The 53,110-nt window shown below is 36.6% G+C and carries 65 protein-coding genes and 1 pseudogene; 28 read left to right on the plus strand and 38 right to left on the minus strand.

What is annotated here, in order from left to right:
- Positions 1-338 (minus strand): hotdog fold thioesterase (locus BAU27_RS10970; RefSeq protein WP_071770892.1); only part of this gene is annotated, 338 nt, incomplete at its 3' end.
- 97 nt (positions 339-435) lie between these two features.
- Between BAU27_RS10970 and BAU27_RS10975 the strand changes: the two genes are divergently transcribed.
- Positions 436-1,179, plus strand: coding sequence for a DUF3298 and DUF4163 domain-containing protein (locus BAU27_RS10975; RefSeq protein WP_071770893.1), 744 nt, complete (start codon positions 436-438; stop codon positions 1,177-1,179).
- A 50-nt stretch (positions 1,180-1,229) separates the two neighbouring features.
- Positions 1,230-1,823: a biotin transporter BioY gene (locus tag BAU27_RS10980; protein WP_071770894.1), complete on the plus strand. Its 594-nt coding sequence runs from the start codon at positions 1,230-1,232 to the stop codon at positions 1,821-1,823.
- A gap of 45 nt (positions 1,824-1,868) precedes the next feature.
- Here the strand turns inward: BAU27_RS10980 and galU are convergent, their stop codons facing one another.
- Positions 1,869-2,756 carry a UTP--glucose-1-phosphate uridylyltransferase GalU gene (gene galU, locus BAU27_RS10985; RefSeq protein WP_071743948.1) on the minus strand — a complete coding sequence of 296 codons (888 nt, stop codon included), beginning with the start codon at positions 2,754-2,756 and terminating at the stop codon, positions 1,869-1,871.
- A 152-nt stretch (positions 2,757-2,908) separates the two neighbouring features.
- The gene (locus BAU27_RS10990; RefSeq protein WP_071770895.1) at positions 2,909-4,633 is read right to left on the minus strand and encodes a phospho-sugar mutase; all 1,725 of its coding nucleotides are present in this window, start codon (positions 4,631-4,633) and stop codon (positions 2,909-2,911) included.
- 143 nt (positions 4,634-4,776) lie between these two features.
- Here BAU27_RS10990 and cdaS point away from each other — a divergent pair, with 143 nt between their 5' ends.
- On the plus strand, positions 4,777-5,382 hold the full coding sequence (cdaS, locus tag BAU27_RS10995) for a sporulation-specific diadenylate cyclase CdaS (RefSeq protein WP_071770896.1): 606 nt from the start codon (positions 4,777-4,779) through the stop codon (positions 5,380-5,382).
- Positions 5,383-5,528: 146 nt separating this feature from the next.
- On the opposite strand, the gene pepA is transcribed toward cdaS, so the two are convergent.
- The 4 genes from pepA to BAU27_RS11015 all read right to left on the minus strand — a co-directional run bounded on the left by pepA (position 5,529) and on the right by BAU27_RS11015 (position 8,702).
- Entirely contained in the window at positions 5,529-7,013 is a 1,485-nt protein-coding gene (gene pepA / locus BAU27_RS11000; RefSeq protein ID WP_071770897.1) for a cytosol aminopeptidase, read from the minus strand.
- A 154-nt stretch (positions 7,014-7,167) separates the two neighbouring features.
- Positions 7,168-7,794: a 3D domain-containing protein gene (locus BAU27_RS11005; protein ID WP_002156546.1), complete on the minus strand. Its 627-nt coding sequence runs from the start codon at positions 7,792-7,794 to the stop codon at positions 7,168-7,170.
- A gap of 87 nt (positions 7,795-7,881) precedes the next feature.
- Positions 7,882-8,199, minus strand: a complete 318-nt coding sequence (locus tag BAU27_RS11010; protein WP_000027018.1) for a YuiB family protein — start codon at positions 8,197-8,199, stop codon at positions 7,882-7,884.
- Positions 8,196-8,702: an NUDIX hydrolase gene (locus tag BAU27_RS11015; RefSeq protein WP_071743944.1), complete on the minus strand. Its 507-nt coding sequence runs from the start codon at positions 8,700-8,702 to the stop codon at positions 8,196-8,198. The genes BAU27_RS11010 and BAU27_RS11015 overlap by 4 nt, the downstream gene beginning before the upstream one ends.
- 316 nt (positions 8,703-9,018) lie before the next feature.
- Between BAU27_RS11015 and BAU27_RS11020 the strand changes: the two genes are divergently transcribed.
- Entirely contained in the window at positions 9,019-10,065 is a 1,047-nt protein-coding gene (locus tag BAU27_RS11020) for an FUSC family protein (protein WP_071770898.1), read from the plus strand.
- Between the two features lie 302 nt (positions 10,066-10,367).
- Here BAU27_RS11020 and BAU27_RS11025 read toward each other — a convergent pair whose 3' ends face one another.
- A complete protein-coding gene (locus BAU27_RS11025; protein WP_071770899.1) occupies positions 10,368-11,576 on the minus strand; it encodes an NAD(P)/FAD-dependent oxidoreductase in 1,209 nt (402 codons plus the stop codon).
- Positions 11,577-12,041: 465 nt separating this feature from the next.
- Here BAU27_RS11025 and BAU27_RS11030 point away from each other — a divergent pair, with 465 nt between their 5' ends.
- The 3 genes from BAU27_RS11030 (at position 12,042) to BAU27_RS11040 (ending at position 15,255) form a co-directional block, all read left to right on the plus strand.
- Positions 12,042-13,031: an NAD(P)/FAD-dependent oxidoreductase gene (locus tag BAU27_RS11030; RefSeq protein WP_071770900.1), complete on the plus strand. Its 990-nt coding sequence runs from the start codon at positions 12,042-12,044 to the stop codon at positions 13,029-13,031.
- Positions 13,032-13,214: 183 nt separating this feature from the next.
- Positions 13,215-13,691 carry a GyrI-like domain-containing protein gene (locus BAU27_RS11035; RefSeq protein WP_071743940.1) on the plus strand — a complete coding sequence of 159 codons (477 nt, stop codon included), beginning with the start codon at positions 13,215-13,217 and terminating at the stop codon, positions 13,689-13,691.
- 316 nt (positions 13,692-14,007) lie between these two features.
- Positions 14,008-15,255, plus strand: coding sequence for an MFS transporter (locus tag BAU27_RS11040; RefSeq protein ID WP_071770901.1), 1,248 nt, complete (start codon positions 14,008-14,010; stop codon positions 15,253-15,255).
- Positions 15,256-15,272: 17 nt separating this feature from the next.
- Here BAU27_RS11040 and BAU27_RS11045 read toward each other — a convergent pair whose 3' ends face one another.
- Positions 15,273-16,154 (minus strand): helix-turn-helix domain-containing protein, encoded by an 882-nt coding sequence (locus BAU27_RS11045; protein ID WP_071770902.1) that lies wholly within the window; start codon positions 16,152-16,154, stop codon positions 15,273-15,275.
- An 80-nt stretch (positions 16,155-16,234) separates the two neighbouring features.
- Between BAU27_RS11045 and BAU27_RS11050 the strand changes: the two genes are divergently transcribed.
- Positions 16,235-16,696 (plus strand): 2-thiouracil desulfurase family protein, encoded by a 462-nt coding sequence (locus tag BAU27_RS11050; protein WP_071770903.1) that lies wholly within the window; start codon positions 16,235-16,237, stop codon positions 16,694-16,696.
- Between the two features lie 28 nt (positions 16,697-16,724).
- Here BAU27_RS11050 and BAU27_RS11055 read toward each other — a convergent pair whose 3' ends face one another.
- The 7 genes from BAU27_RS11055 to BAU27_RS11085 all read right to left on the minus strand — a co-directional run bounded on the left by BAU27_RS11055 (position 16,725) and on the right by BAU27_RS11085 (position 20,269).
- A complete protein-coding gene (locus BAU27_RS11055; RefSeq protein ID WP_071770904.1) occupies positions 16,725-17,078 on the minus strand; it encodes a YxeA family protein in 354 nt (117 codons plus the stop codon).
- A gap of 106 nt (positions 17,079-17,184) precedes the next feature.
- Positions 17,185-17,823 carry an O-methyltransferase gene (locus tag BAU27_RS11060; protein ID WP_071770905.1) on the minus strand — a complete coding sequence of 213 codons (639 nt, stop codon included), beginning with the start codon at positions 17,821-17,823 and terminating at the stop codon, positions 17,185-17,187.
- A complete protein-coding gene (locus tag BAU27_RS11065; RefSeq protein ID WP_071770906.1) occupies positions 17,810-18,118 on the minus strand; it encodes a hypothetical protein in 309 nt (102 codons plus the stop codon). Before BAU27_RS11065 ends, BAU27_RS11060 begins: the two co-directional genes overlap by 14 nt.
- A gap of 94 nt (positions 18,119-18,212) precedes the next feature.
- Positions 18,213-18,401, minus strand: coding sequence for a hypothetical protein (locus tag BAU27_RS11070; RefSeq protein WP_071743933.1), 189 nt, complete (start codon positions 18,399-18,401; stop codon positions 18,213-18,215).
- 127 nt (positions 18,402-18,528) lie between these two features.
- Positions 18,529-18,882, minus strand: a complete 354-nt coding sequence (locus tag BAU27_RS11075) for a HesB/IscA family protein (RefSeq protein ID WP_000573823.1) — start codon at positions 18,880-18,882, stop codon at positions 18,529-18,531.
- A 41-nt stretch (positions 18,883-18,923) separates the two neighbouring features.
- Positions 18,924-19,790, minus strand: a complete 867-nt coding sequence (gene dapF, locus BAU27_RS11080; RefSeq protein WP_071743932.1) for a diaminopimelate epimerase — start codon at positions 19,788-19,790, stop codon at positions 18,924-18,926.
- 239 nt (positions 19,791-20,029) lie between these two features.
- Entirely contained in the window at positions 20,030-20,269 is a 240-nt protein-coding gene (locus BAU27_RS11085; protein ID WP_000595026.1) for a YuzB family protein, read from the minus strand.
- Between the two features lie 350 nt (positions 20,270-20,619).
- On the opposite strand from BAU27_RS11085, the gene BAU27_RS11090 reads away from it, so the two are divergent.
- The 4 genes from BAU27_RS11090 to BAU27_RS11105 all read left to right on the plus strand — a co-directional run bounded on the left by BAU27_RS11090 (position 20,620) and on the right by BAU27_RS11105 (position 23,630).
- Positions 20,620-21,690: an NAD(P)/FAD-dependent oxidoreductase gene (locus BAU27_RS11090; RefSeq protein WP_071743931.1), complete on the plus strand. Its 1,071-nt coding sequence runs from the start codon at positions 20,620-20,622 to the stop codon at positions 21,688-21,690.
- 233 nt (positions 21,691-21,923) lie between these two features.
- Positions 21,924-22,124, plus strand: coding sequence for an aspartyl-phosphate phosphatase Spo0E family protein (locus BAU27_RS11095; protein ID WP_071748219.1), 201 nt, complete (start codon positions 21,924-21,926; stop codon positions 22,122-22,124).
- 68 nt (positions 22,125-22,192) lie between these two features.
- Complete coding sequence (locus tag BAU27_RS11100) at positions 22,193-22,852, plus strand: ABC transporter ATP-binding protein (protein WP_071748218.1); 660 nt, start codon at positions 22,193-22,195, stop codon at positions 22,850-22,852.
- Positions 22,836-23,630, plus strand: a complete 795-nt coding sequence (locus tag BAU27_RS11105; protein ID WP_071770907.1) for an ABC transporter permease — start codon at positions 22,836-22,838, stop codon at positions 23,628-23,630. Before BAU27_RS11100 ends, BAU27_RS11105 begins: the two co-directional genes overlap by 17 nt.
- A 50-nt stretch (positions 23,631-23,680) precedes the next feature.
- On the opposite strand, the gene phnA is transcribed toward BAU27_RS11105, so the two are convergent.
- The 5 genes and pseudogenes from phnA to BAU27_RS11130 form a co-directional block, all read right to left on the minus strand.
- The gene (phnA, locus tag BAU27_RS11110) at positions 23,681-24,022 is read right to left on the minus strand and encodes an alkylphosphonate utilization operon protein PhnA (RefSeq protein ID WP_000212734.1); all 342 of its coding nucleotides are present in this window, start codon (positions 24,020-24,022) and stop codon (positions 23,681-23,683) included.
- A gap of 203 nt (positions 24,023-24,225) precedes the next feature.
- Entirely contained in the window at positions 24,226-24,903 is a 678-nt protein-coding gene (locus BAU27_RS11115) for a hypothetical protein (protein WP_071770908.1), read from the minus strand.
- A 93-nt stretch (positions 24,904-24,996) separates the two neighbouring features.
- Entirely contained in the window at positions 24,997-25,779 is a 783-nt protein-coding gene (locus BAU27_RS11120; RefSeq protein ID WP_083595958.1) for a DUF2628 domain-containing protein, read from the minus strand.
- A 254-nt stretch (positions 25,780-26,033) separates the two neighbouring features.
- A pseudogene (locus BAU27_RS11125) lies at positions 26,034-26,391 on the minus strand (hypothetical protein).
- Positions 26,392-26,427: 36 nt separating this feature from the next.
- Complete coding sequence (locus tag BAU27_RS11130; RefSeq protein WP_071770909.1) at positions 26,428-26,682, minus strand: DUF7660 family protein; 255 nt, start codon at positions 26,680-26,682, stop codon at positions 26,428-26,430.
- Between the two features lie 89 nt (positions 26,683-26,771).
- Here BAU27_RS11130 and BAU27_RS11135 point away from each other — a divergent pair, with 89 nt between their 5' ends.
- The gene (locus tag BAU27_RS11135) at positions 26,772-27,242 is read left to right on the plus strand and encodes an SMI1/KNR4 family protein (protein WP_071770910.1); all 471 of its coding nucleotides are present in this window, start codon (positions 26,772-26,774) and stop codon (positions 27,240-27,242) included.
- A gap of 24 nt (positions 27,243-27,266) precedes the next feature.
- On the plus strand, positions 27,267-27,968 hold the full coding sequence (locus BAU27_RS11140) for a DUF4304 domain-containing protein (RefSeq protein WP_254797957.1): 702 nt from the start codon (positions 27,267-27,269) through the stop codon (positions 27,966-27,968).
- Here BAU27_RS11140 and BAU27_RS11145 read toward each other — a convergent pair.
- The 3 genes from BAU27_RS11145 to BAU27_RS11155 form a co-directional block, all read right to left on the minus strand.
- Positions 27,915-28,583, minus strand: coding sequence for a hypothetical protein (locus tag BAU27_RS11145; RefSeq protein WP_071770911.1), 669 nt, complete (start codon positions 28,581-28,583; stop codon positions 27,915-27,917). The two genes, BAU27_RS11140 and BAU27_RS11145, sit on opposite strands and share 54 nt — an antisense overlap.
- 123 nt (positions 28,584-28,706) lie before the next feature.
- On the minus strand, positions 28,707-29,507 hold the full coding sequence (locus BAU27_RS11150) for a nucleotidyltransferase domain-containing protein (protein ID WP_254797958.1): 801 nt from the start codon (positions 29,505-29,507) through the stop codon (positions 28,707-28,709).
- A 46-nt stretch (positions 29,508-29,553) separates the two neighbouring features.
- Positions 29,554-29,862, minus strand: coding sequence for a YuzD family protein (locus BAU27_RS11155; protein ID WP_000248590.1), 309 nt, complete (start codon positions 29,860-29,862; stop codon positions 29,554-29,556).
- Between the two features lie 206 nt (positions 29,863-30,068).
- Between BAU27_RS11155 and BAU27_RS11160 the strand changes: the two genes are divergently transcribed.
- Positions 30,069-30,305 (plus strand): NifU family protein, encoded by a 237-nt coding sequence (locus BAU27_RS11160; protein WP_000431159.1) that lies wholly within the window; start codon positions 30,069-30,071, stop codon positions 30,303-30,305.
- 238 nt (positions 30,306-30,543) lie between these two features.
- Positions 30,544-30,759, plus strand: a complete 216-nt coding sequence (locus BAU27_RS11165) for a hypothetical protein (RefSeq protein ID WP_016718816.1) — start codon at positions 30,544-30,546, stop codon at positions 30,757-30,759.
- A 61-nt stretch (positions 30,760-30,820) separates the two neighbouring features.
- Here BAU27_RS11165 and yutH read toward each other — a convergent pair whose 3' ends face one another.
- Entirely contained in the window at positions 30,821-31,822 is a 1,002-nt protein-coding gene (gene yutH, locus BAU27_RS11170) for a spore coat putative kinase YutH (RefSeq protein ID WP_071748210.1), read from the minus strand.
- Between the two features lie 120 nt (positions 31,823-31,942).
- On the opposite strand from yutH, the gene BAU27_RS11175 reads away from it, so the two are divergent.
- On the plus strand, positions 31,943-32,434 hold the full coding sequence (locus BAU27_RS11175; RefSeq protein WP_044740520.1) for a phosphatidylglycerophosphatase A family protein: 492 nt from the start codon (positions 31,943-31,945) through the stop codon (positions 32,432-32,434).
- A 19-nt stretch (positions 32,435-32,453) separates the two neighbouring features.
- Here BAU27_RS11175 and BAU27_RS11180 read toward each other — a convergent pair whose 3' ends face one another.
- From BAU27_RS11180 to BAU27_RS11195, 3 genes are all read right to left on the minus strand, one after another.
- Positions 32,454-32,933: a GNAT family N-acetyltransferase gene (locus BAU27_RS11180; RefSeq protein ID WP_071770913.1), complete on the minus strand. Its 480-nt coding sequence runs from the start codon at positions 32,931-32,933 to the stop codon at positions 32,454-32,456.
- 513 nt (positions 32,934-33,446) lie between these two features.
- Complete coding sequence (locus BAU27_RS11190; RefSeq protein ID WP_071770914.1) at positions 33,447-36,020, minus strand: FtsX-like permease family protein; 2,574 nt, start codon at positions 36,018-36,020, stop codon at positions 33,447-33,449.
- On the minus strand, positions 36,004-36,792 hold the full coding sequence (locus BAU27_RS11195; protein ID WP_071770915.1) for an ABC transporter ATP-binding protein: 789 nt from the start codon (positions 36,790-36,792) through the stop codon (positions 36,004-36,006). Before BAU27_RS11195 ends, BAU27_RS11190 begins: the two co-directional genes overlap by 17 nt.
- Positions 36,793-37,023: 231 nt before the next feature.
- Between BAU27_RS11195 and BAU27_RS11200 the strand changes: the two genes are divergently transcribed.
- Complete coding sequence (locus BAU27_RS11200) at positions 37,024-37,605, plus strand: NAD(P)H-dependent oxidoreductase (protein WP_071748206.1); 582 nt, start codon at positions 37,024-37,026, stop codon at positions 37,603-37,605.
- A gap of 251 nt (positions 37,606-37,856) precedes the next feature.
- Here BAU27_RS11200 and BAU27_RS11205 read toward each other — a convergent pair whose 3' ends face one another.
- The 3 genes from BAU27_RS11205 to BAU27_RS11215 all read right to left on the minus strand — a co-directional run bounded on the left by BAU27_RS11205 (position 37,857) and on the right by BAU27_RS11215 (position 39,882).
- Positions 37,857-38,621, minus strand: a complete 765-nt coding sequence (locus BAU27_RS11205) for a TIGR01457 family HAD-type hydrolase (RefSeq protein ID WP_000276470.1) — start codon at positions 38,619-38,621, stop codon at positions 37,857-37,859.
- A 108-nt stretch (positions 38,622-38,729) separates the two neighbouring features.
- Positions 38,730-39,362 carry a helix-turn-helix transcriptional regulator gene (locus tag BAU27_RS11210; RefSeq protein ID WP_071748204.1) on the minus strand — a complete coding sequence of 211 codons (633 nt, stop codon included), beginning with the start codon at positions 39,360-39,362 and terminating at the stop codon, positions 38,730-38,732.
- A gap of 79 nt (positions 39,363-39,441) precedes the next feature.
- Positions 39,442-39,882 carry a DUF86 domain-containing protein gene (locus tag BAU27_RS11215; RefSeq protein WP_071748203.1) on the minus strand — a complete coding sequence of 147 codons (441 nt, stop codon included), beginning with the start codon at positions 39,880-39,882 and terminating at the stop codon, positions 39,442-39,444.
- Positions 39,883-40,029: 147 nt separating this feature from the next.
- On the opposite strand from BAU27_RS11215, the gene glpX reads away from it, so the two are divergent.
- The 3 genes from glpX to BAU27_RS11235 all read left to right on the plus strand — a co-directional run bounded on the left by glpX (position 40,030) and on the right by BAU27_RS11235 (position 42,154).
- The gene (glpX, locus tag BAU27_RS11220; RefSeq protein WP_071748202.1) at positions 40,030-41,001 is read left to right on the plus strand and encodes a class II fructose-bisphosphatase; all 972 of its coding nucleotides are present in this window, start codon (positions 40,030-40,032) and stop codon (positions 40,999-41,001) included.
- 17 nt (positions 41,002-41,018) lie between these two features.
- Positions 41,019-41,285: a DUF3055 domain-containing protein gene (locus BAU27_RS11225; RefSeq protein ID WP_000392612.1), complete on the plus strand. Its 267-nt coding sequence runs from the start codon at positions 41,019-41,021 to the stop codon at positions 41,283-41,285.
- Between the two features lie 371 nt (positions 41,286-41,656).
- Entirely contained in the window at positions 41,657-42,154 is a 498-nt protein-coding gene (locus BAU27_RS11235) for a cytoplasmic protein (protein ID WP_071748199.1), read from the plus strand.
- Positions 42,155-42,200: 46 nt separating this feature from the next.
- On the opposite strand, the gene BAU27_RS11240 is transcribed toward BAU27_RS11235, so the two are convergent.
- Positions 42,201-42,512: a YutD family protein gene (locus BAU27_RS11240; RefSeq protein WP_002003766.1), complete on the minus strand. Its 312-nt coding sequence runs from the start codon at positions 42,510-42,512 to the stop codon at positions 42,201-42,203.
- A gap of 115 nt (positions 42,513-42,627) precedes the next feature.
- Here BAU27_RS11240 and BAU27_RS11245 point away from each other — a divergent pair, with 115 nt between their 5' ends.
- The gene (locus tag BAU27_RS11245) at positions 42,628-43,206 is read left to right on the plus strand and encodes a YhcN/YlaJ family sporulation lipoprotein (protein WP_071748198.1); all 579 of its coding nucleotides are present in this window, start codon (positions 42,628-42,630) and stop codon (positions 43,204-43,206) included.
- Between the two features lie 29 nt (positions 43,207-43,235).
- Here BAU27_RS11245 and BAU27_RS11250 read toward each other — a convergent pair whose 3' ends face one another.
- Positions 43,236-43,967 carry a MerR family transcriptional regulator gene (locus BAU27_RS11250; protein WP_071770916.1) on the minus strand — a complete coding sequence of 244 codons (732 nt, stop codon included), beginning with the start codon at positions 43,965-43,967 and terminating at the stop codon, positions 43,236-43,238.
- Between the two features lie 108 nt (positions 43,968-44,075).
- Between BAU27_RS11250 and BAU27_RS11255 the strand changes: the two genes are divergently transcribed.
- Entirely contained in the window at positions 44,076-44,891 is an 816-nt protein-coding gene (locus tag BAU27_RS11255; RefSeq protein ID WP_071770917.1) for a YhfC family intramembrane metalloprotease, read from the plus strand.
- A 23-nt stretch (positions 44,892-44,914) separates the two neighbouring features.
- Here the strand turns inward: BAU27_RS11255 and BAU27_RS11260 are convergent, their stop codons facing one another.
- Positions 44,915-45,358 (minus strand): hypothetical protein, encoded by a 444-nt coding sequence (locus BAU27_RS11260; protein WP_071770918.1) that lies wholly within the window; start codon positions 45,356-45,358, stop codon positions 44,915-44,917.
- A gap of 271 nt (positions 45,359-45,629) precedes the next feature.
- Here BAU27_RS11260 and BAU27_RS11265 point away from each other — a divergent pair, with 271 nt between their 5' ends.
- Together BAU27_RS11265 and BAU27_RS11270 are read left to right on the plus strand one after the other, a co-directional pair.
- Positions 45,630-46,184, plus strand: coding sequence for a histidine phosphatase family protein (locus tag BAU27_RS11265; RefSeq protein WP_071748194.1), 555 nt, complete (start codon positions 45,630-45,632; stop codon positions 46,182-46,184).
- 83 nt (positions 46,185-46,267) lie between these two features.
- Complete coding sequence (locus tag BAU27_RS11270) at positions 46,268-46,747, plus strand: YbaK/EbsC family protein (protein WP_071770919.1); 480 nt, start codon at positions 46,268-46,270, stop codon at positions 46,745-46,747.
- Positions 46,748-46,767: 20 nt separating this feature from the next.
- Here BAU27_RS11270 and lipA read toward each other — a convergent pair whose 3' ends face one another.
- A complete protein-coding gene (gene lipA, locus BAU27_RS11275; protein ID WP_000166375.1) occupies positions 46,768-47,664 on the minus strand; it encodes a lipoyl synthase in 897 nt (298 codons plus the stop codon).
- Positions 47,665-47,853: 189 nt separating this feature from the next.
- On the opposite strand from lipA, the gene BAU27_RS11280 reads away from it, so the two are divergent.
- Complete coding sequence (locus BAU27_RS11280) at positions 47,854-48,837, plus strand: M23 family metallopeptidase (protein WP_071748192.1); 984 nt, start codon at positions 47,854-47,856, stop codon at positions 48,835-48,837.
- Positions 48,838-48,873: 36 nt separating this feature from the next.
- Here BAU27_RS11280 and yunB read toward each other — a convergent pair whose 3' ends face one another.
- From yunB to BAU27_RS11295, 3 genes are all read right to left on the minus strand, one after another.
- Positions 48,874-49,605 (minus strand): sporulation protein YunB, encoded by a 732-nt coding sequence (gene yunB, locus BAU27_RS11285; RefSeq protein ID WP_071748191.1) that lies wholly within the window; start codon positions 49,603-49,605, stop codon positions 48,874-48,876.
- Between the two features lie 55 nt (positions 49,606-49,660).
- A complete protein-coding gene (locus BAU27_RS11290; RefSeq protein ID WP_002112658.1) occupies positions 49,661-49,963 on the minus strand; it encodes a YunC family protein in 303 nt (100 codons plus the stop codon).
- A 65-nt stretch (positions 49,964-50,028) separates the two neighbouring features.
- Positions 50,029-51,444, minus strand: a complete 1,416-nt coding sequence (locus BAU27_RS11295; RefSeq protein WP_368087153.1) for a bifunctional metallophosphatase/5'-nucleotidase — start codon at positions 51,442-51,444, stop codon at positions 50,029-50,031.
- Between the two features lie 446 nt (positions 51,445-51,890).
- Between BAU27_RS11295 and BAU27_RS11300 the strand changes: the two genes are divergently transcribed.
- Both BAU27_RS11300 and BAU27_RS11305 read left to right on the plus strand, forming a co-directional pair.
- Positions 51,891-52,220 (plus strand): PadR family transcriptional regulator, encoded by a 330-nt coding sequence (locus BAU27_RS11300; protein WP_071770921.1) that lies wholly within the window; start codon positions 51,891-51,893, stop codon positions 52,218-52,220.
- Positions 52,220-52,966 (plus strand): VanZ family protein, encoded by a 747-nt coding sequence (locus BAU27_RS11305; RefSeq protein WP_071770922.1) that lies wholly within the window; start codon positions 52,220-52,222, stop codon positions 52,964-52,966. Before BAU27_RS11300 ends, BAU27_RS11305 begins: the two co-directional genes overlap by 1 nt.
- Positions 52,967-53,110 lie beyond the last annotated feature (144 nt).

Below are 53,110 nucleotides of genomic sequence, written 5' to 3' on the forward strand. Positions count from 1 at the left end.
CATATTAAATCATCATTTTCATCAATGATACGAATATCCCAAACCATCGTTGAATTTCCTCTATGTATCGGTGTCCCGATTGCTGTTACGATTCCATCTTTCTTTGAGCGAATATGATTTGCATTAATCTCTAGACCGAAGCAAATACATTTCTCTTGATCAATTAAATTATATGATCCAACACTTGCTACCGTTTCTGCTAATGCAACAGATGCACCACCGTGTAAAAATCCAAATGGCTGGTGCGTGCGCTCATCAACAGGCATCGTAGCAACCACCTTATCTTCTGTCATCTCTAACAACTCAATTCCAAGTGAATCCATTAAAGTTTTTGACATATCGTTTCCCCCTTTTCCTCACTTTTAATTAAATGTATATTTTTACCTATTTACTTTCAAACTACCTATAACACTTATATAAGGAGGTTTCACCTAAATGAAACAGAAATTTTGTATACTACTGCTTATGTTCTCCTTGCTCACTATTGTACCAAATTGTGCACTAGCAGCCAAAGCATCTAACCTGACAATCGATGTTCAGACTGTAACGCAAAAAGGTAAGAAACCTTATATAGAATATCAAATTAATAGGCCTTCCTTTCACAACTTTTCTGACTCGAAATTTCAAAATAAGCTGAATTCCTATTACAAAAACTCTACTTCCAAATTTAAAAGTAAATTAGAAAAAGAAGCAAAGAAATATTATAAAGAAACAGAAGGATCTAGTACACCTTTCCATCCATACGTTGCAAATGTTGACTATAAAGTAGCTTTAAACAAACTACCTTTCCTAAGTCTATATGTGAATTACTATCAATATACAGGCGGAGCACACGGTCTTTATACGTGGAAGGCACATACATTTGATTTGAATGAGAGAAAATTATTACACTTAGACGACCTATTCCAACAAGAGGATAAATATAAAGAAATAATTCGCACAGAGATTGTAGGGCAAATTAAACAAAATGAAAGCATTTATTTTCCTGATGCAGTCGAAAAAGTAACGAGCGCGAAAAAGTTTCACTACTTTTTAGAGCCCGATAATCTCGTTATTTATTTTCCATTATATGAAATTGCTCCTTATTCAAGCGGAATCCCGCAATTTCGTATTCCATATACGTTGCTAAGAGACTATTTAAAGCCTTCTTATCAAAATATTTTGATTGACAACAAGTAAATATTTTCGCTACGATAATGTTAACCTAAAAACAACAGGAGGTTAACATTATGAGAAGATTTCATGTTTTAGATTTAGCATTAGCTGCCATGTTCGTCGCTCTTATGGCTATTGGTGCAAATATTGTATCTTGGGCACCATTCTTACAAATAGCGGGCGTTCCATTATCTATGCAACCATTTTTCGCAATTTTAGCAGGGCTTCTTCTTGGAAGTAGACTTGGCGCATTATCAATGACTGTTTACATGCTTGTTGGAGTAGCAGGTGCGCCAATCTTCGCTAACTTCAAAGCTGGATTTGGAGCACTTTTAGATCCTACTGGTGGTTTTATTATCGCATTTATTATCGTTGCTTACGTATCAGGAAAAATAGTAGAACAAAAAGAACGCCCAACATTCAGCACCTTTGCAATTGCTTCTTTCGCCGGAATCATTTTAACGTATATTATCGGTACTACTTACATGTACGGAGCAGTCAATATTTTCATGGGTGGTAATATGAGCTATAAAGCTGCTTGGATGATTATGATGTGGTTCGCAGTAAAAGATATTACATTTACAATTATCGGCGCTATTATCGCACCTCGCATATACTATGCTGTACGTCGCTCGGCTTATCAGCATTCTCATTCGACGATTTCATAATAAAAAAGGAGCTGTTCCTATAGGAACAGCTCCTTTTTTATTATATTAAGACTCTTGCTTCATTTGCTCGTCTAAAATTTTCTTCATCATTACTATCATATCATCACGTAATTCTTCGTGTTGCAATGCCATTTCAATTGTTGTTTGAACAAACCCTAATTTTTCACCAACGTCATAACGCTTTCCTTCGAAATCATATGCAAATACACGTTGAATTTCATTTAAGCTTTGAATTGCATCCGTTAACTGAATTTCGCCACCTGCTCCAACTTGTTGCTGTTCCAAGAACATAAAGATTTCAGGAGTTAAAATGTAACGTCCCATAATCGCTAAGTTTGAAGGCGCAGTACCTTGCGCTGGTTTTTCAACGAAATTACGAACTTGATAACGACGTCCCTCTTGCTCTAACGGATCAATAATTCCGTAGCGATGTGTTTCTGCTTCAGGAACAGTTTGTACACCAATAACAGAAGAAAGTGTTTTGTCATACTCGTCCATTAATTGACGTAAACATGGTTTTTCAGCTTGAACGATATCATCGCCTAATAATACTGCAAACGGCTCATCACCAATGAATTTACGCGCGCACCAAACAGCATGTCCTAATCCTTTTGGTTCTTTTTGACGAATGTAATGGATATCTACCATTTTAGAAGAAGCTTGTACTTTTTCAAGTAACTCATACTTTTTCTTCTCTAATAAGTTTTGCTCTAATTCAAATGCGTTATCAAAATGATCTTCGATAGAGCGCTTTCCTTTACCAGTAACGATAATAATATCTTCGATGCCTGATTTTACTGCTTCTTCTACGATGTATTGAATTGTTGGTTTATCTACAATTGGAAGCATTTCTTTTGGCATTGCTTTCGTTGCTGGTAAAAAGCGTGTTCCTAATCCCGCTGCCGGGATAATTGCTTTTCTCACTTTTTTCATGACAAATACCCTCACTTTTCATTCTAATTCTCTTAGTAAAGTGCAAATTTATAACACTCGCTCGTAATAATCCTCTACATCAAACAAAACTATAAGAAAAGAGGAGGCCGTTCTCCCTTCTCCTCTTTTCCTATCAGTAGCACTCTATTCTATTATAAACGATTCATAATATCTTCTTTAATAGTAAGTAACTTTTGTTCACTATTTTGTAAGGAATCATCTTGTACACCAAAGTAGAATTTAATTTTCGGCTCTGTTCCAGATGGACGTAAGCAGAACCAAGAACCATCTTCTAATTGATATTTTAACACATTTGATTTCGGTAAGTGAATCTCTTCCTTATTTCCATCTTGTAACGTTGTAATGATGCTTTCCTTATAATCCTCAACTGCAACGACTGTTAAACCCGCTACTTCTTTCGGAGGATTCCCGCGGAATGTTGCCATCATCTTTTGAATCTGTTCGGCACCGTCTTTTCCTTTTAACGTTAACGATACAAGGTCCTCACGGAAGAACCCATACTTCTTAAATACTTCTAACAGACCATCATATAACGTTTTACCTTGTGATTTGTAGTACGCAGCTACTTCACATGCAAATAGAACAGATTGCACCGCATCTTTATCACGGCAGAATGGACGGATTAAATAACCGTAGCTTTCCTCATAACCGAATTGGAATTCATATTGTCCGCTTTCTTCATACTGTTTAATTTTCTCACCGATAAATTTAAATCCAGTTAACGTATCAACTGTATCTAAACCGTATGCTTTTGCGATTGTACGGCCAATTTCAGACGTTACGATTGTTTTTAAAACAACACCGTTTTCTGGAAGCGTTCCGTTTACTTTCTTTTGTGATAATAAGTAATCAAGCATTAACGCACCTGTTTGGTTACCAGTTAACACTTGGAACTCACCATCGTGATTGCGAACTGCTACACCTAGACGGTCTGCATCAGGATCTGTTGCGATTAACACGTCTGCGCCTACTTTTTCACCGTCGCGAATTGCATACTCAAACGCTGCATGCTCTTCTGGGTTTGGTGATTTTACTGTAGAGAAGTTCGGATCTGGTAACTCTTGCTCTTTTACAACTGTTACATCTGTAAATCCAACTTCTTCTAAACCACGGCGTACCGAAATGTTTGATGTTCCATGTAATGGTGTAAAGACGATTTTTAAATCTTTTCCTACTTCTTTCACCATCTCTTTATTAATAATGACATTGTTCAATTCTGCCGCATATGCATCATCTACTTCTTGTCCAATTATATGTAATAAACCGTCAGCTTTTAATTGCTCAACATCAGCAACTTCAACTGTTAATTCATTTTCTACTGCATTTACGTAGCTAATTAACTCATCAGCTTCCTTTGGAGGCAACTGGCCACCATCTTCACCATATACTTTATAACCGTTATATTCGGGCGGATTATGGCTTGCCGTAAGAACGATTCCACTTGCTGTATGTAAATGACGAACTGCGAAAGAAAGCACTGGTGTTGGACGTAAGCTTTCAAATACATATGTTGTAATACCGTGTGCACCAAGCGTAGCAGCTACTTCCATTGCGAATTCAGGTGATTTATGACGAGAATCATACGCGACAACTACACCGCGTTTTTTCGCTTCTACACCTAATTTTTCAATAAACATAGCTAATCCTTTTGTTGCTTTACGAACTGTATATACATTTAAACGGTTCGTACCAGCACCAAGTTCACCACGCATACCACCTGTGCCGAACTCTAGATTTTTATAAAAGCTATCCTCGATTTTCTTCTCATCTTGCTTCATGTTTTCTAGCTGTTCTTTTAATTCTGCGTCTAATTCTGCATATGAAAGCCAGCGACTAAATTCTTGTTTCCAATTCATACTTCCATCTCCTCTCGCCTGTCATACCTTCATTATATGAAAAAAACAACCTGCATCTCAATATTTTTTAAAATCTAGCAGGATTTTACTATAAATTTTTGTGTACACTATGGTTAAATACTCCACCAAAGGGAATGAGGATTATGCAAGAATGGGGCTTGTCAGAAGAGCTCAAAATACAAACAAAACAAATGATTGAAATTGCTGAAAAAGAATTATCAATTATGAGACAAGCAATTGATAAAGAAGATGAATGTATTTTATGCAAAATGGAAGATATTCATCACATGTTAGCAAATGTACAAACATTGGCAGCTACATACTATATTCAGGCTTATTTATCACCTTATACGGAAAGCTCACAGTTTATCACAAGAGCTGTCCAACATTTAAGCGCCCGAAAGCACGGTGCCCTAATCGTTGTAGAGCGAAACGAGACACTCGAATCTTTCATTCAAACTGGTACAACATTAAATGCTCATTTAACCGCACCGTTACTTGAATCAATTTTTTATCCAGGTAACCCTCTTCATGATGGAGCCATTCTCGTGAAAAATAATCATATTGTCTCAGCTGCTAATATTCTTCCGTTAACGAAAAGTACAGATATTGATTCTGAGCTAGGAACACGTCACAGGGCAGCAATTGGCTTATCAGAAAAAAGTGATGCACTTATATTAGTTGTCTCTGAAGAAACAGGTCGTACTTCATTCGCTTTAAATGGTACGTTATATACGATTTCTTTATAAGGCGCATCTTTCACTATGTAACACTTTTTTTGAACAGTACAATAATAAATGAATGATATCGACTTACCGAAAAAATTGACAATAATCGTACCATGTCAATAATAAAAGGCTGCCTCAAAAAAATTTGAGACAGCCTTTTTCAAAAATTATTCTTCTCCAAAACGTTCAACAAGTGTTGCAAGTGTACGAACCATTGCACCTGTCGCTCCAGATGGGCCTAAATCATGCGCTCCTGTTGTTTCAGATGTTCCAGCGATATCTAAGTGTACCCATGGTGTGTCTTCAGCGAATTCACCTAGGAATGTCCCAGCCATAACCGCATGTCCTTCACGACCTGGTGAGTTATTTAAATCAGCAAATTTACTGTTTTTGACACGTTCTTTATCGCGCTCGAAAATCGGTAATTGCCAAATTGGCTCATCCGTTTCCATTGATGCTTCTAATACTTGTTCAAACAACTCTTCATTATTTGTCATCGCACCTGTTGTATGATTTCCAAGTGCAACAATTACACCACCTGTTAATGTTGCAACATCAACTAAGTAATTTGCACCAAGCTTCTTCGCATACGTAATACCGTCAGCTAACGCTAGACGACCTTCTGCATCTGTATTTAATACTTCGATTGTTTTTCCGCTCATAGATGTAATCACATCATCTGGCTTGAATGCAGTACCACTTACAACGTTATCCGTTGATGGAATTACAGCGATAACATTTTGCTCTGGGCGAAGTTCACCAATAATTTCCATCGCACCTAAAACAGCAGCAGCACCGCCCATATCGCCTTTCATGCCGACCATACCTTCACGTGGTTTTAAAGAGTAGCCGCCTGTATCGTATGTAATCCCTTTTCCAACGAATCCAATTACATCTGTCCACTCTTCTTTTCCTTTATAAATAAGAACGATCATTTTTGGTGGCTCTGTACTACCTTGGTTTACTGCAAGTAGCGCTCCCATACCAAGGTCTTCCATTTCTTCTTTCTCAAGAACTTTATAGTCCATATCGTATTTTTCCGCTAATTCAACCGCATACTCAGCAAGTTTTGTCGCTGTTAATACGTTTGGCGGCATATTTACAAGTGTACGAGCTGAATTTGTTGCACGTCCATGTACGTATCCTACTGTTAATGCAGCTTCAATTTCTTGTGCATCTTCTGCTGTAATAGCCGTGAACTTCTCTAGCTCTACACGTTCCTTTTTATCTGATTTATACGTTTGTAATTCATATGTACCAAGACCTTGTACTTCTGCTGCAATATGGGCAACATCAATCGCGTCTAACTTCTCTGTTACGAAAGAATCAAGTAAGATTGCTGCATCTTGTACTTTGGCTGCCTGTAGTGTTTTAAACGCCTTACCAAGAGCCGCACGTAATGTTTCCGTCGTATAAGATTCTTTCTTTCCTAAACCAACGAAATAATAACGTTTCACATTTGTTTTCCCTAAACTATGTACTTTTGAAATAGCTTTCTTCTTAGTAGAAAGTTCTTTCTCTTCTAGTAAAACTTGTAATTGTCCTTCAAACGCTTTGTCCAGTTCTTGTACAAAACTACTCGTTTGTTCTTCTTCAAATAAGGCAACAATCACCGCTTCATGGCTTGCTAATTCTTTTTGTACTTGAAACATGTTCAGACCCCCTAAATTTCTCTACTCTACCTTTATTATAACTTTATTTTCGATAAAATGCGACAATTCTAACTTCTGTTACATCCTTTATAATCCATCTTTCTGCCATTTCTTCTATTATAAAATAAAAAAGTCTAGCGTTATTACCACTAGACTATCTTTGCTTTAAATATTGGCCACGAAACACTTGCATCGTTTCGTCTTCATTTAACATCGTTAACTCTTCTTCTGTAAACTTACCATTTCCTACCTTAACTACATATACATTTACTTTTTTCTTACCCCATTGGCTATAAACATCTTTCACCGTATCATAATATAAATCGAGACGATTTCCTTTTATAGCACCGCCCTTATCAGCGACAACCCCATATCCGTAATCTGGCACGAATAGAATCGTTCCAATCGGGAATACACGTAAATCCGCAGCAATTGTAGAATATAAATCCCTTTTCGCTTTAACACCTGAATATGTAATACCATACTCTGGATGTCCTGGACTCTTACCAGTTGACTCCACTCCTGACGTATAACCAGTTGCAGTCATTTCAATTGAACGATATTTAGACCAGTCGTTTGCCTGCTCTAAAGCATTTATCACTTCTTTACTCGGAGCAACATTTCTCTTAACTTCTGCTGCATGTACTTCTTTTGCACTCGTTCCCTCATATTTCTTTACAATCTCTAATAAAGAAACTCCTGTGAAAGCATTCCATGTTACGCATAATGCGGATACAAGTAAACAAGTCATCATAATGCGAATACAATATCGTTTTAACATTTTTATATTCCACACTCCTTCATCGTTAATCATTCCCTATACAATGAAGGAATATGCAAAAAAAATAATCTCCAAATGAATTGGAGATTAAAACATTTGATATCCGCTTTTCCGAAGTTTCTTAATTACGATTCCTGCTAAAGCAGCACCTACTAACCCAGTAGATAGAATAAACATATCTGCTTGTCCTAAATGCGATACACTTGTCCCAAATGAAGAAAATGTTTCTTTTGGCTTTGAAAAATAATCCCACACACTCGCCTTATTAATAATAAGCATACAAACAATCGGATACACAATAACCATTACCCATGTCGCTCGCAATATCATGTTGAGTAAAAATCCAATTCCAAAAAACAAAATAAAAAATAACATCATTGAAATAAGTAGTACCGGTATACTCACTCTTTCTCCCTCTCCTTCTCATGCGCCGTAAATACGTGATAAGCCGTATAACCAAATTGCTCTCCTGGATTTAATGTTTTGTCCATTTCAAGATGAAATTCTGATTTTCTTTCTAACAAATATTTAATAAGTACAGACGTATTTGGATCGTCTGCAATCGTATCTGGATGTAGAAACGCTACTTCAGACAATTCCTTCTCCTGTACAATAATATTTTCCCCTTCAGGTTCCAAAAGGAAAATAATCATATTATCACTAATTTCATTGCGAATCACGCCCGATCGAACGCCAATAATTCCCTTCACATGAGCGACAATACCTGTCTCTTCTAACACTTCACGTTTCACAGCTTCATCAACCGTCTCACCTTCATTTACAAAACCAGCCGGCAAAGACCATTTCCCCTTTAATCCACTGTATTTCTTCTTAACGAATAGCCACCTGCCATCTTTTGTGGCTACTAGGCCACTAACAGCTAACCATACTTTCCCGCGCTTCCCCATGATGCAACCTCCTCTATTAGAGAGAACAGAATATTCTTTCTTTTTTATATATTATACTATATTTTTAAGTACACTGTGACTTTTCCTTTCTTAGAATAATGCCCCATTGCCACCAACTTAAAAAATTGGCATTTCCCTATATCGAAAAAAATGAGCCGAATTATTATAAATAACTCTGGAAAGATAAAATTTTCATTTTGGGGATACTTCAAAATATCAGCCTGATGGACATAGGTATCACCACATGTCCATGGATTAAAGAAAAAGCATATTATTAAACTGTGCCCTACTCTTTGGGTCGGAAGAGGTGCTATAGATGAATATAAAGGCATATAGGGCTCAACTGTTTTCTTGGTCTAAGGAGTCCAAGGTAGAAATAGTAGAACTCATTTCCGCTGGCATAGGTATGGCCGGACCTGTTCTGTTCGCCACATTTCTAGGCTATCCCGCTCTTGGTTTTGCTGCATCGGTCGGAAGTTTGGCAGTCAGTAGCGTGAAAGTCGGTTCAAGTTTTATAAATCACGGGGAAAAGTTGGCGTCAGCGCTCATATCAGTAGCACTCGCTGCAATTGCTGCTGGTCTCTCTTTCGGACAAGGCTACCTGACATTCGGAGTCTTGACCCTGCTGGTAATCCTTGCTACGTTAATTGGCGGATATAGTCGGGCTTTGGCCGTGGCAACAACACGCTTTGTCATATTCCTGATCATCATCCTCAATATGTTAGACCAGACGGAGTACCCGATGGCACTAATTTTTTCAATCTTAGCAGGAGCGATTTGGACCATCAGTATCAGCTTGGTACTAGGCATCTGGGTACACCGCTGTTTTAAATCATCGCTGGATGGAGCTATGAAAGGGCCAACATCGAAAAAAATCATTCTATGGTGGAATTCTCTTGCACACCTATCCAGTTGGCAATTCCCAATCAGGCTCGCATTATGTCTAGTTATTGCTGAGGGATTACGAATACTTTGGCCCGAGCACCACTTCTATTGGATTGCAATTACCGTAGCGATCCTTACTCAGCGGAAAATAGAATTCTTTCCAATCAAAACAACACAACGAGTGCTTGGTACAATAATCGGCGTGATTGTTGCGAGCTTGCTTCTCGCAACTAGTCTACCAATTTGGGGATTAGTTATAAGTATCGGTCTATTCGCAAGTGTTCGACCTCTTCTAAAGGTTCGAAATTACCTTGTATACTCTGCAACCATGATTCCGCTCATTATTTTGATCATGGAAGCCGGCAAGCCGTTCCAGTCTATCATTCTGTTCGACCGTGTATTTGCAACCCTTATCGGTGCAGTCATCGTGATTGCAGTGAACTTGATATTCAGTAGAGCGCTGGCGAAATCAGTGTAAAGGTGGTTATCTAGCGAAAGATGCTTTCATATTTTTCTCATTTTTTCCAGTTGAACAAAATCCCCTAAAATGAAAAAATACGCTATTCTTTCTGTATGATCATAAGAAAGAATGGCGTTTTTGTATGTCTATTTCTGTATCTGATAAATGACAATTATTTGTTAAATAACTATATAGAATGGAAGTATGAAGAAAACGAAACAGGGGCCTCACGAATCTGCATTTTCTTTCTTCGAAAACGTGTATTATACAAAAAAAAGCAGAAACAGCTCATAGCCGTATCTGCTTTTCTCCACTATATATTAAAATAACTTCAATTTACCTTTTTTAAGAACTAATAAAGGTCCACCTAATAAGAATAGGTAACGGTTATCAATAACTTTCTTCATGAAGGAAGCTTTCCAACCTGTTAACTTTTTGCCCATAACAACGCCCATTGCATCGTCATGACCTAAAGAACATACAGATCCTTTATTGTCGAATGCGAATGTTTTCATTTCGCCTTTGCCACGAACTAACACAGTTAAGTTGTGTGCAATGTTGTAACCTTGTTGAATTGCGATTTGTGCTGTTGGTGGGTATGGACGGTTAATTTCTTCGTTAATGATTAACGCTGCGTCACCAACCATGAATACATCTTCGTATCCTGGAGCGTGCATGTACTCATCAACTTTTACACGTCCGCGCATTGCTTCAAAGCCAGACTCTTCCACAATACCGTTACCACGAACACCTGCAGCCCAAACTACTGTTTCAGACTTAATTAATTCAGTATCATCACCATTTGCAACGATAATACCTTCTTCAGTTCCTTCTTTAATTGCTGTACCGATGCGGAATTCTACGCCTTTTTTCTCAAGTTGTTTTACAGCGTATTCTACTAATGCTGGATCAAAACCTGGAAGTGCTGTTGGAGCAGCTTCAACGCAGATAATACGTGCTTTTTCACGTGGTACATTGTACTGTTTGCAAAGTTCAGGAACACGGTTTGCAAGCTCACCTACGTATTCGATACCAGTAAATCCAGCACCACCAACAACGATTGTTACTAACTCATCGCGTTGTTCAGTTGCATATTTAGCGAAACTAGCTTCCATATGCTCACGAATTTGACGAGTTGCATTAATGTTAGCGATTGAGAATGCATGCTCTTTTAATCCTGTAATTCCGAATGTTTCTGATTCGAAACCAAGACCGATTACTAAGTAGTCATACTCTAACTCGCCGTCTTTTAAGATAATGCGTTTTTCAGCAGCTTTAATTTCTACTACTGTATCTTGTACAAAGTTCACTTTATTTGTATCGATAACGTCTTGAATATCTAGACAGATTTTTTCATCTTGTAATGTACCAGCTGCGCTCTCATGTAACCAAGTCGCTTGGTAGTGATAGCTGTTGTTGTTTACTAACGTAATTTCAGCTTCATTTACAGATAATGCTTTTTGCAGACGAACAGTCGTAATCATCCCGCCATAACCTGCACCTAAAACTACGATTTTTGGAGTCTTCACCAAATCACAACCCTTTTCTTTATATAATAGTAATGAAAAATAATACCAAGTACTAAAAACTCTATTTGTCAAGAATGTGGAATTTATCACATTCTATATCATAACAACACGCATTCAAAAAATCGTACGAAATTTGTCATAGAAATTTAACATAATACTTCCCTATATTAGTCGGTTTTATTCCAGAATTCAAGCACCTAGCGAATTATCAATATTTTAAAATAACATAGCGTTTTCAAGGGTTTTTCAGCCTTTTTTTCATGTATTTTCCTTTCCATCTATTTTATACAATTAAAAAAGCATCCATGCGAAAACTTACACATAATTCAGTCGTTTTCAGAAGTATTATAAACTCAAATATGCTATCATTTATTTGAAAGTGTCATCATTTGCAGGATTTTCGTGTACATATGAACAATATATGAAATCAATATCAAAATTCCATCATCTATAGGGGGAATGAAAGTGGCAGAAAATCAAAAAGTTTACGACATAACAATTATTGGTGGTGGTCCAACAGGACTGTTCACCGCATTTTATGGCGGTATGAGACAAGCAAGTGTAAAAATCATTGAAAGCTTACCTCAACTTGGAGGGCAATTATCCGCACTCTACCCTGAAAAATATATTTATGATGTAGCTGGATTTCCAAAAGTACGCGCACAAGAGTTAGTTGATAACTTAAAAGAGCAAATGAAGAAGTTTGATCCAACCGTTTGCTTAGAAGAAGCTGTTGATACTCTTGAAAAACAAGCTGACGGTATATTTAAACTTGTTACAAATAAACAAACTCATTACTCTAAATCTGTCATTATTACTGCTGGTAATGGTGCTTTCCAACCACGCCGCTTAGAATTAGAAGGCACAGCAAAATATGAAAAGAAAAACTTACATTATTTCGTTGATGATATGAATAAATTTGCTGGAAAACGTGTCGTGGTATTCGGCGGCGGTGACTCAGCAGTAGACTGGACGATGATGTTAGAACCAATTGCAGACAAAGTTACAATCGTTCATCGCCGTGATAAATTCCGTGCGCATGAACATAGCGTCGAAAGCTTAATAAATTCTCGTGCAGAAGTAAGCACACCGTACGTTCCAGTAGAACTCATTGGTGATGACACGATTGAACAAGTCGTTCTTCAGCACGTAAAAACTGAAGAAAAAATTATCATCGATGTTGATGACGTAATCGTAAACTACGGCTTCGTTTCTTCTCTTGGCCCAATTAAAAACTGGGGCTTAAACATTCAAAAAAACAGCATCCTCGTGAATTCAAAAATGGAAACAAATATTCCTGGCATTTATGCTGCCGGTGACATTTGTACATATGAAGGAAAAGTAAAACTCATCGCTTGCGGCTTTGGTGAAGCACCGACAGCAGTAAACAATGCAAAAGCTTACTTCGATCCAAACGCAAAACTCCAACCAATGCATAGCTCAAGTATGTTTTAATATAGAAATGAAAAGAACTCCTTTTACATGAAAGGAGTTCTTTTCATTTAGAGATTCCTAATCGAAATTCCTCCTTTTCCTAAATAAAATACATTTCAACTTAATAAAAAACACTACTACCTTCCAAAATATGTTACAATAAAACAGAACGTATGTTTCGTCCAATAAAGGGAGGTTTTATTAATGAAAGAACCAATCATAGTAACAAAAGAAGCTTTCCAAGCAATCGGCGTTTCGATTACGACGACAAACGAAAAAGAGGCATCTACTGAAGGAGAAATTCCAAAACTTTGGAATCGCTACTTCCAAGAACAAATCATGCATCACATCCCAAATCAACAAACAAAAGAAACATTCGCTTTCTACTCAAACTACGAATCAGATGAAACTGGTACATATCAATTTACAATCGGTATGCCCGTTTCTTCATTAGAAGACGTTCCTGAAAATATGACAACTTTAACAATACCTGCCGCGACATATGCGGTATTTACAACGAGAAAAGGCCCTGTGTCTGAAGTCGTGTGCGAGGCTTGGGAATATATTTGGCAATGGTCGAAAGAAAACAAACGTGCTTTTACAACAGATTTCGAACTGTATGATGAAAAAGCAACGGATCCAAATAACGTACAATTGGATATTTATATTGCTTTAGCTTAAAAAAGGTGCCCTTCGGCATCTTTTTTTGTCGTTAAATAGCCACTGTGCAAATCCAACATTATTGTCTACAATGAGAAAGTGCAGTATAGAAATATTAGAAACTGTATAAAGTGAAACTATACTCAGTGGGGGTTTTGTTCATCCCCCACTGAGTATCAGCCCTCACCAATCGGACGTTTACGAGCAGTTGGTCTCCCACCTAACTTCTTTGCTCGAGCCGAATTTTGAGGTGGGAGTTTTACTGCCCGTTAACGCGGGATAAAACGATTGTTAATAGGTTTTTTAGTCTAAATTTGGTACATAGAAAGGAAGCAATATGGAGGAACTACAACAACATAAATCTGCTTTAGAAGGAAGCGGAAAACCGTTATTAAAAAATACAAACTTCCTTTTTCTTTGGGCAGCTACTCTCTTTTCAAGTTTCGCTTTAGCCTTTTTTACTTTTTCACAAACATGGTACATAGCAAAAACATTAAACCTTGAGGCTTCACTCGGTATTGTTTTCGTGGCTCTTAGTGTTCCAAGGCTCATTTTTATGATTATTGGCGGAGCATTAGCTGATAAATTCCCGAAAAAAAACATTATGTTTTACTCAAATATTATTCGTGCTATTCTTGTCGCAACAATTCTCACTTGGTTCATCGTCGGTGATGTAACACTATATACATTTGCTTTGTTCGCTTTGTTCTTCGGACTTGCTGACGCTTTTTTCTGGTCAGCAGACGGCTCTATTCTGCCTGAACTTGTAGAAAAAAGCCGCTTAACACAAGCAAATTCACTTACTCAAATGACAAACCAAGCATCTGTCATTTTAGGACCTGTACTTGGCGGTATTCTCATTAAATTTACGAACTATGAAACAATTTTTTCAATTACAATTCTGCTACTCATTATCGCTGCCATACTCGTTCAAAAAATACAATTTACAGTACCCGAAAAAAATGAAACAGACAAAGGCATGTTTACTTCTATTAAAGAGGGAATTTCATATGTAAAAGAATCACCGTTTCTTTCAACTTTCCTATTATGTAGCGCCTTTTTAAATTTATTTTTAATCGGTCCGATGCAAGTTGGCTTCCCGCTCTTCGTCAAAAACGTTCTGCACGGTGACTCACTGCAGTTTAGTTACTTAGAAGCGGCTGTTGGCGGCGGGATGGCGATAGGAGCTGTCATTGTCGGATTAAAAAATATTAACCGCAGACGTGGTTTATTTTGTATTATCATGATGCTACTTTCTGGTGTATTCTTCCTATCCATCAACTTTAGCACTGTACTTTGGCAAGCATTATTAGCTGGAATGTTTTACGGTATTACAATCGCGATGGCAATCGTTCCACTTATGGCAATGATTCAATCCACAGTAAAAGAAGAAATGATGGGCCGCGTTATGAGTTTACTCATGCTTTCATCGATGGGGTTCATTCCGCTCTCTTATGCATTTACATCGATTGCACTTTGGGCAGGCATTCCAATTGTAACGATTATGAAAAGCGGTGCGATTGCTGTTATCGTCTTCGTACTATTTGTCGCGATTCGTGTTCCAGTTGTAAGAAAGTTTGATTAGCTACTTGGAGTCATGTATTATACGCATGGCTCCTTTTTAAACGGATCAAATAACGGTATTCCCTTACTCCTTCTCAAAGCTGCTCCCCATTCTAATCCAACCTCTAAAAATAAATCTCGGACTGTACTATACAAAAGTGCCCTAACGTCTTTACGAATTTCCCCATATTTATACGCTCTCACAACACTTTTCACGCGCCAAATTAAATTTCCATACACTTCTTCGTCAGCTAATATTTGCTCTAATAAAACACCTTGCTCTAGTAATCCACTCTTTTTATAAGCAAGTTCCACCTTACTCCAAAATATATTAATCTTTTTCGGATTACTCGTCATCGGCACCAGTGCGTATATAAATGGCTTCGGTATATCGTGACGACAATAGGTTTCATCAAGCTCATACGTTACGTTACTTTTCTCTTTTATTTGTGGAATGTTTTTAGAAAGAATTGTTTCCCGCTCATTTTTTTGCTCGTTTCCACTACAGCCATCTGCACAATCATCACTTTCACATGCGGACATTTTCATACGGTCATCCATGCGGTCAATTGCAGATCTAAGAAATACATATAAGTTTGCACTATATCCCCCGCGCTTATATCTTTCTTTTGTCGCAACACGCTTTATAATTCCTAGTTCCTCTAACTTTGCAATTGAGCGGCGTACTGTACGAATACTTTTTCCAACATTTGTAGCAATCGTCTCCATCAATGGACACGCAACTCCCACTGTTTTCTGTTTCTCATTCACTGCATACTTTCCTAAAAAATGAATAATGATAGCATCCGTTTTATTCAATTGAAATCGATAGCACTTCAAAACTTGTTTTTGATACGTATTAAACTCTTCTTTACTTCGAAATTCACTGTATGGTTTCATTAAATTATATAAGCTTCCCATTTTTATCACCTCACTTATAGGTAAAGAGCAGGAAGAGAAATTGGCGTGATATTTAATATTTTTTTAGTGGAGATGACAATATGATTATAATTAGCGCTTGTTTAGGTGGTATTGCTTGCCGTTATGACGGTAAGGATAATCTCGTTTCAAAAATAGAAGAGTTATTACAGAGGGAAGATACTATCCTTGTTTGTCCCGAAGTATTAGGTGGTTTACCTACACCACGCCCTTCTGCTGAAATTATTGGTGGGAATGGCGATGACGTTTTAGATGGAAAAGCAAAGGTAATGACAAAAGACGGTGAAGATGTCACAGAATCTTTCGTGAGTGGTGCTTATAAAGCTCTAGAACAAATAAAAGATTTACACCCAGAATATATTATTTTAAAAGAACGTAGTCCATCTTGTGGTAGTTCTACGATTTACACCGGAGAATTTAACGGCAATAAGCAAACTGGTTACGGGGTAACAACTGCTTTATTTAAAAGACACGGATTTAAAGTCATTTCAGAAGAGGAGTTTGAAAATACAAAAAGGAATTGACCCTGTTCGTCAATTCCTTTTTTCTGTCTTATTTCGCACCTAATTTTTCTTTCACTTTCGCTGGAAGTTCGTCTTTTTTCACTTCTTCCCAAGCTGTTACACCTTTTTTATCTGAGTGGTATAAGCGTAAGAATGCTTCTTTACGAAGATTTTTCACAGCTGTAAATTCTAACTCTTTTTCTTTACCTTCTTTATCAAATGCAGGTAACTTATATTGATAATCTTTATATGGTTCACCATTACTAGACTTACCATTATACTCTTTTCCATCTACTGTAATTTGAACGTAATACTCGTCTTTACCCATACGGTTAATATCACAACCAACTAACAAACTTGCAAATACAACTAAAATACTAAATAGTGCAATGTATCTTTTCATTTCCTTCACCTCATATGTTTTTTCTTATATTCTTATCTTAAAGCCCAGAGCTTAAAGAAGAAATTCAAAAACATGACATGAACATTACACTTTTGTAAGATAATAATTATTGCTTCACTTTAGAAACCGTCATCCCGTCACCAATTGGAATGAGTACAGATTCTAAATTCGGATGAGTTGCTACCACTTCATTAAACTTCTTCATAACTTCTGTATAACGTTTTGATTTCACACTTTCATCAGCTACACTACCAGCAGCTAAAACATTATCTGTAACAATTAATGCGCCTGGCTTAGCAAGTCGGATGCAGTATGTTAAGTAATTTTCATAATTCTCCTTATCAGCGTCGATAAAGAAGAAATCAAATCGCTTATTACCTGTGGCTAATTTTTCAAGACTTTGTAAAGCAGCACCAGTCATATACGACACTTGTTTTCCAAATCCCGCTTTATGTAAATTGCTGTGCGCTACCTTTGCATATTTCTCTTCTAGCTCAAGTGAAGTTAACGTGCCTTCTTCTCCAAAACCTTTCGCAAGACAAATTCCGCTATCCCCACCTAATGCACCTATTTCTAAAATATCTTTCGCTCCAGAAATGGAAACTAACATCGTTAAAAGTTTACCCGAAGAAGGTGATACCGATATCGGCGGCATTTCGTTTTCTTTTATGGAAGCAATCACTTCATCCAAAAGAACATCTTGACCACAAAATACAGAATCAATATAACGATTAATTTGTTTCATCAGGTGTAGTCCCTTTCTCTAGATCTGCCTTCTCATCTAACATAGGCGCTTCTTCCGTTTCACTCTCATGTATTTCAAATAGTTGTGTAAATTCATTAATAACCATATCAATTGCCTTTAATTCCCCGATTAAAATTTGCTGAATGGACTGGAATTCTGGCTCACTTAACTGTTGCTTAATCGTAGCACGCTTTAAATTCATCATTTCTAAAAAGGCAATCGCTCTCCCGCGGCGAAATGTTTTCGGCCCGCGATGATGAGATCCATCTCTCCCCCTTTGTATACAAAATGTCAAAAGAAAAAACCTTAAGGGAAATGAATTTTATAATTCATCTTCCGTAAGGTTTTTTCTTCTCTATCTCTTTACTGCCAATTTTTCTATGTACCTATTACCGCCAATAACGTCTTTCACGCCAGTTTCGCCACTTATCACGGATTTTATCAAGTAATTTCCCTATACCGTTTATTACACCTTCTATTATGCATTCTATTATAATATTTATCACAAGGTATCTTATACATCTAAAAATAGAACCTATAACGTACTTCAATACAAATTCAAAAATATCTTCCAGCATATATCTCCTCCTCTTTCTATCCTTCAATTATACTTGTAAGAAAGAGAACGATTAAAGCAAAATAAAAGACCTCCTTAACGATTTTATTCCATCGCTAAAAAGGTCTTTTTCTATTTCGGCCAAAAACTTAGCACTCTTCTGGCTTACCAGCATTCGACGCTGTACGGAAAGATGATCCGCATCCACACGATGCAATTGCGTTTGGATTGTCGATTGTGAATCCGCCGCCAAGCATCGATTGTTTATAATCAACTTTTACTCCTTTAACAATCGGAGCACTTTCTTTATCGATAACAAATTCAACACCGAAAAATTCAAGAACTGTGTCGTCTTCTTTTGGTTCTACTTCAAATCCTAAGCCGTAAGAAAGACCGCTACATCCGCCGCCGTGTACAGCAAGGCGCACGTACTTCTCTCCATCTTCAGCATCTTTTAACATATCTTTAATTTGAAAAGCTGCTTGCTCTGTTACTTCAATCATGAAATACACCATCCTTTCTGTTCTCGTTCTATTATACATCTTTACGCTTCTATCTTGTACTCATACACTCCGCGGCAAATTACTTCCGCAGGTCCTTTCATTAACACATTTCCTTCTTCTGTCCATGCAATCATTAAATCGCCACCTGCTAAGTGAACTGTAATTTCTTTACTACGTTCCATTTTTCCATTGAGAATTGCCGCAACTACAGCTGCGCATGCTCCTGTCCCGCAAGCTTGCGTTACACCAGATCCACGTTCCCAAACACGGAAATTCATTTCTTCATCATTCAAAATCTCGATGAACTCAACATTCACTCGCTCCGGGAACATTTCATGCGTCTCAAGAACTGGCCCTAACGTTGTAAGAGGCGCTTTTTCTACATCATCAACAAAGATAACCGCATGTGGATTCCCCATTGAAACAGCTGTAAATGCGTAACGGTGATTATTGTATAAGAAGTTTTCACGAATAAATGGTGTTTCTCCTTCACCAAGCATCGGTATCTCTTCGCGTGTTAAACGAGGTGCTCCCATGTCTATTTTCGCTAATGTAACTTTGTCATCTTCTACCGTTACTTCTGCCGTAACGATACCAGCTAACGTTTCAATTGTGAAAACTGTATCTTCTACTAGTTTATGCTCATACGCATATTTCGCTACGCAGCGTAAACCATTTCCACAGCTCTTCCCTTCTGAACCATCGTTATTAAACATGCGCATTTTTACTGGTGCCACATCAGAAGGACAAATTAAAATCATTCCATCTGCACCAATACCAGTATTAATATTTGAAACCTTTTCCGCTACAAGAGCTAACTCTTCTTCCCTAATTTGTTCCTCAAACATATTTACATATATATAACTATTGCCAAGACCATGCATTTTTGTAAAAGAAAATTGGCTCATTTTTATTCACTCCAAAAATAATTTATTATTTCAAGTATAAAATGCATGCTTTTAGAACACAATATGAATGTCCCCCGTTTCTCATATTTGACAACATTTTGGCGATAAGTCATTCTTACACAAATCGTGTAAGAAAAAAGCCCTTCTAAAAGGGCCTTTTTTTATTTATATTCCGTATTATCCTACCCTGCGAAATAACGTTTTATCTAATGAAAAAGGTGTTGCCGATTCGCAACACCTTAAAACATTGGATTTTCATCCAAATACTCATATACATTATTAACAAGTTCTTCTACTGTCGCACCTTGTACTACTTCACCATTCACAAGGGCAAATGGTCCTTCAAAACAAATACCACAATATCCTAAACAACCATACTCCATTACATCTAAATTCGGATCTTTTTCTAATTTCTCTAAAGCTGCTTGTGAACCACTCGCAAGGTTACCTACACAAAATTCAATTAATGGTTTAATCAAAATTCTCCCCCCTGTACTACAAAAAAATTACCTTCTGACTTCATCTATAAGAAGAAAACTAAGCTGTTTCTTGTTGTTTTCGTTACATATTCTAAACTATTTAGTTACTTCATTACTTCACTTCAAAGTAGATGACTGTTTCTATGTAACATGCTATTCATAATGAAATAGTAACTAGCAAATGAAAACAGTTTACTTTACTTTTCTTCTTATTGTACAACAGAGTATTCATTCATGCATTGTTATTTGTTCACAAATTCGATATAATTTGATTGAGTAAAGTCGAAATATTTTATTAATATAAAATTGTATGATTAGGGGATATTTCAACAGAAAAGGGGTAATCCATCATGAAACACCTCGTACTACTAGGTGGCGGCTACGGTGGAATGAGAATTCTGCAGCGGCTACTTCCAAACAACCAACTTCCAGATGATGTACAAGTGACATTAATCGACAAAGTACCATATCATTGCTTCAAAACTGAATATTATGCATTAGTTGCGGGTACAATTTCAGAAACGCATATTCGTATACCGTTTCCTGAGCACCCACGTCTCAATATTCAATACGGCACAGTAACAAATATTGACCTCGAAACGAAAGCCGTTCATCTCGATGGCGGTGAAACGATTCAATATGATGATTTAATTATTGGGCTTGGCTGTGAAGATAAATATCATAACGTTCCCGGGGCGAAGGAATATACACATAGCCTACAGTCAATTGAGCAAACACGTAAGACATATGAACAATTAAATAGCTTAGAACCAAATGCAACAGTAGCTGTCGTTGGGGCTGGTTTAAGCGGCGTTGAAGTGGCAAGTGAACTTCGCGAAAGCCGTTCAGATTTAAAAATCTATTTATTTGATCGAAAAGATAGAATTTTATTCCCGTATCCTGAAAAATTAAGTAGATACGTAGAAGAATGGTTTGTAAAACATAAAGTTAACATTATACGTAACTCTAACATTACAAAAGTGGAACCAAACATTGTATACAACCACGATGAGCCACTTGAGTGTGATGCAATCGTATGGACCGCTGGTATTCAAGCAAATGAAGTTGTTCGAAACCTTCCAGTTGAACAAGATGGTAGCGGACGGGTTGTTTTAACAAAATATCACAATATTCCAAATAACGAGCATGTTTATGTTGTCGGGGATTGTGCAGCACTTCCACATGCACCATCTGCTCAGCTTGCTGAAGGTCAAGGAGAACAAATTGTCCAAATATTATTAAAACGTTGGAATAATGAGCCACTTCCTGATGAACTGCCGGTTATAAAATTAAAAGGTGTTCTCGGTTCTCTCGGCAAAAAACACGGATTTGGTTTACTAGCAAACCAACCATTAATGGGGCGTGTACCGAGATTATTAAAATCCGGTCTTCTTTGGATGTACAAATATCATAACGGTTAATACTTTAAAGGCTGTCTACTATGTAGACAGCCTTTTTCTATTCATTTAAAAAAAATAACTTTATCAATATAATTTCATAAATTTATTTATTTTAATATAAAAATCTATAATTGGAAGTGTATACTATATGTAATAGTTATTTCATTTTATTATTTTCTTTAGGACCGAATACGTTCGGTCTTATTTTTTATGCTATAAGTACTACACATAATAGGAGGCATTTCATTTCACTTATGAACTTAACAAAACTAAATAATCGCATAGAAGTGAAAAAGAGGGAATTAATCCACCTCGTTGAAAAGTATGGATTTACTCACGATAAAGTCATTTCTCTCAGTCAAGACTTAGATCGCTTGCTAAACTTATTAACGAAGCTAACTTCCGTCTCAAGACGATCTAATCCTACAAAAAAAGAAAAAAGATGTTCCCTCTGAATAGACTTTATTTTTCTATTTTTCTCTCTTTTTGATACGATATAACTAGAATCAGAAAGGAGCAATTTATGTTTATATTAAAAGACATCAAATATAAAAATATTCTACACATTCCTTATTTACAAATTCAACAAGAAAAAATAACTTGTATTATCGGTGAGAGTGGTAGTGGAAAAAGCACATTACTTCGTATGTTAAATGATTTACAATCACCAACATCTGGAACAATTGAATATAATGGAAAATCTATTTTAGATTATCCTCCCATTCAATTACGACGTGAAGTTGTCATGCTCGGACAAACTCCACCTATTTTTGATGGAACAATTAAAGATAATTTATTAATGGGACTGCGCCTTTCTGAAAAGCCATTTCCAAATGACGATGCCCTGCGGGGCGCATTAACGACTGTTAGCCTAGATAAAAAATTAGAAGATAGCGCCTCTTCTTTATCAGGCGGTGAAAAACAAAGACTTGCTTTCGCTCGTATTGTACTAATGGACCCACCCGTCTATTTATTAGATGAACCAACTTCGGCACTAGATAGTGACACAGAACGACGCGTTATGAAACAATTCACTCTATTGGCAAGAGAAAAGAAAAAAACAGTTATCTTCATCACGCACTCACAACAACTTCCAGAAGAAATCGCAGACGATATTATTGAAATTAGTAAAACAAACGGTGCAACTAGAAAGGAAGTGCTCTCAATTGAAGGGCGTTATTGAACTACAAATTTGGCAACTTGCAGCTGCATATATTTTCATTCTTATTTTAATCGGGCTTGTGAAATTAAAAGGAATACCGCGTGAGAAACAAATTACAATTGCTACATTACGTATGACAATTCAGCTCGTACTAGTCGCATATGTCCTTACATACATATTTGAAAATAGTAATCCGTTTTATACAATAGCTCTCATTACTTCTATTACTACATTTGCGATTTTCAATATTTATAAACGAATTAATATTCCAATGTCAAAAGAATTAAAACGAGTAGCCGCCCTCTCCATGATTGCTGGATCAATTGGCCCTCTTCTACTATTTATCTTTGTTATTATCGGACACGATCCTTGGTATGCTCCGCAGTATATCGTTCCTATTGCCGGTATGCTAATCGGTAATGCTATGACAGGCATTTGCCTCGGGGCAAATACCTTTTTAAGCAGCATGAAATCACAAAGAGACCATATTGAAGGTGCACTTATGCTTGGGGCAACTCCAAAACAAGCAGCTGCCCCGCTCATACGGGACGCTTTCGATTCTGCTATTTTACCGACAATCAATTCTATGGTCGGAATGGGAATTATAAGTCTTCCAGGCATGATGACAGGACAAATTTTATCCGGTGTATCACCATTTACAGCTATCCAATATCAAATCGCAATTATACTTGGTATTTCTGGAAGTACAGCTTTCTCTGTTATTATCTTCTTGCAACTTGGATATAAAACGTTCTTTAATAAGCGGTGTCAGTTGAAAGAAGTTGAAGTCCAATCATAAAAAAGGCGCTCTGCAAGTTACTTACAGAGCGTCTTTTTTCTTTGCTAATCTTACGCCTTCTTAACGAACTGTGATTTTAACTTCATAGCTCCGAAACCGTCGATTTTACAATCAATATCGTGATCTCCTTCAACTAGACGAATACTCTTTACTTTCGTACCAATCTTTACAACTGAAGAAGTTCCTTTTACTTTTAAATCTTTAATTACAGTAACAGCATCACCGTCTTGAAGAACGTTTCCGTTCGCATCTTTTACAACTTTTGCACCTTCATTACTTTCAGCTTCTGCTTCTTTGCCCCACTCATGCGCACATTCTGGACATACGAAAAGAACGCCATCCTCATACGTGTATTCTGAATTACATTTTGGACAATTTGGTAAAGTAGCCATAAATTCATTTCCTCCGTTCATTATTTATACGTAAAAATCAAAATTGACGTTTACATCTCGATAAATAAAATTTGTATAGCATTTCTTTATACTGCCATAGTCTCGCGTTATTGACAAGCCTACCTCAAATTCTCATTTTTTATTGTATTTTACAAAATTTCAATTCGTATGGTGTTTTGTATTCACATTTTTCGTTAATTAGCTTATTCGACATGTACTTCTTCCATCCAACTACTTGTCTTAGAGCTCACTACTATTAAGTGCTCATTTTCCCATTTTAGTTTACCTAAAAATCTAGAGTAGACTACTTCATTCCCTACTTCTTCTACGAGTAATTTATTTACCACTCTTAGCCCTTTATCGTTATACACTTCACACATTAGCTGAAATCCTTCAGAACGATGAATTCCTTTTAATATAGCCGTTTTCTTTCGGCTTGGGCTCTTCTTCGGTGTTTTATCCACTAAGAATACAATCTCGTAATTCTCTTTCTCTATTTCTTGAAGCGCTTCATTCACATACTCTTTAATCATTTCTATTGATAGTGTTGAATATTTTTCAATAGCTGGTACGACATAGAGGTGAACTAACTCACAAAAATGCTTATATTTCTCCTCAACTGATTCCAGATTTAAAAATTGCATATAATCATAAGGAACGAATATACAAATCTCCCACAAATCCTCACATAATTCATAAGAAGTATCTTTATTAGGATTGGCTAGACAATATATATCAATATTTTCCACAGTTCCTAATCCAAGATTAAACCCACTTAATTTCTTTGAAAAAATCAATTCAAAAATTCTCATTTCGTGTAATCGATTATAATGTTTTTTAGGACGTTTCTTAGCCCAATCATAAAAATGAACATCCATCATACTACCTTTTCCTCCTAATATTATTTACTTTTCTAATATATAAAAAGAAGAACCTTCACAAGATTCTTCTTTTTAAAATGAACGAGTTTCTCTCTAGAAAAACCACATATTTTCTTCAACATAGATTTGATACTCTTCAGCTTCTTCTTCACTCAACTTTTTATTATTTAAATACACTTCTTGCCATTCAAAGTAATCATCATTTAAATATACAGCGAATTTAATTTTCACATTTTTCTTTTCTTCATAATCATAACCAGTAAATTCTACTACATCATAATCTTGTTCTTTCTTTACATACTTCCAATTTGGTTTATCTGTGATAGACTCTAAAGCCTCTCCTTCAAGACTTAAGCGAACAACGTTTTTAATATTAGGTTCAGTTGGTATAGAAGCTAAACCGAAACTAGCGCCTGCAAAGAATACAAATACTATCACCTGTAAAGCAATCATAAGCCCGATATGAGCGCCACCTTTTGATTGTAAATAATACTCTTTCTTATACTCAGGCACATCTTCTTCCTTATGAAAAATACGGATAACATGCTTATAATATAATCGGTTTCCTTGCCATCCAGTAAACAGCATCGTTCCAGCATATATGATAAAATCTATCCACATTGGTATATCAATAAAAGTAGCTATAATTAAAGTAGGTACCGCCAATAACGTAAGTACAATAAACAACTTATACATTTTACGATAAGCTAACCAAAAAGTTGGGAAGAAAAAGGCTACCCAATTCCACGTATTCCCTTGCGCTGGATTTTCTACTTTGCCCCACTTAAAGTCATAATAAGCTGTATTCTTTTGAACAACTTTATGTAATTCTTGCGGAGAAATTGTTTCTTGTAAAACAGTGTCCTTCACGTACATCATCCTTCTCTTATTTCTATATAACTTTATTGTATACACACAAAACAAAGGAATCTAACAAAAAAGACATATATTTCACAAAAATGAACAGAAATCGAATATATTCCGACAATTAACCTTTTATTATTCCATTTTACTTATAAATATATTAAAATACTTATGAATGATACGTTTAATACACTAAGTTAAGCATTTTACATAGTCATAAAAAAAGATGTTCCAAAATCATTTTGAAACATCCTCCTAATTTTTCACTATTTTAAACTACCTTTAACTTTTTCAATAACATCTTCTATACGTTCCGCTATACATTCTTTCTCCCAATCTCCCTCACCATGCATAGCGGTATAAACTGGACAATTCTCATCATCACTATCTACAAAAATCAGATCTCCAAGATACGAATCTATCCCAATTACAATCTCCTTCTTCATTCCCGATTAGACTTTGCCCTTCACCATCAAAGCTATAACCAAGTTGTCCTTTTTCTATCTTTTCACTATTAAATAGTTCTATTGTCATTGGTTCAAATTCATACTCTAACTCAATTTCATTATCCTCAGCACGATCTACATATTCTAAAAGTTGTTTGATTTTATTTTGATTAATCATGCTATTTTCTCCATTCTATCTTTTAAAAATCTAATTTTATTCATAATGAGCTGCCGCAAGTAACATTTGGGCGATAAACTTCCATGGAATATTTTCTGGAAGCTTCTCCCCTTGATTTATATAAACACCTTCATAATCACCTAACCAACCATTTAATACCTCTAAATAAGTCTCTACCTCTATATTCTCCCATTCATCTTTATTCATTTTAAAATCCTTTTGGAGATATATAAGAAACTTCAGCAAATCTTCTTTAGAATTCACTTGATCAAGGTATTTGAATACATCCATATTTTGTCCCTCTTTCTATTGCTCGTTATTCAAACTAACTATAATATATGACATAAGATTCTTAAAACTATTATTTGAGGTGATCCAATATGAAGACTACAATTTGGGCAGAAGATGATTATTTAAAACTAGCACCCATTAACAACGAACTAATCAAAAAAGCAGAAGAAGTACTGAACGTAAAGCTTCCAGAATCGTACATAAATCTTCTAAAAGAACAAAATGGAGGAACACTTCGCCTTGATGCTCATCCTACTTTAGAGCCAAATTCTTGGGCAGACGATCACGTTAATGTGTCTGGCTTATACGGCATTTCTTTTGATGAAAATGAATCTAGTATTTTAGAGAGCCATTATTTAATTCAGGAGTGGGAAATGCCTGAGAATCTCGTACTTTTATCTGGGGACGGACATACATGGATTGCATTAGACTATCGAAATGTTGCTGAAAATCCTCCAGTTATATTTATTGATAATGAAGTTGAGCAAATAATTGAATTAGCACCTAACTTTGAAAGCTTCTTACAAAACTTAACTACGTACGATTATGACGAAGAGTAAACCTCTCTAAAGGAGTACGCAATAGTGCAAGATTTCATTATTAATTTACATACTGCTTTAAAACCGCTTGGATTTAAGAAAAAAAGACATACATTTTTCAAAGCTGATAATGGATTTTATAAGCTTATCAATATACAAAAAAGCCAGTTTGGAGATGACTTCTATATACATATAGGAGTTCACCCTATCGGTCTCCCGCAGCTTATAACGGACCAATTACTAATTAAAAAAAACATTTCAATATTCGATTGCATTCTACAAACGAGAATAGAGCCTATACATATGAAACAGAACCCGTTATTACATAATGTTTCACATGAAACTATCGATATTCCTGATTATCTTTCTACCATTTCCGACTGGTTTCAAGTGTGGGCGTCTTATGCGAATTTAGCAAAAACAAATATACACTCTATTACTCCGGTACTAGCTGTCGTTCCAATATTACAGGAAAAAGCGTTTCTGCTTCTTACTTGTTTCTCTTTCTATAACTTAAAACAGTACGAGCAAGCTAATCACTATTTACAGCAATATTTACACTGCGCCGTGCATCTGAATACCGAGGAAAAGGAGCCGGTATTCTTTCATGAAGTTGATATGTATATGAAAAAACTAGTAGAAAATGCAATGTGCTTTCTACTAGTGCTTTATCAAACTTTTTATATCCTTCTCCTACAACTCCCAAGTAATATTCATCTCTTCAAACGACGCTTTACTAACTTTTAATCCTTCACTATCATCCGTCCCAATCATCGCTACTTCTTCTTTAGACAACTTAATCTCCTCATTTGGATGTTTGATTTTTCTCTCATACACGAGTTGTAAAAGCTCTATTTGCTCTTCTGTCAGCTCATACTCTTCTTCTAATCTTTCCATTGCTGATTCAAGATCAAGTAGTGGGATTTCTAATAAAAATCCACCATGCTCTTCCATCTCCTCGAATACATCAATTGAATACGCGCCGCTCTCCTCAATCCAAAATGCTGCTGTAATGAAAGGAACTGTTTCGCCTTCTACTTCTTCTAATACGTATTGAAGTGCTTCCTCTTTCGCAATGTCTATTACTTCCGAAGGTGCCCCTTCGAAATAATTTGCTGCATCAATCCACTCATCAATTCTCTCACTATTCACATCTTGAAGACATACGATCGTGTACTTCGGATGAAAAGTAATTGTCCCTTGTCCGCCTTGACTATCTTGCATACTATAGTTAAATCCATCCCATGAACTTTCATGTGAGAAATCAGGAGCATGCGCTACAAAAATTGCATCTGCAATCGACTTTAAGATGCAACCTTTCCATAATTGTTCTTTACTTATATGAAAGTTATATTTACTCATTCTCTTCCCCCGCATATATGTTTTTTAATATTATCTTTCGACTTCTCATTCTTTGTAAAGCGTTTTTTCATTATATAAAAATAGTAAAAGCACCCTTTATCTAAAGGATGCTTTACTATTCACCTACCACTTCCCCCTGCACTCTTCAATCAAGCACAGTAAATACCTCTTCGTCATATCAGCCCGTCTCCAACGAGAGAACTTTTTCTTTTCTTCTGGATTATGCCGCATTCGCTCTACCTCTTTTAATAAAGGCTCCCATTCTTTCGCTGAACGTTCTAATAAGTATTGTAATCCTCTATCTTTTGAAACGATTGTTTTATGATCTAACGTATATAAAATGCGTCCCATCGTAACGACAGCTGATTCTACCCATTCTTCTATAAAAAATAAATATGGCCGCTTCGCTTTTCCACTCCAGTACTGTTCTACGTTGTATTTCATTGTATTTACTACATCGTTCCATTGTATTTGAAACGGAAGATCTTCAGCTTCTTTCCCAGTAACTGTAATGCCTTGATTTTTCAATGTCCACCATGTGACCGCATTAATATCCCAATGACCTATATTCGCCTTACCGTCTGCACAATACACGTACTCATTCATTTCATCATTGTATTTCCCTAAGTCAGCAAGAGGAATATACATACCATCCATTCTTTTACCTAACGTACTTTTACTAAGCTTTTTATGAAATTCTATAATTTGTTGTTTTTCAGCTTCATTTACGGAATCACTTATTACCGTAACAAAATCAACATCGCTCGTTTCTATATGAAATGCTCCTAACGCGATTGATCCGTAAATGTATACCCCGACTATTTTTTCATCCGAAAAAATTTCTTTTAACTCTACTATGTACTGATTCATTAACTGTTTTACTTCTTCTGGTAGAGCCTGCTTTATTCCGTTCTCCACATCTATCCCTCCATATAAAAAGGCCTTTGCAAATTCGCAAAGGCTTCATGCTTTATAAATATTTCTCGATTTCTTCGTAAACATCCTTCAAACGTGGATTTCCTTCTCCAACAATTTCTCCATTTACAAGAACGACTGGATAAAATAAATCTTCCTCCACTACTCGCTCTGCGAATGCTTTTTTATCCTCATCTTCTTGTTCTTCTTGAAAATCAATATACTCGAAATTAAATTTATTTTCTTGTCCCTCATATTTACGACCAATTGCCGCTTGTAACCACTCAAACGTTTCTGTTGAAGATGGCATTCCAACGCAGCTCGCACAAATTACTTTCGTCCCATACACTTGAACATTAACCATTTCTTCTCCCCCACTTCTTGTTTCAACAGCATATTCAGATGTCTTAGTACATAAGCACATCATTTTACAAACTTATTCCATACCCCTATACTGAAAAAACACGTTGTACACACGATACAATATTTCGACAATAAAACAAGAAGAGAAAAAATAGATTTTCCCCTCTATCTTGATTATAATAAAACTGATGAAAGGAGTCGATAAAAATGGAAAACCCACATATGCAAGAACAAGTATTAGAAGTATTAGATAAATTACGTCCATTCTTACTTCGCGATGGCGGAGACGTTGAATTAGTAGACATTGAAGAAGGTATCGTAAAACTACGCCTTATGGGTGCATGCGGAAGCTGCCCAAGTTCTACAATCACACTAAAAGCTGGTATCGAACGCGCGTTACTTGAAGAAGTACCAGGCGTTATTGAAGTAGAACAAGTATTTTAATTTAAAGCGGAAGCGACTGTTCTAGCCGCTGGAGCTAGACATTATCTAAAAGCGGAAGCGGCTCGTTCAGAATCGTTTTCTAAAAAGAGGCCCATTTGGGTCTCTTTTTTTATTCAAATAACACTTCCGCTTTAACATCATAAAACAAAATTGGAAATCCTTCTCAAAAAATGCGATAATTGATACTATATAGTGAATCGTTCACACATATAAATTAAAAAACATAGGGGGACGACGCATGCCAAAAATGGGGAACACTTTTTTAACAATTCAAGAACTAGAAAAGAAAAAAGAGTATTTATTAGAACTTTCATCCGTTATACCAACATGGAATGCGAGCTATCAATTTTTATTTAAAGAAATCCAACAAGAATTATTGAGTAAAGTAAATGAAAAAATCGAAAGACATCAATTCATTTTAAATATATGTGCAGATCAACAGGTAGGGGCATAATGTATTACATACAATTGTAGTATAAAAAAAGAGACCTCCATCGGTCTCTTTTTTTATACTTTTAAGATAGCCAATCTAATTTCCTAATCCCTAACTTATCAACTGGTAAACGAAGTGACCCGTAAAAATGCTTCATAAATTGCTCTGAGCGGTTCACATCGTGTAAAATGGCTTCTAAGCGATCTCTATATATGCTTTTTTGTTCTTCGTTTCCTGTTTGATAATATCGTTCAACGGTTTCAAAGTATTGGAGCGGGAACAGAAGCCTTGCAAATAATAGACGCCAACCAAATGAGGATAGCGAATAATTCCGTTCATAATCTGTAACAAATTGGACGATTGTTTGCTCCCAATCTTTCTTTTTTTCTATCATCATATAGCGAATTAATTCTGCCATATCTCGAGTTGGGTGATCATACACCCAATTGAAAGGAAGTTTGAGGCGCTTCGTTTGATGCCATAATAAAGGTGTGAATCTTTCTTGGCAAATTGTTGCTGCATCAGTCATTTGCGGCGTATCATCCATCTCTGTATCGACAACATATTGAATTGCATTTTCTGCAACTCCTAAGTAATACGGGAAGGATTCAATAAACAATTGATCGAATACGTCTGTAGGGTGGTTCATCACTTGTGATTGCCAAAACTTTTCTAATTGATCGAGCCTTTTTTCCCATAACGCTTTCCATTCACCGATGCGGCTTAATTGCTCGATTTCTTCTGGAAAGAATGCACCTCGTTTATGGAATATAGAAAGCTCACTTCCTAATGATGTAGCATGTCGTTCTAACGCACGCATACCTTTTAATAAGCAGTAATTTTGTTCTTCTATCTCACTTACATAGTAGCCGTGTATAGTCGGAACGAAAGTCGCTACAGTTATATCCCCTTGCTGGTTCATATAATCACTGAGCTTTTTCATCTCTACAAGTACTTCTTCCTCCATTTCTCCAATTGGAACAAGTACATAAATTTTGTTGCGAATCCAAAAGCTTTTATAGGGGCCAAGGGGGATTAATTCTTTAACATGCATGTGATAATGCTCATAAATATGCTGAATCATCGTAGTCGCCACCTATGGTTTTTCTTTATATATATGAGCTTGTGCTCGCCTTTCATTCCTATGCACATGATAAAGCAACGAAACGTATACAAATACTAAAAAGAAAAAAAGGTGATAAACATGAAAGAATCAAATCAACTACAAGAAAGAGCATTACAACTATTACAAGAACGCGGTGTAACAATTGACGATATTGCTGAACTTGTTCATTTTCTTCAAAAGAAATACCATGCAAATTTAGAGATGTCAGAATGCCGTTATAACGTTGAGCGTGTACTATCAAAACGCGAAGTACAAAACGCACTTATTACAGGCATTGAACTTGATGTCCTTGCTGAAAAAGGAATGCTAAGTCAGCCATTACAAGATATCGTAAAACGTGATGAAGGCTTATACGGAATTGATGAGGTTATCGCACTTTCTATCGTTAACGTGTACGGCTCTATCGGTTTCACGAACTTTGGATATATCGATAAATTAAAACCTGGTATTTTAGAATACTTAAATGATAAATCATCTGGAAAAGTACACACATTCCTTGACGATATCGTTGGCGGAATCGCTGCCGCTGCTTCAAGTCGTTTAGCGCACCGTGCTGAGCATTCGGAATAAGGTGTCTAGGCCGTCAGTTTCATACTGACGGCCTTTCGTATTCCATAAGCATAAACTCTCTTCCACGGCTCAAAAAAACAGGTCCTACTTGAAATCCAATGTTTTTATATAACCTAATTGCTCTTTTATTAAATGTTGCTACACTTAGTCGAAACATTTTTGAATTCAATTCCTCAGCAGCAAATGCAATTCCCGCTTGAAAAAATATTTTCCCCATCCCTTTCCCTGTTAAATCCGGCTTCATTCCAAGTCCGATATCTATTACATCTTCTCCCTTATATAAATTAGCATCTCTTCCGCCCGGAACTTGCGCATTTTCTCCAAAACAAAAATAGCCGATGAATTCTCCCTTCTCATCACAACAACCGTAATATGTCCCATCTAATAGCTCTTCTATTACTTCAGCCTCTCCTGAAAAACTATATAAATTGTACGGTTCCTCATACGTCCACATATTTATCTCATTCGCTTCTTCTTCTGTTAACTTATGTATTTCCATTCCTCTCGCTCCTCATCAAATATTCTATATATATTTACTCATTCATTTTTAACACTCAATTTCCCTCTAATTACAATATGCATAATTACATACGCACACCCATTTAAAAAATGCTAAACTTTATTTGAATCGCTGTTGTTACACTTCTTGATTAAGAAAGATCGTTAACCGGAAAATTAACGTCTTATCAAATTCAAGCAATTGGCACATTTTGTCATCATCAAAGACACTCAAAAGAGTGTCTTTTTTCTATACCTGAGCAGGACTTGCTCATTTACAAAATAAATGCATAAATTACTATAACTCTTTAAACGCATTATTCCCTTTTTATACGCTAGGGTGTTCGTTGCGACAGATTCGGATAATAAAAAGCACTCCAGCCAGAGTGCTTTTTACTTTCAAACAAGGAGGTTACATATATGGATAGTACTCTTGTATTTAACTTCGGCATTGGTATTGTCATTATTTTATTCGTCTTCTTTGTTCTTTGTATGAGCGGGGTGTAGCAATCTTTTATGCTGATAACTCCTTTAAAGTATCACTTAATTTGAACTTTCTTAATTGTAATGAAGCAATCATAGCTGCCCCTGCTCCAAGCACCACACTAGCTAGAGCCAATATGCACATTTGATTATACGGAATGATAATAACCGTTAACTCTAAGCTTGATAACACAATGTAACTAAACAAAATTCCGCCAAAAATGCCAATACAACCAGCTATCGCTCCAAGTAAAGTTCCCTCTAATAACACAATCCGTCTCATTTGCTTCGGAATAGCTCCTACCGCACGAATCATACTAATTTCAGCACGTCTTTCATGTAAACTTGCGACAATCGCATTCATTAATCCTATACCAGAAATGATGAAAATAATTACAACTAACAAACGAATTAACATCATCATTTGCGATAATAATTGCTCTTGTTCTTTCAATAAATCATAACTATTTATAACTTCTACATTCTCTTTATTATTTGTAATTTGTTTTACTTGCTTCTTAATCGCTTCAAATGATTGATTAGAATTAGTCATAATTTGAAGCGCTTCATACCCTTGCACGTGAAACTTATCACGGGCCCATTGTTCATTCACAAAAATATCCAACCCTCTTAACCTTAATCCTTGCTCAATAATCGAAACGACTTTAATCGTTTGTTTTTCTTTTCCCTTTCCTTGTACTTCAATCGTATCTTGCAACTGAAGTCCTAAATTTTTAGCCGTTTCTTTCGTAACGACTCCCTCACCATCTTGTAATGGCTTATTTAAATTTTGCCCTGAAATCACTTTCGCCTTCGTTACTTTCTGATACGCTACAATATCGTTACCCACAACTTCCATTGAATCATAGTTAAGATTATTTTTTTTCGCATGTTCATACCATTCTTGATTCGCTTTTTTAAAGTCATAATTTACAAGTTTTGCTGTGAAGTCAGTAGCATTCCCTACACTCGCTTCTACACCGTCAACTTTTTTAACCTTCTCCATCCAACTAAATGGTAAAATCTCAATTCCTTGCGACTCCATCGGTACACGTACTACTAAATCCGCTGGTAAATGCTTTTGTAATCCTTTTTTCATACCTTCATACATAGAATTTACATACATCGTTCCAACAAGTGCTAACATAAAACCAAATGCTAGTATAGCAACTGAAACAGCTGCCTTATTCCGATAACGAATTACATTTCGACTACTAATCGTCGTTTCAATTCGAAATATCATTTGCAAAGGTTTTGCAATAACAGGCGCTATCATACGAATAAATAACGGAATCGCAAATAACAAACCAACTGCAAATAACAGCGCTCCTATCGCACTTGGATTAAAACCGATATACTCCTCTAATACGTTACCCGCTAGTCCAATAACAGTACCAATAATTAAAATGCTAAGACTAAAAGCACTCCATCTTTTTTCTTTTTTCTCGTTACTAGGAAGACCTGGCCGAAGTGCTTGAACTGGAGGAATCTTTCTAACCATGAAAGCTGGTATAATAGCCCCTATGACAGACATAACAATCCCTAGTAAAAACGTAATGAGTAAAATCTCACCTGAAATCGAGAATGATTCTTTCCCAGCACTCTCAATATTCACCCATTTATTAATGAATGATGCCGCAATTGTGTGCGTACTCGCTCCAAGAACAATTCCTGCTAGAGATCCAATTGCTCCAATACATAAAGCCTCTAATAAAACGACTAATATAATTTGATTTGGATTACTACCAAGTGCACGTAATAATGCCCATTGCTTAAATCGACTTCTGACAGATAAGAAGAAACTTCCCATTATTAACAGGGCTACTACAAATAAGGCAATACCACCTAAACTAAAAATTAATGGCTTCATTACATTTAGTCGTTCAAATGCCTTATCGACATAAGTACGTTGGTCTACCTTTATATTTTCTATCTTCTTATTTACATCAAGAGCAATCGCTCTCTTCACATTTACATCGAGTGTTTTCACTTGAACGAGATTGAACTGGTTTGATAGATTTAATTCTTTTTGAAGCCACTGGATTGGAAAATAAGCCCCATGCCCCATTGCCGCCATTAGCGGTGGATTTAAAATCCCGACGACTTTCACAGTCTTTTCTCCATGCTGCGGGAATGGCAGTTTAATCATATCTCCTACCCGTATATTTTCACGGTCTGTATACCCTTTTGTCAGTGCCACTTCAGCACCTTTTTTCGGATATCGACCTTCTAATATTTTATAAGAATGCATTTCTGGAGAGTCTTGCTCAACACCCCAATAAGATGGCTTTCCCGATAACTCTTTATAATTTGGAAAAGGATATGGTATAAGTACTTTTGATATTTTTTCAGCGTTTTCTAAGCCATCTATTCCTTTTAAACTTTCATTATTTAAATACATATCGTTTTTTATATAGCCAAATTGTAAATTATAATCTCCATACCGACTTACTACTTGTTCCTTCACACTTTGCTCAACTGATTGGTTACCGAGTAATAACATAGTCGCTAACATAACACCTAAAGCTGCACCGAGGGCGATCAACATATTACGTAACCAATTTTGTTTCATAGATTTTACCGCATACTTAATTACCCATCGCATCACCTTTACCTCCTACTTTAAAGTGACGATTCATAATCTCTTGAATTTGAGTAACTTGTTGCGGGATATTTCGAAATTTCCACCCTTTACTTTCAGCATGTTCATGAATCACTTCACCATCTAATAAGAAAACAACTTTATCAGCATGGGCTGCTACGAATGGATCGTGCGTTACAATAACAGCCGTTTGTCCTAACTCATCGCATGCATTACGAAGGGCCGCAATTATATTTTTGCTATTTTCTGAATCCAATGCCCCTGTTGGTTCATCCGCTAATATAATGGCTGGCTCATTTGCAAAAGCTCTTGCTATCGCAACCCTCTGCTGTTGTCCACCTGATAACTGTGCTGGTAAATGCTTTTCTTTTCCCTTTAGCCCAACGAGATCTAATAAACGATTTGCTGTCAACACTGCCTTCTTTTGTGAGACATTATCTAACAGTAAGGGTAATCCTACATTTTCCTCCGCACTAAACACTGGAATTAAATTAAACTGCTGAAAAATAAAACCGATTTTATGCCTTCTAAATAAAGCGAGCTCTTTTTCTTTTAATGTTGAAATCTCTGTACCATCAACTCGAATACTACCTAACGATGGAATATCTAATCCACCTAACAGCTGAAGTAAGGTCGTTTTACCTGATCCACTTGCCCCCATAATACAAATGAAATCCCCTTTTTGAATTTGAAGATTAATACCTTTTAATATCTTTACTTTGCTATCCCCAATATCAAACGATTTTTCTAACCTTTCAATTTCAATAATATTCATCCCGATATCCCCTTCTCTCTCTATTTATCAATCTATATATTCTATTCAAAAATGCAAAATCCCTACTTATTTGTATTTTTTTGTCATATACTATCGTATATCCCGTATTAACTGATTAAATCTTCATTTTATTTCTCACGTCAGAAAAGTTGACTCTCGCAACAAAAGTAACCATACTACTTACACGAATACAAAAAACTACTCACATATCCACAAATAGGAGGAAGAAAAATGAAACATGTAATCGTTTATGCACACCCGAATACAGAAAGCTTCAACCATGCTATTTTAGAAACTGTAAAAAGTGAATTAGAAGGAAAAGGCCATGAAGTACGCGTTCGTGATTTATACGAATTAAACTTCAATCCAGTATTAAGCGCTTCCGATTTCATCTCATTTTCTCAAGGAAATACACCAGAAGATATTAAAGAAGAGCAGGAGCATATCTCTTGGGCTGATAGTATTACATTCATTTACCCAGTTTGGTGGGCGGGACTTCCTGCTATTTTAAAAGGATACGTTGACCGTGTATTTAGCCACGGCTTTGCTTATGCTTACGGTGAAAATGGCATTGAAAAGTTATTAAGTGGTAAAAAAGGATTGTTATTATCTACAATGGGAAATTCGAAAGAAGTATACACAGCAGGCGGTATGTTTGACGCAATGAAGAAAACAGCGGATGTTGGTATTTTTGAATTTACAGGAATTGAAACACTTGAGCATACATTCTATACAAGTGTTCCTTCTGTGGATGATAGTGTGCGTAAACAATATCTTGAAGAAGTTAAAGATGTTGTAAATCGTGCGTTTTAAATAAAGTGAAACTTTAATCAGTAGGGATTTTATTCATCTCCCACTGCCCGTTAATACGAGATAAAATTATATCGGTGATTTTTTTAATATATCAGCGCAACTCAGATTATATCGGCGATTCCCTAAATATATCAGCGCAACTCAGATTATATCAGCGATTTCCTAAATATATCGACTTACCGACAAAAATCGACACTAGTCACAACTACATAAAAAAAGAAAGCTGCTCCAATTTAGAACAGCTTTCTCCATTACATCTTCTCAATCCACTCCGTCAAGTTATGCACAACTTGCGTCGGTTGAACTTCGTATTCTGTTAACTTCTCCACAGTTGTTACTCCAGTGTGGACAAGAAGGGTATGCATGCCAGCATTTACTCCCGCTAAAATGTCCGTATCGTAGTTATCCCCAACCATTAATGCCTCATCTTTTCCTATGCCAAGCACTTTTAACGCTTGTTCCATAATGATTGATTCCGGTTTTCCGATAAAGATTGGATCCACACCTGTTGATACTGCTACAACTGATGTTAATGAACCATTACCTGGTAATAATCCTCGCTCAGTCGGAATGGCAATGTCCCCATTTGTGGAAATAAACGTTGCGCCGTTACGCACAGCAAGACACGCTTTTGCTAATTTTTCATATGTGATGTCACGATCTAAACCGACAACAACGAAATCAGGATTTTCATCCACAAGTTCAAATCCTTTTTCCACAAGTGCATCGTGTAAGCCTTCTTCACCAATCATATATACAGTTGCATCTTGTTTACGCTCATAAATGAAGTTTGCTGTCGCCATACTCGTTGTGAATACTTGCTCCGCTTTTGCTGGAATATCAAAACGAACAAGTTTTTCTGCCACTTGTTCTGGTTTACGAGTTGAGTTATTTGTAACGAATAAATATGGAATGCCGCGTTCTCCTAATGCTTTTACGAAGTCGCTTGCTTCTTCAATTTGCTCTTCTCCGCGATACATCGTACCGTCTAAGTCAATTAAATAACCTTTATACATCGATTATGTCTCCCCTTCTATGCTAACGTTCTCATCTATCATACCACTCTTATATTACCCCCTTTTTCCAAAGAAAAAAACGCTTTACCCTAAAGCGTCCCATAACGTTCATTTTTTCTCTTTTATTTGGTACGAACAATTACAATCGCCCACGCACATGTTCGTTAACATTTTCACATTTGCCCCTGCAAATAACCGCTTGTACATATCTTTTTCATCTTCACACACTTGCGGGAATTTCTCCGCTATTTCCTTTAACGGACAGTTTTGCTTTTCAAGTATGAAAGAGTGTTCCCCATCTCTCTTTATTTGAACCATATAACCACTTTTCTCTTGCATAGCAGCTATTTCCTGTACTTTATACGCTAAATTACTTTGATTACTTATCTTCTTTTTTAACTGTTCTTCCATTCGTTTCGTTCTCGCTTGTAAAACATAGCGAAGTATTTTTTCATCGTCCATTCGAGCTAAATCATCTAATATTTCAATAGCAAACTGCTTATATTCTTTCGGGAATGTATCTTCTCCCTTTTGACTTAGTCCATACAAATATGTTGGTCTTCCAACATGCTGCCTTACCATCTTTGAATAAATTAGCTCATCATTCTCTAGTTTACTTAAATGCCTTCGGATCGCCATCTCTGTAATTTCTAAAGCTTCGGCTAATTCTGCTACAGTATGCTCGCCCTTTACCTTCAATAATTGTATAATTTCTTCTTTCGTAGTACGTGCTTCCCCCATAGCTTACCCTTCTCCCTTTTCTCTCTCATACATAATATAAGATCCCCAAAAAGGCACCTTGGGGATCTTATAAGCATAATTATTCTGGTACAAATGCAGATACAGGTCCTAATTCCTTTTCTAAATAACTGCGAATATTCGCTGGGTATTTCTCTACCACTGCGATATGTTTTTGAATCGTCTTATATAACTCATCATGATTCATTTGAATATAATCTTGCGTAAGCATTTTTCGAAGAAGGATAACTTCCTTCATGCCTTTTCCTTCTTCTTCACTTATGACTCTCTCGTCAATTAAAATATCGATAATATCTTCGTAACTTCCCGGATCGCGCATAATAAATCCATCAATCATCGCATTTCCTACATCTAATACACAATCAATAATTAGATGCGCTATGCGTTCTAATGCGTAAAATTCAAACTCGGTTTCATATATCTTTTTCTCTTGAAATGTACTTGTTGCTCGTTCTAAACATACTAGCATTTGTTCTATTTTCTTTCTGTCTACAAAATACATGAATGTCACCTACCTGGAAATTAAAGCATTTACATTTTAATTGTAACGCTTTCTTCTGAAAAAATCGACAATTTTTCGAATTCACCTTTTCCTCGTTATTTGTTATAGTTATATTTGTATGATTTTTGAAATTGGAGGAATGGAATCTTGGAACGTGAACTCGCACTAGAAATTGTCCGTGTAACAGAAGCAGCAGCATTAGCATCCGCACAGTGGATGGGCCGCGGAAAGAAGAATGAAGCAGATGATGCAGCAACTACAGCAATGCGTGATATGTTCGATTCAGTAAACATGGCAGGTACAGTTGTAATCGGTGAAGGAGAACTTGATGAAGCACCGATGTTATATATTGGTGAAGAACTAGGAACAGGTATCGGTCCAGAAGTAGATATCGCCGTTGATCCATTAGAAGGTACAAACATCGTTGCAAAAGGCCTTGCAAATGCAATGGCAGTTATCGCAATCGCAGATAAAGGAAACCTTCTTCATGCTCCAGATATGTACATGGAAAAAATCGCGGTTGGTCCAAAAGCAGCTGGTAAAATTAGCTTAGATGATCCAATTGAAAAAACAATTGAAATTGTAGCAGAAGCAAACAATAAAAAGATTCGTGACCTAACGGTTATCGTGCAAGAACGTGAACGTCATCAAGATATTATTGACCGTGTTCGTGCAAAAGGTGCACGCGTAAAATTATTTGGTGATGGAGATGTTGGCGCATCAATCGCAACAGCTTTACCTGGAACAGGTATCGACTTATTCGTAGGTGTTGGCGGAGCTCCAGAAGGCGTTATTTCTGCAGCAGCATTAAAATGCCTTGAAGGTGAAATGCAAGCACGCTTAGTTCCAATGAACGAAGAAGAAGAAGCTCGTTGTCGTGAGATGGGATTAGAAGATCCTCGTCAACTTCTTATGCTAGATGACTTAGTATCTGGTGATGATGCAATCTTCTCAGCAACAGGTGTATCTGCTGGTGAGTTATTAGACGGCGTGAAATTCCTTGGTGGAGATTTAGCTGAAACATATTCTATCGTAATGCGTTACAAAACAAGAACGGTACGATTCATTAAAACACACCACCATTTAGATCATAAACCACACTTAAACTTAGATATTTAATAAAAGGAGCCATGTGTATGGAAGAACGTTTCTTTCTGTACGACGATACAGTCGCTACAAAAACTCGTTTCGTTAGCTTTATGGGAGAAAATGAGCGTCATGATTTAGCGCTTTTATACTCCGATCGTCATTACGGTAAAACGATAGTCCTTGATATGCAGAGCAACAAATTTGCTATCATCGGTCCTGACGATTTAAACGAACCAGGCTACTTAGAGCATGCATTCTCTATGTCTGAAGAAATTGCAGAAGAATTACGCTCATTTTTATTTGAACTTATATAATTTATCGTATGCACCAGCTAAATTAGCTGGTGTTTTTTCACTTTAAGTATTTCGAATTTTCAAACCAATATGTTATAATTAAGAATAAATCTATTTGGATAGAAAGGACGTTATCTACGTATGCCAACATTTACTTTGTAATGGACCAGCAATTGGATAGCATTACTCTCAAAAAAGCACCGTGCTTTTTCAAGGGAGTAGTCTGCCCATTCCCATTACAAAGGAACGTAACGCATCTGTAGTATGATGTTTACGGAGGTTCCTCTTGGGGAATCTCCTTTTATTTTTGTCTACTTCTCCTGTCTTCATACTACAAGACATCCAAATAGCTGTATTACGTTCCTTTACCACTATATAAGAGGTGAAGGAAAATGCAGAAAGTACAACTTTCTTGGAGTTTATATGAAAACGAGCAAAACACAATCGAAAAGTATTGTAAAAATTGCAGACGCACTACCCTATTTACTGACACGAATATTCGTAGGCATAACGCCAATGGAAAAAACATATACCGCTTTGCCATTTATAAATGTCCGAAAGATCATACGTGGAATCAAAAACTGCGTATTTATAAATCATTTACTGATCACGTTGAAACAGTCGATATGACGCAGCAAGATCAAATAGAAACAACTACTACCATTTCCATTACGCAACATAAAGAAAATGACATAGCCGAAATCACGATCGTATTAGACCTCATTTTCGGTTCACACCGAATTGATAAAGCCTTATCCACATATATTTCTGATTGGAGCCGTACACTCATTGTGGATAAAATTAAAAATGGGGATATACAGTTGAACGGACAACAAATGAAACCAAATACAATACTTTCTGAAGGCGATTCTATTTCGATTTGTTTATGAATGAGAATATGCAAAAAAATCCTCTTACAATCGTAAGAGGATTTTTTTATTTCTTCACTTTTCGTAATACAAAATGTGCACAACCGAAGTTACAGTACTCGTATAAATACTCTGATAAAGTGCTAATTTTCGTATCATATGTCGAACGTTGATTACTATCATCAAAGAATCCGCGCAATCTAAGTTGCTCATAGCCCCAGTCCCCAACGATATAATCATATTTATTTAAAATTTCTGCATAACGCTCTTTAAATGCTTCTTCACTAAAACCGTCACGAAAGTTTTTAATTACTTCGTACTGCACATTATTAATGCTCACCGTAGCATGCATCTCTTGCTCTTGCTTTTGCTCCATCATTAACTTCCTCTCTAAGCATTCTTCTTTTTATCGTATCACAAAGCATAACAACCAACAATTTCAAATACAAAAAATTGCAAATTAGTACATGCTATGGAGAAGGAGGTGATACATCGTGAAAAAACAAATTTTACTTTCCCTTCTCACTCTTTCCTTGTTTGCAGGCTGCCAATCAACAAATAAAGCCGAAATGGAAAGTGAAGAAGGAAGCCGTGTTCTTGTTTCCAACAAAAACGACATGTATCATACAGAAAATACAAACACAAGGCTCACAAGAGTCGGCTATTCATCTAAACAAAAACATGAAGTATCTAACAAACAAGTAGGAGCTATTAACCGCGAGAAAGTTGCTGAAATGATTACAAGCATGACAGTTAAACTTCCCGATGTTGCAAATGCCGCTACACTCGTTACCGATGATGAAGTATTTGTTGTATACCGTGCAAACACAACGGATCCGAAACTCGTAGCGGATCAAGTATATAAAACTGCTTTGTCCATCGTTCCTCGCTATTATAAAGCATATGTATCAACAGACCAAAAGTTGATTTCTCAAATTCAAGGACTACAATCCGGTAGCTTAAATGATACAGAATATACACAAAGCCTCGACATGCTAAAACGAGAAATGAGCAAAAACCCTCATTTGAACAATACGGGGGATCAGACTTTGAATGATATGATTAAAAAATAAAAAGGTGGAAAAAACCTCCACCTTTTTTACTATTTCTTACGATCCGCATAAACCTCCATCGCATCACACATAAACTGCGCTAAACCCCCGCCAAACTTATCAATATTTTTCGTAAAACGCTCATCAGCAACATACATTTGGCCAAGTCCCTTAAAAGCATCTAACGAATAGTGACCGAAGTTTTGCAAATAATCGTACCATACTCCAATTGCTTCTTGCGCCTCTTTAGAATCAGGTGTTCCGTGTCTAAGCGTCGCTAAATTTCTATAAATATCATTAAACTCTTCTTGCTTCTCTTTTGACATGCCTTTCGCATATTCATTCGCTTTATCTACAGCTGTATCCCCCCATCTTTCACGTGCTTCTTCTTCATATGGGTTATGGCTGAAATCAAATCCTTCAAATTTTTCTTTGTTCGTCATTTCAATCTCTCCTTTTGTATGCTGAATTGTTTTATTAATCGTCGCTATCACCTTATCCAATCTAGCCCGCTTTTCAAGAAGCATTTTCTTATGAAGCTGTAATGCCTCTTCACGGTCGAATGAAGGACTCATGATAATTTCCTTAATCTTCTTTAAAGGGAAGCCAAGCTCTTTAAAAAATAAAATTTGCTGCAATGTTTCTAAATTTTCATTGGAATACAGACGATATCCAGACTCTGTCGTCTCATCTGGGGTTAACAACCCAATTTCATCGTAATGATGCAGTGTGCGCACACTAATTCCAACTAAATTAGCTACTTCTTTTACCCTCATTGTCATGCGTATCTCCCCCTCAATATATACGATAAAGTATGACGCAACGTTAGAGTCAACAAGAAATTCATTTGTTTTTTGAAAGATTCATCTCTCCACATTCTCCTACATTTCATGCATAATATATATGTACATACATTAGAAAGCGGTGAAAGTATGGTTTCAAATACTGTAATTGCCAGCATCGTATTTCAACTCGTTGTTTCGATTCTGGCCCCAATTATTGTACTCGTTTATTTCCGTAAGAAATATAATATTAATTTGAAAATAGTTGGCGTTGGTGTCCTTATCTTTATCGGGTTTACCCAAATTCTCGAAACACCATTCCAATTATTCATGCGTGGTAATCCCACAACAGCTGAGTTTTTAAAGAACCCATTTATCTTTTCGATTTTCGGCGGACTAACTGCTGGTATTTTTGAAGAACTAGGTCGTTTCGTTGCCTTTTACTACTTACTGAAAAAATATCGAGATTATAAAGACGGTCTTGCGTATGGAATTGGGCACGGCGGTATTGAATCGATTTTAGTCGGCGGATTCGCCGGGCTTCAAACTCTTACCTTTGCAACATCTATTAACAATGGTAGCTTCGCTCAAATGGTTGAACAATACCCACAATTGAGCCATATCAAGGACTTGTTAATAGAGCAACCTGCCTATTTATACTTACTTGGTAGCCTAGAAAGAATTATGGCATTAGTACTGCAAATTGCCTTCACAATGCTTGTCGTATACGCGGTAAAACAAAAGAAATACATTTTCCTCGTATACGCTATACTATTCCACGCACTTGTAGACTTTTTCGCAGCACTTTATCAAACAAAAATGATTAACATCTTTGTCGCAGAAGGAATTACTCTTCTCTTCGCGATTGGTGGTTTCATTCTTATTCGTAAAATGAAAGAGAAATTAGTGAGTATGCCAGAGTAAAAAATAACCCACCAATTGGTGGGCTATTTTTTATATAGATTGTCGTAGTGATGATAACTTTTCCCCCCTCGCAGCTCCCTCTTTGTTTCTGCATCTATAACGATGTACTTATGAAACTCATCTACTTCATCTTGAGAAAAGGAACCAAAAAAATAAACTTGGCGATCTGGATGAACAAACGAATCTTGAATCACCACGCTACTACGACAGCCGACAGCTGTTTTTTGTCGGAAGGTAAATTCTGCATCTTGTACTTCTTTCCATAAAATTTTCTTTCGAACACTATACGACGCATTTTTGTATTCCTTATAGACCTTCTTATCTAACTGTTCATAAAATAGATTTTCATTCACAAACGATTTGTTTTGATTACTCGGGTATTCTAATTCTTGATTTGATTGTGCATATATTGTGGACAATTGTACGAGAAAACAAATACTGAATACAATGCATATCATTTTTTTCATAATTGCACCTCGATTTTCTACCCCGCTATTTTCGGACTGTAAGACCCCCATCTCAAAATTTGGCGAATGCGAGGGAGTTATATGGGAGTCGGGTTGCCCGATTGGTGAAGGCTAATAATCCGTGGACAAATTCCCCACGGATTATTAGCCTTCACTTTATTATCCACATTACTTTTCCACATACTTAGATTACTATGCCCTTTCCAATAAAAAGGAATTTTTCCACATTTGTCGAAGTATATATGGTCAACTTGAAAGATGGGGATGAAATATGAAGAAAATTATTGTAATCAGGCATTGTTCAGCAACTGGACAAGAGCGTAATGCCGAATTAACAAACATAGGAAGAGACCAAGCAAACAGCCTTGCTACATTCCTCTTAGAAAATAATCTACAAATAGATTATATTATTTCAAGCCCTTTTGTCCGCGCTATCGATTCTATTCGGCCCTATGCGCTCCAAACTAATTTACCTATTCAAGAGGATGAGCGATTAGCAGAGCGTATATTAAGCAACGTTCCAATGGATGATTGGATGCAAAAACTAGAATCCACTTTTACAAACATAGATATTGCCTTTTCGGGCGGAGAGTCAACAAAACAAGCTATGGATCGCGCCATCTCACTTATTCAGGAAGTTTTAAAACTAGAGCATGACACAACATTACTCGTTACACACGGCAACTTGCTCACATTAATTTTAAAGCACTTTGATCATACTATTGGCTTTGATGAATGGAAAACTCTAACTAATCCTGATATTTATGAAATTACACTTGATGAACAATCTATCATAAAACGATTATGGGAAGCGTCATCCAAGTAATATCCCTTTCCAATACATTCAGTTGACACTGCGAGAAGATATGCTAGGGCTGCAGTAAAACATAGAGAGGGGTATCATTCAATATGTACGAAGACGTACTTTCTTTACTACATAAAACAAATGCTTCTTATGAAAAATTTGAACACGAACCAGTACTCGATTATGAGACAGATCGCATCGTTCGTGAAAGGCTCGGCTTACAAGGTACTCCAAGTAAAAGCCTATTTTTAAAATCAAAATCCGGGGAGTACTACGTATTCTTTACATTAGAGGGAACTCGTCTCAACCGAGGAGAGATGAAAGAAATAACAGGAAAAAACTTATCTCTCTGTTCTCCTGATGAGCTAAGAGAAGAAACTGGCTGTACTCCAGGATGTGTAGCTCCTTTCGGTTATTCACAAGATGTAACGATTATTGTGGACAGTTCAATTTATACTTACAATAAAATTTTAATTACACCTGGTGTACCTGAATTTACAATTGAATTATCCACAGAGGAATTAAAAAAGATTTTATTAACATGTCCAAATCTAGTCTTGGAGTACAAACAAAAAGAGAGCTAATGATTAGCTCTCTTTTTTCATTATTTCGCTTCTGCTGTTTTTTCTTTTGCAGAACGTACTTGCTCGTCCGCATGGTAAGAAGAACGCACAAGTGGGCCAGCCTCACAGTGGCTAAATCCTTTGCTAAGTGCAATTTCTTTTAGCTCTGCAAATTCTGCTGGTGGGTAATATTTAAGAACTGGTAAATGCTTCTTAGATGGTTGTAGGTATTGTCCAAGAGTTAAAATATCCACATTGTTTGCACGTAAGTCATCCATTGCTTCAATTAAATCTTCTCTTGTTTCACCTAAGCCCACCATAATGCTCGATTTAGTTGGAATATCAGGTTGCATTTCTTTTGCTCGACGTAAAAACTCTAATGAACGGTCATATTTTGCTCTAGCGCGAACTCGGTTAGATAATCGACGTACTGTTTCAATGTTATGGTTCAAAATATCTGGTTTTGCATCCATTAACATTTTTAAGTTTTCTTCTACCCCACCCATATCAGATGGTAATACTTCGATTGACGTAAATGGATTTTTGCGACGAACAGCGCGTACTGTTTCAGCAAAAACAGCTGCTCCGCCGTCCTTTAAATCATCACGCGCAACCGCTGTTATAACAACGTGCTTTAAGCCCATTTGTACTACTGAATCTGCTACGCGTTCTGGCTCTTGTAAATCAAGCTCAGTTGGCAAGCCTGTTTTAACCGCACAAAAACGACAGGCACGTGTACAAACCGCACCTAAAATCATAAATGTTGCTGTTTTCCTTACAGCCCAGCATTCATGAATATTCGGACATTTCGCTTCTTCACAAACGGTATGAAGATTCTTAGAACGCATCATTTTCTTTAAGCCTGTATAGTTTTCATTCGTGTTTAACTTAATTTTCAACCATTCGGGCTTGCGCTTATACTCTGTTTGTTTTGTCATGGTTATCAACTCCGCACAATATGAAATAGTTTACCGTGTTCGCTTCTTTCAATGTAACATATCTATTCTAACGTATGAAAGCGATTTGCTCAAATGAAGATTCTAAGATTTTTTCCAATCGTTCCCTATAATGAAATACTCCGTATATCCCACACTAAAAAGAGTGATGTTGTGAAAGGAGTCTATTTCATGCTTCGAAAAATTTCTCTTTTGCTTTCGATTTGCTTTCTTCTCCACCAAAACATCGCTTACGGTGAAGATAATCAGCAAAGCATATATGAAAAGCGCATGGCACTATATAAAGAAACTGAGCAATCTTCAGGCATTCCGTGGTATTACTTAGCTGCAATGGATCAATACGAAAGAAACATACGGAGCGTAAGAAAGGATATTCCGAAAAAACCAGATGCCATCATTTCCCTTTATTTCAAACCTGAAATATGGGCTGGACCTGTTAATAGTAACGATACTCTCCCCCATACGATTTCTCTATTTGGCGGAATGGGTTTAGATGGTGACAAAGATGGATTTGCAAATGCAAATAACGACCGTGATCTTCTGCATACCGCAGCAACTATTTTAAAGAAACAAGGAACGTCAGAAGACCATATTAACATTATGCTTTGGGAATATTATAGACGTGCAAAAACAGTTGAATTAATTACAGAATACGCCCGAATTTATAAGCATTATGGACGTATTAATTTAGAAGGAAATGCTTTCCCTCTCCCAATCCGCAGTGACAATAGCTACCGTAGTACTTTTGGAGCTGGAAGAAGTTTTGGCGGGAGACGTATTCATGAAGGAACCGACATTTTTGCTGGATATGGCGTACCCGTAAGATCAACTTGCTATGGCGTCATTGAAACAAAAGGCTGGAATCGTCTTGGCGGATGGCGCATTGGTATTCGTGACCTTCATAATAATTATCACTATTACGCTCATTTAGGCGGGTTCTCTAAAGAAATACAGCTCGGACAAATTGTTGAGCCAGGAAAAGTAATCGGATTTGTCGGTAGTACCGGTTACGGTCCTCCTGGCACAGCTGGAAAATTCCCGCCCCACTTACATTTCGGCATGTATAAAGACAATGGCTACACAGAATGGGCTTTCGATCCATACATGCATTTAAGTCTTTGGGAGCGAAAAGAACGAGCGAATACAAAACGATAACCGTAGCAAATCGCTACGGTTATTTTTTATTTATGGCTAACTATCCGTTTTCTTTTTATCTGGTACAACAACGCCCCCGCTTCCGTAATAAGTAGGCACTTCACCTTGAACAATGCGCGTCGCAATCGGAATGTTTTGCTTCACCGTAATTTCCTTCGTGCGTAACGGAATCATAACTTGTAACGTCACTTCCACTTCCATAATAATTTTAATCGCTGTATTATTAATTCCTTGCGGCTCAACTAGCTGTTTAATATCCGTGTTCACATGACCAATTGGTGTAAAATTAATCGGAATATCTGGTCCTATATTACCAAGAAGCGCATTATCGGTTATGCGTCCAAAAGGAACTGACATAGATACCCCATTCTCTTCAAAAATACCAAGTGCTTTCGTATCCCCTTTTTCTACTTGTTGTAAATATTTCTCTATGTATGCAGTCGTCGATGTTAATATTTCATTTACTTGTTTTGTATTTAAATCAATTGTAGATACTTTCCCGTTCCTATCCGTTTGTACTTTCATTAATGAATCTACATCAAACCCTTCATTAATTCGGTCTTTTACCGCTTTCGTCATAACTGCTGTCGCCATTTTATGCGTCTCTGTTTCCCCATACTTAATTAACGTTGGTTGAAGACTTTTATTTACAATCCATAGTCCTTGAACTACCATTACGATAAAAATGATAAACGAAATAAGCAGTATATACCGAAAGGAAATCGGTCCCCTTCGAAACCGCGAATTTTTCGAACGAAATATGCTCATAAGAAAACCCTCCTTCTTATATTATTTCTATGCAAGAAAGAGGGACGATATATGCTTATCTCATTTTTAATAGTGCATCTTTTCCGATTGTGCCTACCGGAATGCCTAAAGCTTCGGCTTCAATTGTTACTGATTCCAGAGGTGCTTCAAGAAGTTGTTCAATCGTTCTTACACCAACCGCACGGCCAGCAATAATTCCTCGATCACCTAACTTCTCATTTAGAAGACCTACATCTAAAGCACCGCACATAATATATCCTTTATCGCTCATTACAGCTAGCAAATTTGTCTTCGGAAGTTTTACGCTAACAGCAATGAACGTATAGTTATCAATTATAATTGGCTCTACATTAACCATAGTTCACACTCCTCTCTTTCTTATCTGTATGACAAGAGAAAAATGAGTGTTACAAGTTAACTAGCCTATAGTTTGATGGAAGATGTATAAGTTATCAACATGTCTGTTAGTACATCTCTAAGTAGTTCTGGCATATAATATTGTTTGTTAGAAAGTGTGGATAGCTCTGGGTATAAGTATCCAAATGTAAACATATCAATCGTTCCTACCGTATATATCCGGTCTAATTCCAGCGATTCGCCGTTAATCAATACATCTTCCAGTAAAATCTTATTCCCTGGAATCGTATCTGGAATCACTTCTAAACCATCGTAAATCATTTTCCCCATTACTTTTCCACGAAATCCGAATCCTTTCACCTCAAGATTCTCCATATTTGGGCGGCGTGCTTTCAAAATCACTTCTCTTAATATCTTTCCCGGCACTTTCAACGCACACGGATTAATTGGGTGTGGACAAATTCTGTGAATATCTCCGCGCGTCACAACACCTTCATTTAATCCCTCAAGTAGTACACCAGCGTTCACCATTCCAATATCTGCATTACACCACTCTTTAAGCGCACTTGCCAACATATGAGAAAACGTCGTCTCCTTAAACCAATCAACCGGCAATGAGTCTTTTAAATGAACAACAGGCTCAGCCATTATCTGTTTACTTTCTTCCTTTAGCATTTCAATTGTGGATAACGGCTCGCTATAAGCACCTAACCGCTCTGTCTTAATCGCTCTACCGTGCTTTTTCAACAGTCTCTTCGTCTCTTTATCCACAGTAAGCTGCACATGCCCAACGTAACGGCCCCACTTTTCACAACAACAAAGTAAAGTATTATTCATAAGAACACCGCGCTCAAATAAATGATGCGTATGTGCCCCTAAAATAACATCTATATCATAATGCTCCGCCATATACTCATCCATACTTTTTCCAAGATGAGAAAGCACAACAGTAATATGAGCTGTATCCTTAACTTCTTCTAAAATCGACTCTAAATGGATGATTGGATCTTCAATATGCCAATCTAACATATGATAAAACTCTGGATAAGCTACCGTTAATCCAATAAAGGCAATCGTAATCCCATCTGTCGTTGTATGTAATTTATAAGGCTTCGCCCACGCCGGACGTACACCCTCTTGTTCAAATAAATTCGCTACAAGCACCTCAAAACCAGCATCATCATATAGACGATTCAAATGCTCTTTCGCCAATGTAATTCCTTCATTATTTCCGATCGTTACATAATCATATAACGCCTCATTTAATAATTTTGTATTCCCAAGTCCATTTGTCGCCTCCGAAATACTATGAAAACGATCCACATGATCGCCAATATCCACAGTTAAAACAGTCTCTCCTGCTTCCTGTCTTCGCTTTTTCTCCCCTTGTACAAACCGAGAAATTTGCGGCCAATTTTCAAAATGACTATGTATATCGTTTGTATGATAAAGGTGGATGATTGTTTCTTTATTTATATTCAGAGAAAAAACCTCCTCTCAGTTCCTTACTGCCATTTACGCTACACGTACGCAATAATCCTGTAAATACTTTTCGTCTTTTCTTGCTATTTTACATTGTACTCGCATTATAAGAAAAAGCCAAAGATTGCCCTTTTTATATGAGAAACTTTATTTTTTCTAGTCTGTGGATTCTTTGCTGGGTTTGTCAGTATCTTAGCCTCAATTACTTCTTGTTGATCGCCTTATATATAAGTGCTTCTCTCCCATTTGAATGTTGAGGGGTATATTCCCCTCTCCGCGATGTCGTAATTTGTTGATAAGTCGATATTCCTTGTCGAAACGTCGATATATTTGAAAAATCGCCGATATATTTTAATCAATACTAGATGGGGTATCATCCTACACACATACCTTGTAACACGACATATGTCGTGTTACAATCTCACCATAAGGTGGTGAACCATAAAATGGATAAAGAGGTATTAAAAGGAAGTATTGATATTTTACTTCTCTCCATCATTACACAGCACGATACGTACGGATATGAAATTATTCAAAGGCTAAAAGAAAACAGCAATGATCTATACACAATGAGCCAAGGTACACTCTATCCAGCACTCAAACGTTTGGAACAAAAGGATTTAATAAATTCCTACTGGGGTGAATCTGAAACTGGTATGAAACGAAAATTTTATCGCATTACTACGAACGGAAAGAAAATTTTAGAAGAAAAACTAACAGCGTGGGATTCAGTTACAGCTCTTATTAAAACTTGCCAGAAAGGAGCTTTAAATTAATGACGATTGAAGAATACATAAAGAGTATTGTTCAAAAAACAAACCTATCGCAATCTGAGAGAGACGAACTATACTTCGAAATTTATGATCATCTTACAAGCTTAAAGCAAGAATTTCTCGATCAAGGAAAATCTGAAGAAGAAGCTACTACATTAGCTATTCAAAGTTTTGGAGAGGCCTCTACTTTAGGAACTGAAATTGAAAAAGCGATGCAATCTTCCACGCAAAAATATGCACAGTGGATTGGCTGGGGATTATTTTTACCGTATTCTTTTGTTTTATTATTTAAACTGTTGCTCGGGAGGCCAGCCGTTTACTTTGATAGTCTGAAGTACTTCTTTGAAACAGGCGACTGGCACTTTATACACGGCGGATTAATAAACTTAGTTCCGCTCAAAAGTACAATCCGCTATTTAAATGGATTCGATCTAACACATCTACTAGATCCTTATAATATAGACATCGTACTTATGAATACATTTGGAAACGTCATCATATTCATCCCATTCGGATTCCTTCTACCTTTATTATTTAAACAAATAAACAATGTAAAAATGGCATCCAAAATTTTTATTAAGTTTATTTTATTAATCGAATCGTTACAACTTCTTACTTTTAGTGGTATTTTCGATATTGATGACATCATATTGAATATGCTAGGTGCTTTAATTGGGTATGGTTCTTTTATTGGGATGAGGTATATTTGGGAACGTGTTAAGTCTGTGGATAAGGTCGATATGATTTAGATCTTGGGTATATGGCCCTCTCTTCACGTACTAATTTGTTGATAGGTCAATATATTTAGCTGAACACCACTTGGGTATCCCCGTCCCAGACACACAACATAAAAAAGCGCCCTGCACAGCAGGGCGCTTTCACTTTTATCTATT

Source organism: Bacillus sp. NH11B, assembly GCF_001884205.1.
In the GTDB taxonomy this organism is placed as follows: Bacteria; Bacillota; Bacilli; order Bacillales; family Bacillaceae_G; genus Bacillus_A; species Bacillus_A proteolyticus.

Excerpts from the sequence above, each read along its gene's own strand:
- BAU27_RS11265 (WP_071748194.1), top strand. The coding sequence starts at position 45,630 with ATGAAGAAAATTATTGTAATCAGGCATTGTTCAGCAACTGGACAAGAG.
- BAU27_RS11060 (WP_071770905.1), bottom strand. The coding sequence starts at position 17,823 with ATGAAACAAATTAATCGTTATATTGATTCTGTATTTTGTGGTCAAGAT.
- cdaS (WP_071770896.1), top strand. The coding sequence starts at position 4,777 with ATGCAAGAATGGGGCTTGTCAGAAGAGCTCAAAATACAAACAAAACAA.
- pepA (WP_071770897.1), bottom strand. The coding sequence starts at position 7,013 with ATGTTTCAAGTACAAAAAGAATTAGCAAGCCATGAAGCGGTGATTGTT.
- BAU27_RS11035 (WP_071743940.1), top strand. The coding sequence starts at position 13,215 with ATGAAAGAACCAATCATAGTAACAAAAGAAGCTTTCCAAGCAATCGGC.
- BAU27_RS11300 (WP_071770921.1), top strand. The coding sequence starts at position 51,891 with ATGGATAAAGAGGTATTAAAAGGAAGTATTGATATTTTACTTCTCTCC.
- BAU27_RS11155 (WP_000248590.1), bottom strand. The coding sequence starts at position 29,862 with ATGGTTAATGTTCAAGTGTATGGGACGAAAGTAATTTGTGCGAGCTGC.
- BAU27_RS11095 (WP_071748219.1), top strand. The coding sequence starts at position 21,924 with ATGAACTTAACAAAACTAAATAATCGCATAGAAGTGAAAAAGAGGGAA.
- BAU27_RS11045 (WP_071770902.1), bottom strand. The coding sequence starts at position 16,154 with ATGGGAAGCTTATATAATTTAATGAAACCATACAGTGAATTTCGAAGT.
- yunB (WP_071748191.1), bottom strand. The coding sequence starts at position 49,605 with ATGAGCATATTTCGTTCGAAAAATTCGCGGTTTCGAAGGGGACCGATT.
- BAU27_RS11135 (WP_071770910.1), top strand. The coding sequence starts at position 26,772 with ATGAAGACTACAATTTGGGCAGAAGATGATTATTTAAAACTAGCACCC.
- BAU27_RS11215 (WP_071748203.1), bottom strand. The coding sequence starts at position 39,882 with ATGTATTTTGTAGACAGAAAGAAAATAGAACAAATGCTAGTATGTTTA.
- BAU27_RS11255 (WP_071770917.1), top strand. The coding sequence starts at position 44,076 with ATGCATAATATATATGTACATACATTAGAAAGCGGTGAAAGTATGGTT.
- BAU27_RS11270 (WP_071770919.1), top strand. The coding sequence starts at position 46,268 with ATGTACGAAGACGTACTTTCTTTACTACATAAAACAAATGCTTCTTAT.
- dapF (WP_071743932.1), bottom strand. The coding sequence starts at position 19,790 with ATGAGCCAATTTTCTTTTACAAAAATGCATGGTCTTGGCAATAGTTAT.
- BAU27_RS11015 (WP_071743944.1), bottom strand. The coding sequence starts at position 8,702 with ATGGGGAAGCGCGGGAAAGTATGGTTAGCTGTTAGTGGCCTAGTAGCC.
- BAU27_RS11190 (WP_071770914.1), bottom strand. The coding sequence starts at position 36,020 with ATGCGATGGGTAATTAAGTATGCGGTAAAATCTATGAAACAAAATTGG.
- BAU27_RS11160 (WP_000431159.1), top strand. The coding sequence starts at position 30,069 with ATGGAAAACCCACATATGCAAGAACAAGTATTAGAAGTATTAGATAAA.
- BAU27_RS11250 (WP_071770916.1), bottom strand. The coding sequence starts at position 43,967 with ATGACAATGAGGGTAAAAGAAGTAGCTAATTTAGTTGGAATTAGTGTG.
- lipA (WP_000166375.1), bottom strand. The coding sequence starts at position 47,664 with ATGACAAAACAAACAGAGTATAAGCGCAAGCCCGAATGGTTGAAAATT.
- BAU27_RS11175 (WP_044740520.1), top strand. The coding sequence starts at position 31,943 with ATGAAAGAATCAAATCAACTACAAGAAAGAGCATTACAACTATTACAA.
- BAU27_RS11115 (WP_071770908.1), bottom strand. The coding sequence starts at position 24,903 with ATGATGGATGTTCATTTTTATGATTGGGCTAAGAAACGTCCTAAAAAA.
- phnA (WP_000212734.1), bottom strand. The coding sequence starts at position 24,022 with ATGGCTACTTTACCAAATTGTCCAAAATGTAATTCAGAATACACGTAT.
- yutH (WP_071748210.1), bottom strand. The coding sequence starts at position 31,822 with ATGATTCAGCATATTTATGAGCATTATCACATGCATGTTAAAGAATTA.
- BAU27_RS11225 (WP_000392612.1), top strand. The coding sequence starts at position 41,019 with ATGGAAGAACGTTTCTTTCTGTACGACGATACAGTCGCTACAAAAACT.
- BAU27_RS11090 (WP_071743931.1), top strand. The coding sequence starts at position 20,620 with ATGAAACACCTCGTACTACTAGGTGGCGGCTACGGTGGAATGAGAATT.
- BAU27_RS11290 (WP_002112658.1), bottom strand. The coding sequence starts at position 49,963 with ATGGTTAATGTAGAGCCAATTATAATTGATAACTATACGTTCATTGCT.
- BAU27_RS11200 (WP_071748206.1), top strand. The coding sequence starts at position 37,024 with ATGAAACATGTAATCGTTTATGCACACCCGAATACAGAAAGCTTCAAC.
- BAU27_RS10975 (WP_071770893.1), top strand. The coding sequence starts at position 436 with ATGAAACAGAAATTTTGTATACTACTGCTTATGTTCTCCTTGCTCACT.
- BAU27_RS11075 (WP_000573823.1), bottom strand. The coding sequence starts at position 18,882 with ATGATTGAAGTAACAGAGCAAGCAGCTTTTCAAATTAAAGATATGTTA.
- BAU27_RS11235 (WP_071748199.1), top strand. The coding sequence starts at position 41,657 with ATGCAGAAAGTACAACTTTCTTGGAGTTTATATGAAAACGAGCAAAAC.
- BAU27_RS11120 (WP_083595958.1), bottom strand. The coding sequence starts at position 25,779 with ATGTACGTGAAGGACACTGTTTTACAAGAAACAATTTCTCCGCAAGAA.
- BAU27_RS11130 (WP_071770909.1), bottom strand. The coding sequence starts at position 26,682 with ATGGATGTATTCAAATACCTTGATCAAGTGAATTCTAAAGAAGATTTG.
- galU (WP_071743948.1), bottom strand. The coding sequence starts at position 2,756 with ATGAAAAAAGTGAGAAAAGCAATTATCCCGGCAGCGGGATTAGGAACA.
- BAU27_RS11005 (WP_002156546.1), bottom strand. The coding sequence starts at position 7,794 with ATGTTAAAACGATATTGTATTCGCATTATGATGACTTGTTTACTTGTA.
- BAU27_RS11280 (WP_071748192.1), top strand. The coding sequence starts at position 47,854 with ATGCTTCGAAAAATTTCTCTTTTGCTTTCGATTTGCTTTCTTCTCCAC.
- BAU27_RS11165 (WP_016718816.1), top strand. The coding sequence starts at position 30,544 with ATGCCAAAAATGGGGAACACTTTTTTAACAATTCAAGAACTAGAAAAG.
- BAU27_RS11240 (WP_002003766.1), bottom strand. The coding sequence starts at position 42,512 with ATGATGGAGCAAAAGCAAGAGCAAGAGATGCATGCTACGGTGAGCATT.
- BAU27_RS11205 (WP_000276470.1), bottom strand. The coding sequence starts at position 38,621 with ATGTATAAAGGTTATTTAATTGACTTAGACGGTACGATGTATCGCGGA.
- BAU27_RS11055 (WP_071770904.1), bottom strand. The coding sequence starts at position 17,078 with ATGAAAAGATACATTGCACTATTTAGTATTTTAGTTGTATTTGCAAGT.
- BAU27_RS11050 (WP_071770903.1), top strand. The coding sequence starts at position 16,235 with ATGATTATAATTAGCGCTTGTTTAGGTGGTATTGCTTGCCGTTATGAC.
- BAU27_RS11260 (WP_071770918.1), bottom strand. The coding sequence starts at position 45,358 with ATGAAAAAAATGATATGCATTGTATTCAGTATTTGTTTTCTCGTACAA.
- BAU27_RS11145 (WP_071770911.1), bottom strand. The coding sequence starts at position 28,583 with ATGAGTAAATATAACTTTCATATAAGTAAAGAACAATTATGGAAAGGT.
- BAU27_RS11070 (WP_071743933.1), bottom strand. The coding sequence starts at position 18,401 with ATGCTGGAAGATATTTTTGAATTTGTATTGAAGTACGTTATAGGTTCT.
- BAU27_RS10980 (WP_071770894.1), top strand. The coding sequence starts at position 1,230 with ATGAGAAGATTTCATGTTTTAGATTTAGCATTAGCTGCCATGTTCGTC.
- BAU27_RS11020 (WP_071770898.1), top strand. The coding sequence starts at position 9,019 with ATGAATATAAAGGCATATAGGGCTCAACTGTTTTCTTGGTCTAAGGAG.
- BAU27_RS11210 (WP_071748204.1), bottom strand. The coding sequence starts at position 39,362 with ATGGGGGAAGCACGTACTACGAAAGAAGAAATTATACAATTATTGAAG.
- BAU27_RS11305 (WP_071770922.1), top strand. The coding sequence starts at position 52,220 with ATGACGATTGAAGAATACATAAAGAGTATTGTTCAAAAAACAAACCTA.
- BAU27_RS11100 (WP_071748218.1), top strand. The coding sequence starts at position 22,193 with ATGTTTATATTAAAAGACATCAAATATAAAAATATTCTACACATTCCT.
- BAU27_RS10990 (WP_071770895.1), bottom strand. The coding sequence starts at position 4,633 with ATGAATTGGAAACAAGAATTTAGTCGCTGGCTTTCATATGCAGAATTA.
- BAU27_RS11040 (WP_071770901.1), top strand. The coding sequence starts at position 14,008 with ATGGAGGAACTACAACAACATAAATCTGCTTTAGAAGGAAGCGGAAAA.
- BAU27_RS11180 (WP_071770913.1), bottom strand. The coding sequence starts at position 32,933 with ATGGAAATACATAAGTTAACAGAAGAAGAAGCGAATGAGATAAATATG.
- BAU27_RS11195 (WP_071770915.1), bottom strand. The coding sequence starts at position 36,792 with ATGAATATTATTGAAATTGAAAGGTTAGAAAAATCGTTTGATATTGGG.